Below are 56,534 nucleotides of genomic sequence, written 5' to 3'. Positions count from 1 at the left end.
CGGGTCGGGCTGATCCTGCAGCGCGAGGTGGCCGAGATCGGCTATCCGGCGCGGTTGAGCGGCGACGAGTTCGCCGTGGTGCTCAACGCCACGGAAAACCTCGACGCCGCCAACCGCGTGGCGCAGCGCCTGCTGCAGGCGTTTGCGCACGACGTCGCCGACACCGCGGACGACGCCTCGATCTCTGCCTCGATCGGCATTGCCTCCTTCCCCGGCGACGCCGAGAGTGCTGAGCAGCTGATGTCGGCCGCCGACATGGCGCTCTACCGGGCCAAGCAGGATGGGCGCGGCGCCTATCGCCTGTTCGAAGCAACGATGAACGACGAGCTGCGTGACCGGCGACTGGTCGCCAATGATCTGGCAAATGCCGCCGATGCCGGACAACTGGACCTCGCCTACCAGCCGCAGGTGGACCTCATCACCGGCGACGTCACCGGCTTCGAGGCGCTGATCCGCTGGCGCCATCCGGAGCGCGGCGAGGTACCGCCCGGCATCTTCATCCCCATTGCCGAGGAGAACGGGCTGATCCTCGGGATCGGCGAGTGGGTACTGCGCACCGCCTGCGCGGAGGCGGCCGGCTGGCGGGTGCCACTGAGCATTTCGGTGAACGTCTCGGCCGCGCAGATCCACAATCCGGCCTTCGCCCGGCTGATCCACGAAGTGCTGATCGAAACGGGCCTCAGTCCGGCGCGGCTGGAGATCGAGGTGACCGAAACCGCACTGGTCCGAGACCTGGTGCGGGCGGTGACGACGCTGCGGCAGGTACGAGGGCTCGGGGTGCGGGTCGCCATCGACGACTTCGGCACCGGGCACTCGTCGCTGACCCATCTCAGCGCCTTCCCGTTCTCGCGCATCAAACTCGACCAGTCATTCGTCCGCACCTTCGACCGGAACCCGCAATCGGCAGCGATTGTTCACGCCGTCGTCGAGCTCGGCCGCTATCTCGGCACCCCGGTGGTCGCCGAGGGCGTCGAGCGACGCGAGGAACTGGCCTTCCTCCGCGCCGAAGGCTGCGCCACCGCGCAGGGTTTTCTGTTCGGTTACCCGGCGCCGATCGGCACGTTTGTCGGGTTGCAGGTGCGCAAGGCGAGCTAGGCGTCCCCTCTCCCCTCTGGGGGAGAGGGTTAGGGTGAGGGGCGCCAAGCGCACCAAATGAAGGGTTGGCGCCACCCACCACCCATGCTCAGCGTGCTTGGCGCCCCTCACCCCGGCCCTCTCCCCAGAGGGGTGAGGGGGCGATGTGGCACGACGAATGCGACCAGCGAGCTATCGTGGCCCAACCCCCTCACCCAACGCCCAATACGCCCGCCGCCGATGCAGCAGTGGCGCCGCCTCCGATCGCGTGGCAGCAGCCGTAACGAGGCCGAAGATCACCAGATGCTGGTCGACCGGCACGATGCTGCGCACCCGGCACTCGAAGCTGGCAATCGCGTCTCTCAGCACCGGCAAGCCGCTCGGCGATGTCTCGATAGCGAGTGCTGCGAAAGCCGAGGCATCCCGCGACCCAACCCGTCCGGCGAACAGCTCGGCAATATGCGCCTGGCTGTCGGCCAGCACGTTGACACAGAAACTGCCATTCTGGGCGATCACCTTGGCAGCCCGGCCGCCATTGTGGAGGCTGACCAGCAGCGTCGGCCCCTGCGCATCGAGCGAAACCGATGACATCGCCGTCACCGTGACGCCGTCGCGGCCGGCCGGACCGTCGGTGGTCACCACGCTGACCGAGAAGGCCACCCGCGACATGGCATCGAGGAAGGCTTGCCTGAGGCCGGTGGCATCGCCGACGGCCGGCTCCAGCGGCTTCATGCCGCGCGCTCGACCGTCTGCACCACTCCGCTGACCTGCCGCATCAGTCCAAGGCAGATATCACGGACCAGCGCCGCTTCTGCCGGCCCATGGTCGGGGTAGCGCACCATGTTGTCGCCGTTATGCATGAACACCCAGCCGCCCTTGCCGTCGTCGGTCGGGTATTGCCACAGCCAGTCGGCCGGCTTCGGATCGTCGGCCGGGCCGACCTCGGTCAGCCATACCGCGCCCGCCGGCGCCGGGGTCCAGCCGCGGGCATACTGCCCAAAAATCCCGCACCAGCCGTCGAACCCCTCGTCCATGTTGGCAAAGAACCCGAACGGATCGTCCTTTACCCGCACCTTGATGTTGCTGAAGGGGCGCGGTGGCACCGCTTCGAAAGTGCCGAGGAACGGCAGCCAGGCGATTGCCGGCTCGGAGTTGATGATGAGGTGCCCGCCTCTGGCGAGAAAGCCGAGCAGCACCTCCTGCCTCTCCCTCAGGAAGAACTGGTCCTGGTTGTTCGGGATGTAGAGGATGTCGCTGCCGGCGAGCGCCGCGGCGCTGAGCTCGTAGAGCGGCAGGAAGCGCGTCACGCCGCCGACCGGCGCGAGGCTTGGAGCGAGCGTCTCAGGCTCCCACTCGGTCTCGTGGTGCAGGCATTGCAGGTAGGTGACGGTGAAGCCGCGCTTTTCGCGCACGATGCCGAGCTCGCGGTTGAGCCAGGGGTAGAAACCTTCGAGGAAGCGTTTGGTGGCCGGCATGAAGCGCTCGCCATTATGGACGTGCGGATCCAGCGTCGTGACGATCAGCCGCCCGCCGCCCGGCAACTGGTCGAAATCGAGGAACAGGCTGGCGCTGTCGTCGTCGAGGTTGAGCGCGCTCTTCGCTGCCGGGTGGAGGCCGAAGACGCCCGACCAGTGCCAGCCCATGTCGCGCAATGAAATGCTGTCGCAGATTGGATGCCTGGGCTCAGGCTGATGGATCTCGAGCTTCGTCCCCGGCTTGGTCCACCATAGCCAGTCGCGCGCATGGATCGGCCTCCACTCGAGCGCGACCACGTCGATCCACTCTGCCGTGTCCTCGCCGCCGAACACCACAAGCAAGCCCCCCTGCCGCACATAGGCGTTGAGCGCCGCGGCGTGGGCCCGCACCGCTTCGCTGTCCATCGCGTCAGGAACCACTACCGCCGCATACTGGCTGAGATCGTGCCGGTCGAGCTCACGCAGGTAGAGCATGTCGTCGAGCAGGTGGTTGAAGTCATGGAAGCTGCGGATCTGCGAGCCGTTGCCCCAGGTGAGGAAAGCGATGCGTTTGCTCATGAAGCCTCGATGAAGCGCGGTGCGAAGGTAAAGACGCTGCTGCCGACGAACTCCGCCTTGTCGACGGGAACGCCGTAAAGCTGGGTGAGATGGCCAGCAGTCAGCGTCGCCTCGGTGGGGCCGTGGCGATAGCTGCCATCGCCATTCATCAGCAGCACCTCGCTCGCCACTTCCAGCCCGTGCTGCGGCGCGTGGGTGGTGAAGACGATGGTAACGCCGGTCTCGCTGTTGAGCCGTTTGAGGCTCTGCATCACGATCGACTGGTTCTTGTAGTCGAGCGCCGAGCACGGCTCGTCGAGCACCAGCACATCGCATTCCGAGCAGAGCGCCTGCGCGATCACCACCAGTTGCCGCTGCCCGCCGCTCAGCGTGTTGAAAGCGCGGTTTTCGAGCTCGAGCACCCCCATGCGGCTCAGGTAATCGCGCGCTACCCGGTAGTCGACAGCCGAAGGCGAGCCGAACAGCCCGATCCGCCGGGCCCGTCCCATCAGCACCATGTCGATCACCGAGTAAGAGAAGGCGGCCTGGAACAGCTGCGGCACGAAGCCGAGCTTGCCGTCGACCCGTACCGCGCCCTCGGTCGGTCTCCTGAGGCCCATGACCGTATGCAGCAGGGTGGTCTTGCCCACCCCGTTCGCCCCGAGGATCGCCAGCACGCTGCCTTTGGCGACCTTGAGCGAATAGCCCTTGAGGATGGTCGTGCCGGAGAGGCTGACGCCCAGATTGGTGAGCTCAATCATTGGTCCAGCCACTCGACGTCTGCAGGCGCTTCAAAATGATGGCGAAGACCGGCACGCCGATCAGCGCCGTGATGATGCCGATCGGGATTTCCGATGTGGTGAGCGTGCGGGCCAGGTCGTCGACCAGCAGCATGTAGATAGCGCCCAAGAGCGCCGAGACCGGCAGCAGCCGGCGATGCTCGGCCCCGACGATGGCGCGGCCGACATGCGGGATCACGAGGCCGACCCAGCCGACAATGCCTGAGGTCGCGACCACCGCGGCCGAAATCACCGAGACGGCGATCAGCACCAGCCACTGCACCAGCTCGATGGGCGAGCCCAGCGCCCGGGCTTTGTCTTCGCCCAGCGACAGAATGTTGAGCTGGAAGCGCAGCAGGTAGATCACCGCCATCGCTGGCAGCACGGCGAGGCACAGCAGCAGCAGGTCGGAATAGTTGGTCGAAGCGATGCTGCCCATCAGCCAGTAGGTGATGGCCGGCAGCTTCTCCTGCGGATCGGACAGCAGCTTGATGATCGAAATCGCCGCCTCGAAAAACGCCGAAACGATCACCCCGGCCAGCACCAGCGTCAGCACCGAGGTGCGGCCCTTCATGCTGGCGAGGAGGCGCACCACGAACAGGCTGGCAAGACCAATGGCGAAGCCCGAGCCGAGCGCCACATAGCCGCCGCCGACGAGGAGAATCGCCAGCGTGCCGCCGAACGCCGCGCCGGAGGTGACCCCGATAATCCCCGGATCGACCAGCGGATTGCGGAACATCCCCTGCAGCGCCGTGCCGGAGACCGCGAGCCCTGCCCCGATCACCACGGCGGCAAGGATGCGCGGCAGGCGGATCAGCTCGACCACATTGGCCTCGACCTCGGTCCAGGGCGGATCGGCAAACGGCACGATGTTGTGGATGAGGATCATCCAGACATCGAGCATGTTGATGTCGTAGCGCCCGATGGTCACCGACCAGGTCATCACCAGCAGCAATACCAGCGCGAGGCCGGCAGTGACGGGCACTGCGTTGCTGCGCAGGCTCGCCGCCGGCAGGGTTTCGGCGCTCATCGCTCCACCTCGGGCCTCTCGATGATCGCCTCGAGGATATCGAGCATCAGGTTGGGCTTGTCGTTGGGGGCGCTTTTGAACCAGTGGATGCAGTCGCCATTGTGGACGAACACATTGCCGCCGCCGGGATAGCGCCACACCCAGTCGACCGGGTGGAGGTCGTCCTCGGCCCCGATCATCGACAGGAGCTGCGCGCCCTCAGGCGGCTCGGACCAGCCGCGGGCATATTGCCCGAGGATGCCGTCATGCCGGTGATAGGTCTCGTAATCCATGCGGCCGAAATACTTGCCCGGCGTGTGCGGGCGGATCATCAGGTTGAGGTAGGGCCGCGGCGGCACCGCCTGGAAGGGCTTGAGGAACGGCAGCCACGGCCGTGCCAAGGTGCCGTTGATGATCAGGTTGCCGCCGCCGGCGAGATAGTCGAGCACCCGCTGCGTCTGGGTCAGCATGAACAGCTGGTCGTGCGCGCTGGGGAAGTACAGCACGTGATAGTCGGCGAGCCTTACCTCGGTCATGCCATGCATCGGCTGGAAGGTGGTCTGCCAGTACGACGGCAGCGCCTTGGCGATATTGTCGAGCCGCCATTCGTCCCAGGTGCGGAGGTAGAGGAGCTTGCGGGTGCGATCAGGCGTGCTCACGGGCCACCTCCGCCTTCAGCCAGGGGAAGAAACCGTTCAGAAAGCGCGTCGTCGCCGGCATGAAGCGGCGCCCGCTATGCACGACAGGATCGATGGTCGAGCAGATCAACCGGCCGCCGCCTTCGGGCAGGCGGTAGTCGAACATCAGGCAGCCCTCGTCATTGTCGAGGTTGAGGATCGGCTGCGCACCGGGGAAAAACCGGTAGGCGCCGAAGAAGTGCCACGACATGTCGGCCACCGGGATGGCCTCGGCCATCGGGTGCTTCGGCTCGGGCTGGTAGACCTCGAGCCGCCCGCCCGGCTTCATCCACCATTTCCAGTCCTTGGTGCCGCGCTCGAACCACGGCACGTCGACAATGGTGAGCCATTGGTCGAGCCGGCTGGGCTCGAACGCAATGAGGAAGCCGCCCTTGGCGAGGTAATCGTCGAACTTGCCGGCGTGCCTCGCCAGCACTTCCTGGTTGGAGAAATCCGGGATGACGATGGCGCGATACTGCTGGAGGTCGACCCGGTCGAGCTCCATCACGTAGATCATGTCGTCGATATAGGCCCGGTAGTCGTCGAAGGTCGTGACCTGACCTCCATCGCCCGAGCAGACATAGCCGATGTCCTTCACCGGGCAGTCTCCATAGATGCAGATGTGGACAGCTCCGGCGCGTTGCGGCGCCGGAGCTGGAACTGGAGAGTTTTCAGGAAAAGTTGCAGACTTTTCCGGTTCGAAAGCGCGACCAAATCAAAGCCTTGTCAGCCGAGGATCTTGGCGTAATCGGTCGAGGTGCTGTTGGCTTCGACTTCGAGGATCTTGTCGAGCAGCGGCTCGGTAAGGTCCTTGCCGTAGATCTCCTTGAAGGTGGTCTTCAGCGTGTCGCGGAAGGCGGTCTCAGCGGCGAAGTCGGTGGGATGGGTGATGCGGGCCAGCCACTGCGCGGTAAGGTGCACTTCCGGCGCATCGGGGGAGCGGTTGAACTTGGGCACCTTGTAGACGCGATGGTTCTTGATCGCATCGACGCCACCGAGCAGCGGATCGTTGTAGAACGCCTCGGGCGTCAGGTCGGTGGCCCAGGCCGGGATGATGATGACCTCGGGGTTCCAGACCAGGAACTGCTCGGCATCGATGGTACGCCACCACTCGCCGGTATCATCGGCAGCGAGGTTCTGCACGCCGCTCAGCGCGTAGTTCTGCGAAGAGTTGGCGACCACCTGGATCTGCTCGCCGATCTTGTCGACTTCGAGCATCTTCACGTAGTTCGCGGGCTCGACGGCCTTGAAGTGCTCGACCAGCGCGGCGTTGGAATCGTCCTGCAGCTTGAGCAGCATGGCGGCGCGCTCAGGCTTGCCGGCGATGGCGCCGCTCATGGTGATGTAGCCGCGGCGCTGTTCCTCGGTGCAGCAGTTCCAGCCGGCAACCTTGAGGCCCACATCCTCGAGCTGCTTGATCTGGCCTTCCTTGTGCACGACCTCGAACACCAGGTCGGGGCCGGCGGCGAGCACCGCTTCGACATTGGTGGCAAAGCCCGGGCCGGCCATCGTCGCGTCGAGCTGCATCAGCTCGGGGATGGTCTCGTCGTAGAGACCGCCCTTGAAGGTGTTGAGCGAGGCGGACGCGGTGCCGGCAATGTGCTCGGTCGTGCCATCGACGGCGAAATAGACCACCGGCGCGGCCGACGGCAGGGTGATCAGCTTCTTGGGCGGCGCGTCGAGCGTAACCGTGCGCCCTGCCTGATCGACGAAGCTGGTCTGGGCCAGGGCGGCGGAGGCCGACAGCAGGGCAAGCGACAGCGGTACCGCCAGGGCCATCGCCCCGCGGAATGAAAGCGGCATCGTGATTTCCTTCGATAGGTCTGGTGTACCCGGGGCTCGGCGCTGAGCCCGGCTACAGGATCAATCAAAGATGATCGTTGCAGTCAAGTTAAAACCAACCGCTGCGGCAAGCCGCCTAGGCCCGGAATAGCGAAAGGCCGCCCGGTGGGCGGCCTTCGCTCGGTTTCACACGCGGTGCTTACGCGTCATCGCCCGGCGCTTACTCGTCGTCGCTCGGTGCGGCCGCCATGCCGAGCGCTGTGAGGTAGAGCTCGAGCAGCGCTTCCTGCTCCATGCGCTCGGCATGGTCCTGCTTGCGGATCGAGACGATCTTGCGCAGCACCTTGGTGTCGAAGCCGTTGCCTTTGGCTTCGGCGTAAACTTCCTTGATGTCACCGGCGATTGCGGCCTTCTCTTCTTCGAGCCGCTCGATGCGTTCGATGAAGGCCTTGATCTGGTCCTGGGCGACGCTATCGGGGGAGACGGTTGCCATAGTCGAATTCCTCTTCGTTTCGGCCCCCGTTCAACCCGTTCGTCAACGCCGGTTCAAGCCTATTCGGACAGCAATCCACATCGCTTGCCCCCTAGCTTCGTAATTCCGACAAAAGCCGCGTTTACCGGTTGACAGCGGACGGAGCGCTGAGCACAAACACCTCGCGCGCTGCAAACGATTTCAGGCAATCCAACCCGGACGGTCCATTGCGCTACATCCTGGCCATCGCTGGTGTGCTCGCCGCAGCGTTCGTAGCCATCACCATCTGGGTTTTCCTGCCGCGTGCCGACGCGCCGCTCAGTGCTGCCTCGGCGCAGGCCCAGCAGGCCCAGTCTCAAACCTCTGCTGACCAGAGCGCCGAGACCGGCGAAGGCAGCTTCCGCGTCTGCAACGAGACCGGCAACAAGGTCTCCGTCGCCTTCGGCTATCGCGCCGAGAAGGGCTGGCAGTCCGAAGGCTGGTGGGTGGCCGAACCCGATAACTGCGTCACCATCTATCGCGGTAACCTCGAAGCTCGTCGCTACTACTATGTCTACGCCGCCGACGACGTCAGCGGCGGCGCCTGGGACGGCAGCGTGTTCATGTGCACCCGCGACGAGACCTTCACCATCTTCGGTGTTGAGGATTGCCTGGCGCGCGGCTACGAACGCACCGGCTTCTTCGAAGTCGATACCGATAATCGCAGCGACTGGACGCTGCAGCTCACCGATGGCGAGGTCGTCAGCGGCGACACCGGCCCCACCGGCGAAGCCGTGCCACTCGAGGGCGACATGCCGACCGACGGCGGCGACCAGCCGGCCGACGACACTCCTACTGATGAAGGTGCAGATTCCGAATGAAACGCTTGAGACGCGTGAAGATCGTCGCCACCCTGGGCCCCGCGTCCAACGACGAAGCTACGATCGAGAAGCTGGCGCGTGCCGGTGCGGACGTCTTCCGCATCAACATGAGCCACGCCAGCCATGAGCTGCTGAAGCAGACCGTCGGCTTCATCCGCAATGTCGAAGCGCGGCTGCACCACCCGATTGGCATCCTGGTCGACCTGCAGGGGCCAAAGCTGCGCGTCGGCCGCTTCGCCGAAGGCGCTGTGCAACTGGTCGCCGGTGGCAAGTTCACCCTCGACAGCTCGGAAGCGCCGGGCACCGCCGAGCGTGTGTTCCTGCCGCACCCGGAAATCCTCGAATCCGTCTCGGTGGGCGATCGCCTGCTGCTCGATGACGGCAAGCTCCAGCTCCGCGCCACCAAGGTCGGCGGCGGACAAGTCGAGACCGAGGTGATCTATGGCGGCAAGCTGAGCGACAAGAAGGGCGTGAGCCTGCCCGATACGCTGCTGCCGATGGGGGCGCTGACCGAGAAGGATCACGCCGACCTCCTGAAGGGCCTCGAGGCGGAAGCTGACTGGATCGCCGTCAGCTTTGTGCAGCGCCCCGAAGACATCATCGATATTAGGAAGATCGTCCAGGGCCGCGCCGGCGTCATGGCCAAGATCGAGAAGCCGCAAGCGGTGGAGCGGCTGGAAGAGATCATCAAGCTCTGCGACGCCTTCATGGTGGCGCGCGGCGATCTCGGCGTGGAAATGCCGCTCGAGCAGGTCCCGGGCCTGCAGAAGCGCATGATCCGTATCGCCCGCCGCTACGGCAAGCCCGTGGTGGTCGCCACCCAGATGCTGGAATCGATGATCACTTCGCCGGTGCCGACCCGCGCTGAAGTCTCCGACGTGTCGATCGCCGTGTTCGAAGGCGCCGACGCCGTCATGCTCTCGGCCGAGAGCGCTTCGGGCCAGTACCCGGTCGAAGCCGTGGCGATGATGAACAAGGTGGCCGTAGCGGTCGAAGGCGATCCGAACTATCGCGGCATCATCCGTGCCCAGGCCGCCGAGCCCGAAGCAACCGCGGCCGACGCGATCTCCGCGGCGACCCGCCAGGTGGCCGAAACGCTCGATCTGGCCGCCATTGTCACCTACACCTCGTCCGGCTCGACCGCCATCCGCGCCGCCCGCGAGCGGCCCAGTAAGCCGATCCTGGCACTGTCGCCGAACCTTCGTACCGTCCGCCGCCTGTCGGTGGTCTGGGGCATCCACTGTGTGGAATCGCCCGATGCGGTGAACCTCGAGGACATGGTCGATCGCGCCTGCGTCATCGCTTACAACGAAGGCCTCGCGCGCCCGGGCGACCGTATCGCCATCACCGCCGGCATCCCGCTCGGCACCCCCGGCGCCACCAACATGCTGCGCATTGCCTTCGTCCGCCAGGATGGCGCCGGATCCTCTTGATCCTGCCTGCCTAGGCTGTACCTTCTCGATCCCTCCCCTCTAGGGGACGCCATAGCGTCCCCAACCGGGGGAGGGATTTTCGCTTTCAGTAACGGATTGCCCTGATGTCCACCGCCCTCGACGCCGCCCTCGCCCATGCCGACGCCCATCTCGACGACAGCGTCGCGCGGCTGAAGACGCTGGTGGCGATCAAGTCGATTTCCACCGATCCGGCCTATACCGGCGAAGTGCATAGGGCCGCGGACTGGCTGGCGGCAGATCTCAACGCGCTGGGCTTCGAGGCCTCGGTGCGCCCGACCCCCGGGCACCCGATGGTGGTGGCGCACGACCAGACGGCTGATGGACCGCACGTGCTGTTCTACGCCCACTACGACGTGCAGCCGGTCGATCCGCTGAACCTCTGGGCCACCGACCCATTCGCCGCAACGCTGGTCAAGGGCGAGGATGGCGAGACCCGCATCGTCGGGCGCGGCAGTTCCGACGACAAGGGGCAGCTCCTGACCTTCGTCGAGGCCTGCCGGGCCTGGAAGGCGGTGAACGGCGCGCTGCCGATCAAGGTGACGCTGTTCTTCGAAGGCGAGGAAGAGTCGGGCGGCAAGAGCCTGCCTGGCTTCCTCGAAGCCAACAAGGCCGAGCTCGGCAGCGCCGACATCGCGCTGGTCTGCGACACCGACCTGTGGAACCGCGAGACGCCCTCGATCGTCACCTCGCTGCGCGGCCTCGTCGGCGAGGAGGTGGTGATCACCTGCGCCAGTCATGACCTCCACTCCGGCATGTACGGCAACGCCGCGCGCAACCCGATCCAGGTGCTGGCCGATATCATCGCCTCGCTGCGCAACTCCGATGGCAGCGTGGCGGTCGAAGGCTTCTACGACGACGTCGCGGAGCTCCCTGCCGAGATCGCGGCGCAGTGGAAGCGCCTGCCCTATGACGAGGCGGCTTTCATGCGTGGAGCCGGGCTGACCACACCGGCCGGCGAACAGGGCCGTTCGGTGCTCGAGCAGACCCGCTCACGCCCGACCTGCGAGATCAACGGCATCAGCGGCGGCTATACCGGCGACGGCTTCAAGACCGTGATCCCGGCCAAGGCCAGCGCCAAGATCTCGTTCCGCCTGGTTTCCGGCATGGACCCAAAGAAGATCCGCGCCGCGTTCCGCAAGCACGTCACCGACCGGCTGCCGCCCGACGCCACCGCGAGCTTCCACGAGCACGGCGGCGCGCCCGCGGTCTCGGTGCCGACCGATGGCCCGTTCGTCGCCAAGGCCGCGGCGGCGCTCAAGGATGAGTGGGGCAATGAGGCGGCGCTGATCGGCTCGGGCGGCTCGATCCCGGTGGCCGGCGAGTTCAAGAAGACCCTGGGGCTCGACACGCTGCTGATCGGCTTCGCACTCGACGACGACCGCATCCACTCGCCCAACGAGAAGTACGACCTGAGGAGCTTCCACAAGGGCATCCGCTCCTGGCTGCGCATCATCGCGGGATTTGCGGGGTAGGGCGACCCACCCACCGGCCGTCATCCCGACGAAAGTCGGGACCCACTGCTCGAGGCACGAACCCAACCGGTCCATCGCGGCAAGGTCGGCCAGATCGCGCCGGTGGAGGTCATGAGCACTGGGTCCCGGCCTCCGCCGCGATGGCGGCCGGTGGTGGGCTGCCGGATCGAATACCCAAACAGCAAAAAGCCCGCTTGCGCGGGCTTTTCAAACTACGTGCAGTCGTGAGCAGCAGCTCAGCCCTGGCGGGCCTTGTAGCGCTTGTCCACCTTGTTGATGATGTACACGCGGCCGCGGCGGCGCACGAGCTTGTTGGCGCGATGGCGACCCATCAGAGCCTTGAGCGAGTTGGTGACTTTCATGCCGAACCTCGGAACTGAAATAAAAACAGGCGCCGCGCGCCCTTCGAATTGGGGCCGTGATTAAGGGCAAAAACCCTTGCTGTCAACGTCCTTCCGCTGGTTTTCCGGGCTAAGGCGATTAACCGGTCGGCAAGGCGCCGATGCGACACTGATCGAATGCAGAAACCCAGCTTTTCCAAGCTCGATGTGCTCGTCGTCGATCCCTCGCCGCACATGGGAGCGCTGATCGGCCAGATGCTGCGCCACCTCAAGGTGCGCCGCATCGATGAGGTGCAGAGCTCCGATGGGGCAGCCATGCTGCTGCAGACCCATCGCTTCGGCGCCATCATGCTGAACGACGTGCTGGCGCCGATGAGTGGCGTTGCCGTGGTCAAAGCGCTGCGCGCCGCCTCCGAAGGGCTGAACCGCGATACGCCCGTCATCATGATGTCGGCCGCTCCCGATGCCGCCGAAATCGCCGCCGCGCGCGACTCCGGCGTCACCGAGTTCCTGCGCAAGCCCTTCGCCACCCAGCACATCGAGAGCCGGCTGGTCGCCATGCTGGCGGCGCCGCGACCCTTCATCGAAGCCAAGGCCTTTGTCGGCCCCGATCGCCGCCGCAAGCGCGCCGTGCCCAAGGGCGGCGAACGCCGAAACCGCGCCTAGCGCGGCAGCGCAATCCAGCGGCAATGCCGGTGACTCAACCGTCAGGCGCCGCCGTTGAGGTCCAGTTCCTGCCAGCGGATGCAGGCAACCCGCCGCCCATTGGCAAGGGTTTCGAGCGGTGGCCTGACCTGGGCGCAGCGCTCCTCGGCAAAGCGGCAGCGCGTCCGGAACGTGCAGCCCGAGGGCTGGTTGATCGGCGACGGGATTTCGCCCACCAGCCCCTCGATGGTGCGTTGTCGCGCCCGTTTCGGGTCGGGGATCGGCACCGCGGTCAGCAGCGCCCTGGTATAGGGGTGCTTGGGATCCTCATAGAGGTCGTCGCCATCGGCGAGCTCGACGATCCGGCCGAGATAGAGCACGAGGATGCGGTCGGAAACGTGCCGCACCACGCTCAGATTGTGCGAGATGAAGATCAGCGTCAGCCCGAACTCGTCCTTCAGATCACTCAACAGGTTGAGGATCTGCGCCTGGATCGAGACGTCGAGCGCCGATACCGGCTCGTCGCAGACGATCAGCTTGGGCTCGCTGATCAGCGCCCGGGCGATGCCGATGCGCTGCGCCTGCCCGCCCGAGAACTCGTGCGGATAGCGGTTGATCATTTCCGGCAGCAGGCCGACCGCCTCCATGGTCCGCAGCACCCGCTCGCGCCGGCCCTTGGCGTCGATCTCGGGCATCAGCGTCTTGAGCGGATCGGCAATGATCTCGCCCACGGTCATCCGCGGATTGAGTGAGGCCAGCGGATCCTGGAAGATGATCTGCAGGTCGCGGCGCTTCTTGCGCATCTCCTCGGCCGGCAGCTTGGTGATGTCCTGCCCCAGCCACAGCACGCGCCCCTCGTCCGGGGCCAGCAGCTGCAGGATGCAGCGGCCGAGCGTCGACTTGCCGCAACCACTCTCGCCCACGATACCCAGCGTTTCGCCGCGCTTGACGGTGAAGCTGATATCCTGCAGCGCACGCAGCTGAAAGGGCTTGGCGAACAGGCCGGCGGAAATGGAGAAGTTCTTCGAGAGGTTCTCGATCTTCAACAGGTCTTCGGTACGATCGAGCATTATGCCACCGCCTCGTACTTGAGTTCACCCTGGTACCAGCAGGCCTTTTCGCGCACATCCTCCACCGGCAGCAGTGGTGGCCGTTCCTCAAAGCAGCGCTCGAAGCGGAAGGCGCAACGCGGGTGGAAGGCGCAGCCCCTGGGCAGGTGCTCGAGGCTGGGCGGCAGGCCCTGGATCGGATCGAGGCGCTTGGCGCGCTTGGCCACGTGCGGCGTCGAGTGCAGCAGCCCCAGCGTATAGGGATGGCGCGGGTCGTAGAACAGCGTGTCGGTCGGCCCCTTCTCGATGCAGCGGCCGCCATACATCACCATCATCCGATCGGCGACGCCGGCCACCACCCCCAGGTCGTGGGTGATCAGCACCAGCGCGGTGCCGAAATCATTGGTGAGATTCTTGAACAGGTCGAGCATCTGCGCCTGCACGGTCACGTCGAGCGCCGTGGTCGGCTCGTCCGCGATCAGCACCCGGGGCTTACAGAGCAGCGCCATGGCAATCATCACGCGCTGCCGCATGCCGCCCGAAAGCTCGTGCGGATAGGCGTTGGCACGCTTCACCGGCTCGGGGATGCCGACCCGCTCGAGCATCTCGATCACGGCACGATGGGCCTTTTCCGCGGTAAAGCCCTGGTGCCGCACCAGCACTTCGGCAAGTTGCGTCTTGACCCGGAGCGTTGGGTTCAGCGAGGTCATCGGATCCTGAAAGATCATCGCGATATCCTTGCCGCGATAATTGTCCAGCTTGTCCGGCGCCATGCCGATAAGGTTCACGTCGCCCAGCATGGCGCGGCCCGAGGCTTTGCCGTTGCGGGCCAGGAGCCCCATGATGGAGAGGAACGCCTGGCTCTTGCCCGAGCCGCTCTCGCCCACCACGGCGAGCGTTTCGCCCTCGGCGAGGGTGAAATCGAGGTCGGAAACCGCCTTCACCTCGGATTGGTGCAGCGCGAAGGTTACGTCGAGATTGTCGACGACAAGCACATTGGCCATGTCTATCGGTCCTTGGGGTCGAGCGCGTCACGCAGGCCGTCGCCCAGATACGACAGGCAGAGCAGCATGGTGACGAGGATGGCGGCCGGGGTGAACAGCATCCAGGGCAGCGCCTCCGCCACCGGAGCGCCGAACGAGATCAGCGTGCCGAGCGAGGTCTGCGGTTCCTGGACGCCGAGGCCGAGATAGGAGAGGAAGCTCTCCGTGATGATGATCTCGGGAATGGTGAGCGTCGCATAGATCACCACCGGACCGGTGAGGTTGGGGACGATATGGCGGAAGATGATGGTGAAGGGCCCTGCCCCACCGGCCTTCGCCGCCTCGATGAACTCGCGCTGCTTGATCGATAGCGTCTGCCCGCGCACGATGCGGGCCATGGTCAGCCATTCGAGGCAGCCAATGCCCACGAACAGCAGCACCGGGGAGCGCCCGAAGATCACCACCAGGATGATGACGAACAGGATGTAGGGCAGCGCGTACATGATATCGACGAAGCGCATCATGACGGCGTCGATCTTGCCGCCGAAATAGCCCGCAATGGCGCCATAGAGGATGCCGATCACCACCGAAACGAAGGTGGCGACGCCCGCTACCAACAGCGACATCTGCGTGCCCTGCAGCGTCCGGGCCAGCATGTCGCGGCCATTCTGGTCGGTGCCGAAATAGTGGCCCTTGGCCCAGTCGGGTGGCTTGCGGATGCCGGCCCAATCGATCTTGTCGTAGGCCCAGGGCAGGAAATACGGCCCGACCAATGCAAACAGCACGATGGCGGTGAGCACGAAGATCGAGACCAGCGCCGCCTTGTTGTTGAACAGGCGACGCAGCGCATCCTGCGTCAGCGAACGCCCCTTGGGCGCCTCAGTCGCCAGTGCGTTGGCGTAGGCGGTCAGCGCCGCGTCCTTGCCAGTAATCCCGGCCATCAGCGGTACCTCACCTTGGGATCAAGCCAGGCGTAGAGGACGTCGACGATCAGGTTCAGCGCCAGGATGATGAAAACGTAGAGAATGGTGGTGCCCAGAACGAGCCCGTAGTCGCGGTTGAGTGCGGCGCTGATGAAGTACTTGCCGATGCCGGGCAGCGCGAACACCTGTTCCACCACCAGCGAACCGGTGAGCAGGTAGGAGAGGCCGGGCCCGAGATAGGACACGACCGGCAGCAGGGCCGGCTTCAAGGCGTGCCGTGCGAGGATCAGGCGCGTGCCGAGGCCCTTCGACCGCGCCGTGCGCACATAGTTGGTGCCCAGCACCTCGATCATCGAGCCCCGCACCAGCCGCGCGACACGCCCGCCATGCGGCAGCGACAGGATCAGCACCGGCAACACCAGATGCGCGATCGAGCCCGGCTGATACCCCCCGACCGGCAGCCAGCGCAGGTACACCCCGAAGAACAGCTGCACCAGGTTGGCCATCAGGAAATTGGGGATGATGATGCCGATGAGCACGATCGCCACCAGGAGGTAATCGGGCCACTTGTTCTGCTGCACGGCAGCGACGGCGCCGGCGATCATGCCCGCGACGGTGCCGACGACGAAAGCCGAAAAGCCAAGCATCAGCGTGAAGGGCAGCCCGATGCTGATCAGCCGCGACACCGAGAAATCTTCCATCACCATGGATGGACCGAAATCGCCGCGGAACACCCCACCCAGATAGATGAAGTACTGTGAGATCAGCGGCTGATCGAGATTGTAGTGGGCCCTGAGGTTCTTCATCACGTCGGGCGGCAGCGCGCGCTCGCCGTCGAACGGCCCGCCAGGCGCCAGCCTGAGGATGAAAAAGCAGACGGTAATCGTGATCAGGACGATCGGGATAGCCGTCAGCACGCGCCTGAGCGCATATCCGAACATGTTGTGTGTGACCTTTCCCGCCAGCCCGCGGGGCAACGCCGTAAGCCGGCGGCAAAATGCAATCTGGGACCGCGGGGGTACGCCCCGCGGTCCCTGTTGAGCCGGTTACTCCGACTTAGACATCCAGCGGATACGGTTGATATCCTTGGCGTTGTCTTCGAAGCCCGTGATCTTGGGCGAGACGACGTTCTTGGACACGTACCAGTAGATCGGGATGGCGGCGAACTCGTCCATCGCCTTGGCTTCGGCCTGGTGCAGCAGGTCCGAACGCTTCACCAGATCGAGTTCCTTCGAGGCCTGATCCATCAGGCTGTCGAAGTCCGGGTTGGAGTAGCGGCCGTAGTTGTTGCCCCAGTTCATCACGCCTTCCTGCGTGGTGCCGGTCTTCAGCAGATCGAGCGTGTTGCTCGCATCCGAGTAGTCCATCAGCCAGCCGGCACGGCCAACCTGGAAGTCACCGGCACGCAGTGCGTCATAGTGCACGGCGGTCTCGGCGTTGAACAGCTCGACCTGGACGCCGATCTGCTTCCACATGTCGGTGATGGCCACGGCGATGCGCTGGTGGTTCTCGTTGGTGTTGTAGCGCAGCTGCAGCTTCAGTGGGTTTTCCGGGGTGTAGCCGGCTTCCGCCATCAGCTTCTTGGCTTCTTCGACGCGCTGGTCATACGGCCATTCGGCCCAATCGGGCGCGTACGGCGTGCCTTCGTAGTTGGCAGTGCCATTCGGCACCCAGCCATAAGCCGGCAGTTCGCCGGTGCCGAGCACGTCCGGCCCGATCACGTCACGCAGCACCGAGAGCGACAGCGCCTTGCGGATGTTGACGTTATCCAGCGGGGGCTTGGACTGGTTCAGCACGTAGTAGTAGATGCCGAGGAACGGCGCGACATGGGCCTGGCCAGGATAGTTATCCTGCAGGAACTTGTACTGGTCGGCGGGGAAGTCGGTCAGGATATCGAGCTCGCCGGCGCGGTAGCGGTTAAGCGCGGCGGTCAGATCTTCGGTGTTGTCCCAGCGGACTTCGTCGATCTTCAGGTTGTCCTTGCCGTAATAGGTGTCGGACTTGACGCCGCGGAGGTACGAGCCGGGCACCCACTCGACCAGCTTATAGGGGCCGTTGCCGACGATGTTGTCGGGCTGCGTCCACTGGTCGCCGAACTTCTCGATGATGTCCTTGCGGATCGGATAGCCGGTGTAGTGGGTCAGTGCCTGGAGGAAGAACGGGGTCGAGGCTTCGAGGGTGATCTCAAGCGTCTTGTCGTCGATGGCCTTGACGCCGAGCTGGCTGAAATCGGTGATTTCAGCGGCATTGATCTTGGAGGCATTCTTGATCGGGAACTGCAGGTAGGCGTATTCCGCCGCGGTCTTGGGGTCGAACAGCCGCTGGAACGCATCGACCCAGTTCTGCGCCGTCACCGGAACGCCGTCGCTCCAGTTCGCGTCAGCACGGAGCTTGAACGTGTAGACGAGGCCATCGTCCGAAATGGTCCAGGACTCGGCCTGACCGGCGATCGCGTTGGCCTGTGCATCTTCGGCGACGAGGCCTTCATAGAGCTCGCCGATAATCCGGTTCTCCCAGTCACCGGAGGCCTTGTGCGGGTCGAGCGAGCCGGGCTCGCTGCCATTGCCGAGGTTGAGCGTCACGGCCAATGCCGCGCTCGACATCATCAGCGCCAACGCGCCGGCGGTCGTCACCGCTTTGAGGACCTGTGTTATTTTCATTCTTGTCCCATCTCCATGAAAGACATTTCCTGACGGGCACGGCGATTAGCATGCCATGCCTCTTTTTGTGCCGACTGGTCGAAACCGCCGGATTGGGTACGGACCCTATGGCATCAGGTTTTCGCTGACAAGCGGGACATTGACGTAAGCGTCAAGTGTTACACGAGGCGTGGGAAACTATACTTGGCTGTGGATAGTTTGTGGCTGGCGCGGGCCTTATCGCCATCAGGGATAGCGTCGCCGGGTGTGGATCACAGCGATCACCCGGATGCGATCTGCCAGAACGCGATAGACGACAATGTAATTGGGATGGGCGACGACCTCGCGGGTGCCATTCCTGCGGCCGGGGCGAAACAGATATGGGTGCGCAGCCGCTGGCAGCACCGACTCCTCGATGCGCTCTCTGAGCTGCTCGGCGGCCGCCTCATTGTCGACCGCGATGTAGGTAGTGATGTCTTCAAGATCGCGCAGGGCGCCTTTGCTCCACGCGATCAGCAGCACGGCTCAGGCTCGCTTCTTTGCCGCTGCCTTGATGGCTGCCTTGACGCGAGCCATGGCTTCATCGTGCGGGATGTCAGGGCTGGTGTCGTCAAGCGACGCCTGAACCTTGGCATGGAACCACCGATCGTACTCTGCAGCTTCTTCCTCGGTCTCAAACTCGGAGATAATAGGATCGAGCTTGTTGCTCTTCGGCATGTTAGCACCTCGCTGGGCAGCAGCCTCGATGACTTCGTCCATCCGCCGCATGACCTCGTCATGCGGGATCAACTCGCCCGGATCATCGATCGCGGCCTGCACCCTGGCCTTGAACCAGCGGTCATATGACGCTGCCTGTTCCTCGGTCTCGAACTCGGAGACGATTGGGTCGAGCTTCTTGCCTTCGGCCATCATGAACTCCTACCACCCCAATATAGGATGAAAGCCCGATCCTGTCATGCCGCCCGCTCGACCAGCGCCGTCACGCCCATGCCGCCGGCGGTGCAGACGGAGATCAGGGCACGCTGCTTTTCGGTGGTGTTGAGCAGCTTGGCGGTGAGGCCGAGAATGCGGGCGCCGGTGGCGGCGAAAGGGTGGCCATAGGCGAGGCTCGAGCCCTTGGTATTGATCTTGTCGGGGTCGATCTCGCCCAGTGGCGTCTCGCGACCGAGCACGTTCCGGTTGTAGTCGGGGTCGCGCCACGCCTTCAGCGTCGCCAGCACCTGCGCCGCAAACGCCTCGTGGATCTCGAACAGATCGATGTCCTGGAAGCTGAGGTTCGAGCGGCGCAGCATTTCCGAGGCGGCGATAGTCGGCGCCATCAGCAGGCCCTCGCCATGCGCAAAATCGTTGGCCGCCACCTGGCCGAGGGTGAGGTAAGCGAGCACCGGCAGGCCACGCGCTTTGGCCCACTCCTCGCTGGCCAGCAGCACAGAAGCGGCGCCATCCGTCAGCGGGGTGGAGTTGGCCGCCGTCAGCGTACCTTTGCCCGAGCTCTTGTCGAAGGCCGGCTTCATCGTCGCCATCTTTTCGAGGCTGGTATCGGCGCGGACATTATTGTCCTTGAGCACACCGGCAAACGGCACGATCAGGTCGTCGTGGAAACCCTCGTCATAGGCGCGGGCGGCGTTGTGGTGGCTCTTCAGCGCCAGCGCGTCCTGCTCCTCACGCGAAATCTCCCATTGCCGGGCCATCAGCTCGCAATGCTGGCCCATCGACAACCCGGTGCGGGGCTCCTGCGTCGAGGGGGCGATCGGCGTCAGCTCACCGAGGTTGAAGCCTTTGAACACCTTGAACTTCTCGCCCGTGGTGCGGGCCCGGCTGAGCTCGATCATGCGGTGCTGGAACTTGTCCCCGAACACTACCGGGCTGTCCGACACCGTGTCGGAGCCGGCAGCGATGCCGCTGTCGATCTCGCCGATGGCGATCTTGGCGCCGAGCGACAGCGCCGCCTGCAGCGAGGTCCCGCAGGCGATCTGCACATTGGTGCCGGGGGTGCGCGGCGATAGGCCGGCATCGAGGCTTGCCTCGCGGGCGAGGTTGAAGTCGCGGCTGTGGCTGAGCACAGCGCCGGCCATCACTTCGCCGATCGCCTCGCCCTTCAAGTTGTACTTGTCGACGAGGCCGCCCAGCGCCGCCCCGAGCATCGAGAGGTTCCCCTCCTCGGCATAACCGGTATAGGCACGCGCAAACGGGATGCGGGCCGAGCCCACGATGGCGACTTTACGCAGTTCGGCCATCTCAGGCTCTCCCGTCCTTGCGGGCCTGCATCGGCCCTCCGAGGAACGGCGCGAAACCGGTCCCATAGATGACGCCGATATCGGCGAGGTCGGCCGAAGCGACCACGCCCTCGGCCACGGCGATTTCGGTGGCATCGACCAAGGGCTGCACCAGTTCGCGCCCGAGCCCCGCAAGGTCCGGATGCGGTGGCACCTCGCCCTTCACCGCCTTGCCGTTGGTCCAGGTGTAGAACCCCTGCCCGCTCTTGCGGCCGAGCTTGTTCTCGGCGATCAGCCGGGCGAAATCGCTGGCCGGCGACACTGGGCTGCCGAGCTCCTCGGCGACGAACTTGCCGACATCCAGCCCGACCGTATCCATCAGCTCGATCGGCCCCATCGGCATGCCGAAGGCGACAGCCGCAGCATCGATCTGCTCTTTGTTGGCGCCGCCCTCGACCCGCTGCACGGCGGCGAGCATGTAGGGCATCAGCACCCGGTTGACGAGGAAGCCGCGCGCCGATTTCACCACCACCGGCGACTTGCCGATGGCGAGCGCGAAACTGGCGCCGCGCGCGATGTCGTCGTCGGAGTTGAAGCTCGAGCGGATCACCTCGACCAGCGGCAGTTGCGCTACCGGGTTGAAGAAATGCAGCCCGATCAGCCGGCCCGGATTGGTCAGCCCCTCGGCGATGCGCTCGAGTTCGATCGAGGAGGTGTTGGTGGCAAGGATCGCTCCGGGCTTGGCTTTGAGCTCGGCGTCGATGAACACCTTGTGCTTGATCTCGAGCTTTTCGACCACCGCCTCGATGATCACGTCGGCCCGGGCGATGCCCTTGCCGGCGACATCGGCTTCGAGCCGGGCCACGGCATTGTCGATCTCGGTCTTGGTCCGGAGCCGCTTCTTGAACAGTTTCTTCGCCCGCTCGAGCGCCGGCTTGATCCGCTCCATGTCGAGATCCTGCAGCGTCACCCCCATGCCGCGGAGCGCGCACCACGCTGCGATATCGCCGCCCATCACGCCGGCGCCGACCACGTGGACGCGGCGGAACACCGGCTTATCCTTGCCGCGCACGCCCTGCTTCTTGAGCCCCTCGGAGAGGAAGAACACCCGGCGGAGATTCGTCGAGGTCGCCGATTCCATCAGCGGGATGAAGCGCTCGGCCTCGCCCTCGGTCATGGCGCGCCAGTTATTGCCGTGTTCCTCGAACAGGTCGATCAGCGCGTAGGGCGCCGGGAAATGCGCCGGGTTGGCCTTCTTCCTGGCCTCCTCGCGCATCTTGTTGGCGATGTAGCCGCGCACCGGGCCGAAAGCGGCGGCGCGCTTGGCGAAGGGCGCCTCGCTGCTCTTCTTGTTCTGCAGCACGGCCTTGCGGGCTTCCCAGCGCAGCGTGTCGCGGTGGCGCACCAGCTTGTCGACCAGCCCCATGCGGCGGGCCTGGCCGGCGCGCAGGAGCTTGCCGGTCAGCATGATCTGCATCGCATCGACCGGGCCGGCCTGCCGGATCGAGCGGCCGGAACCGCCGAAACCCGGGAAGATGCCGAGATTGACCTCGGGGAAGCCGATGCGCGTCTTGTCGTCGTTGACGGCGATCCGATACTGGCAGCTGAGTGCCAGCTCGAGCCCGCCGCCGAGGCAGAAGCCATGAATGCCGGCAACCAACGGCACTTTCAGCGCCTCGATCCGGTTGAACAGCGCATGCGCCCGATCGAGCGCCGCCCTGAGCACGCCGGGGTCCGTCATGTCGTCGAACTCGGTGACGTCGGCCCCGGCGATGAAGCCGGAGTCCTTGCCCGACAGCAGCACCACGCCCTTGAGTTCGCCGCTATTCGCCAGTTCCTCGAGCGCGCTGACGATGCCCATCAGCTCCGACAGGGTTTCGCGGCTCAGCGTATTCACCGGCGCATCGGGGACATCGATGGTGAGCCAGCCAATCCCCTCGAAATCGAGATCGAAGTTCCAGGCACGGCTGCTGGGCATTTGCGGATGGGCCACTTCCGGCTCCTCGTTCTCTAGAGCGCTTTCGAACCGGAAAAGTCTGCGACTTTCCCGAAACGCTCGGGGTCTCTACTCGGCGGCGGCGTCGATAGGCGCCGGCTCGCGGCGCAACTGCTTGGAACCCAGCTCATCGAAATCGAAGTCGTCGACCTTGATCACCCGGTCGGTGGCCTGGTCGGCCAGCCGGAGCGTTGCCGCTTCGGCCTCGGTCAACACGCCCGCTTCCACAGCATCGCTGATCGCATCGCGATCGAGCCGGCGCTCAACGACGCCCTTCTTGATGGCACGCACGAACTTGGTCTCGATCTCGGCGGCGCCGGTGACCTTGAGCAGCGCGTCTTCGAGCACGCCAGTCGGATCCTTGGGGTCCATCGAGACATACGTTCCCTTGGTCAGCCGGTCGCGGAAGGCGCCGGGAGCCATCACCGAGCGCGCCAGCCGGTAGGTCTCGCGATCCGAAGCGGGCTTGGCGTGGCGGCCAAGGGGGAACACCAGAACCCGCATCAAGTTCCGCAGCACAAAGTTCGGGAAGTTAGCGAACACCGCGGCAAAGCTCTGCTCCAGCGAATAGCAGAGGTCACGGGCAACCGCTTCCACCACCGGGCGGTCTTCGGCGAGCCGCCCGTCATCCTCGTAGCGCCGCAGCACCGAGGAGAGGAGGTACAGGTCGGAGAGGATGTCGGCCATGCGGCCCGAGAGCCGCTGCTTGCGCTTCAGGTCGCCGCCGAGAAAAGCCACGGTCCAGTCACCGCACAGCGCAAAGCTCTGGCTGTAGCGGCTGAGCTGTTTGTACCAGCGCGCCATCTCGTGATCGACCGGGGTCGAGGCGAAGGCACCGAAGCTGACCGCATGGAGGAAGCTGCCCACCATGTTGCGCAGCATGAAGCTGACATGGCCGGCAAAGGCGGCATCGAAGGCGGCGATGCCGGCCTTCCGGTCCTTGTTCTGCGCCGCCGAGATCTCGGCATAGAGGTACGGGTGCGCCCTGAGCGCTCCCTGGGCGAAGGTGATCAGCGTGCGGGTCAGGATATTGGCGCCTTCGACGGTGATCGCCACCGGCGTCGTCATGTAGCCGGAGAACAGGTAGTTGGTCGGGCCATCCTGCACGGCACGACCACCATGGATGTCCATGGCGTCGTTGAAGGCGAGCCGCATTGCTTCGGTGGTGCGGTACTTGAGCAGCGCCGACAGCACCGAGGGGCGCTGCCCCTCGTCGACCATCGAGGCGGTGAGGCCGCGCGACGCCTCGTAGGTATAGGCGAAGCGCACCATGCGGCTCAGCGGCTCGGCGACGCCCTCCATCAGGCCCACCGGGATGCCGAACTGCCGGCGGATGCGGGCATAGGCCGAAGTGACGCGCAGTGCGTGCTTGATCGAGACGGTGCCGATGGCCGGCAGCGAGATGGCGCGGCCGGTAGCGAGGCACTCCATCAGCATGCGCCAGCCCTGCCCGGCATATTCGGTGCCGCCGATCAGGAAATCCATCGGGATGAAGACGTTGCGGCCCTGGGTCGGGCCATTCATGAAGGCCGAGCGGGCCGGGTAGTGGCGGCGGCCGATCTTGACGCCCTTGTGCTTGGCCGGAACCAGCGCCAGCGTAATGCCGATATTGTCGACCTCGCCGATGAGGTGATCCGGATCGTGCAGGTGAAAGGCGAGGCCGAGCAGCGTCGCGACCGGCGCCAGCGTGATGTAGCGCTTATCCCAGCTGAGCTTCACCCCCAGCGTCTTTTTCCCGTCATACATGTCGTAGCAGACGACGCCGACATCGCGCATGCCTGCCGCGTCAGAGCCCGCATGCGGGCCGGTTAGCGCAAAGCACGGCACTTCCTGCCCCCTGGCAAGGCGGCTCAGATACTTCTTCTTCTGTTCCTCGGTGCCGTATTTCTCCAGCAGCTCGCCTGGTCCCAGCGAGTTGGGCACCATCACGGTGATCCCGGCAGCAATCGAGCGTGAGGCGATCTTACTGACCACCTGGCTCTGCGCCTGCGCCGAAAAGCCGAGCCCGCCATGCTCGCGGCCGATCAGCATGCCAAGAAAGCCCTGCTCCTTGAGGTAGGTCCAGACCGCCGGGGGCATGTCGGCGCGGTTGTTGCGCGTGTCCCAGTCGTCGATCATGGCGCAGACTTTTTCGCACGGCCCATCGAGGAAGGCCTGCTCTTCGGTCGAGAGGGTGGGCTTCCGCACCCCAAGCAGCTTGCTCCAGTCCGGCCGGCCCGAGAACAGCTCGGCATCCCAGCCGACGGTGCCGGCATCGAGCGCTTCCTGCTCGGTGCGGCTGACGCGCGGCAGGATCGATTTGACGAGGCCGTAGGCTGGGCCGGAAAGCACCGCCTTGCGGACGGGCACGAGGGAAAGCAGACCGAGGATGACGGCCGGCAGCAGAGCAAACACCCAGCCCGGCACGTCCGTCATCAGCCAGAGACCGTTATCTGTCGAGATGCGGGTGAGCGCGCCGCCGACCAGCGCCACCACTGCCCATTGCCAGAGCGGCGCACGGCGCATCGCCAGCACCGCGAAGGCGATAATCGACAGGATCAGCAACGCCCAGACCATGCACGTTCTCCTCGAGAAAGGCCGTAGCGCATCGTCGAAAAGCGAGATGAGCCCCCGCTCAACAACGCACCCGGTCCGATTCTTGTTGCCGATTGTACTGCCCGGGCAGGCGCCATCACCATAAAATAGCAACGGTTGACGTATACGTCAACCAATGGACCTTAACTGTATCGAGCAACGGCCTCGCGCTTCCCTGCCTGGTTCAACCCAAACGCTCGCCGAGCTACGTCCTCCGTTTGACGCTAACGTCAATTGATGGGATATTTCTCAACAACGGGCGCCAAAAGCCTGAGGAGGAAGCAGATGGCCAACACCGCGGCGGGCGCCACGCGCCCGTGGACCGAGCACTATCCCCCGGGCATTTCCTGGGATGTGCCGATCGACACCACCCCGGTGCACGAGACGATACTCGCCACCTGTGCGCGCACGCCCGATGCCGATGCGCTGGATTTCCTCGGCAAGAAAACCCGCTTCGGCGAACTGGCCCGGCTGATCAACGCCTTTGCCGGGGCGCTGCAGAGCGAACTGGGGGTCAAGAAGGGCACCCGTGTCGCGCTGCTGCTGCCTAACACCCCGTTCTACGTCATCGCCTATTACGCCGTGCTGCGGATCGGCGGCATCGTGGTCAACTGCAACCCGCTCTATACGGTCAAGGAACTGAGCCACATCGTCGGCAATTCCGGCGCCGAACTGATGGTGACGCTCGACCTGAAGCTGCTGTTCGACAAGGCCGAGGAACTGGTCGACGCCGGCCACGTCAAAAAGCTCATCGTCTGCCATTTCCCCGATGCTCTGCCCGGTCTCAAGAAGCTGCTCTACAGCCTCGCCAAGGCCAAGGACATGAGCAAGCCGGACAAGAGCCGGATCGCCGCCAAGGTGGTGCATTTCGATAAGCTGATCGACCGCAAGCTGAGCCCGACGCCGGTGGCGGTCGATGCCGCAAAGGACGTGGCGGTACAACAATATACCGGTGGCACCACCGGACTGCCCAAGGGCGCCATGCTGAGCCATGCCAACATTGCGGCCAATCTCAGCCAGATCGACCATTGGGCACTGGGATTGTTCAGGGCGCCATCGCGCACCGTCGCGGTGCTGCCGTTCTTCCACATCTTCTCGATGACGGCCTGCCTCAACACGCCGCTGGCGGCGGGTGGCCAGGTGGTGATGCTGCCGCGCTTCGAGCTGAAAGCCTTTCTCGACCTGATGAGTCGCACCGGCGCCAACATTCTGGTGGCCGTACCGACGCTGGTGCAGGCGCTCTCCAAAGCCGGCGACAAGGCCAAGCCGCACCTGGTTTCGGTCGAGGTGACGGTTTCGGGCGGCGCGCCGCTGTCGGACGAAGTGCGCCACAACTGGAGCAAGGTCTCGAATGCCCTGCTGGCAGAAGGCTACGGGCTGACCGAGGCGTCACCGGTGGTGTGCTGCGCGGCGCTGCGCGTCCCCAGCAAACCGCTGTCGATCGGCCAGCCACTGCCCGGCACCGACATCCGCTTCGTCAACATCGACACCGGCGAAACAGTACCGCTGGGCGAGCGCGGCGAGCTGCAGGTCAAGGGGCCGCAGGTGATGCTGGGCTATTACAACAACCCCGAGGCCAGCAAAGATGCCTTCATGGACGGGTGGCTGCGCACCGGCGACGTCGGTTACGTCGACAGCGATGGCTATGTCTTCCTCGTCGACCGGATCAAAGACCTGATCATCTGCTCCGGCTTCAACGTCTATCCGCGCACCATCGAGGAAGCCATGCTGCACCATCCGGCGGTGGACGAGGTCAACGTCATCGGTGTGCCCGACGAATATCGCGGCGAAGCGCCAGTGGCCTTCGTCAAGCTGAAGCGGGACCAGCAGGTCAGCGAAGCCGAACTCAAGAAATTCCTTGCCGAAACGCTCAACAAGATCGAGATGCCCAAGGAAATCATCTTCAAGGAGCAACTGCCCAAGACGCTGATCGGCAAGCTGAGCAAGAAGGAGCTGCGCGAGGAATACGCCCAGCGCAAGAACAAGCATGAACCGGCCTGAATCCGAAAATCGCGACCTGTTCGCCATCGCCGACCTCAGCCACGAGTTCGGCATCTCGACCCGCGCCATCCGCTTCTACGAGGCCAAGGGCCTGCTCAACCCCGAGCGCGTCGGCGGCACTCGGGTGTTTCGCCGCCGCGATCGCGCCCGGCTGATCCTGATCCTGCGCGGCAAGCGGCTGGGCTTCTCGCTGCGCGATATCTCCGACTATCTGAGCCTCTACGACGCCCAGTCGCAGACCGCCCAGACCAAGCTCCTGGTCGCCAAGGTGGACGAGCGGCTGAGCCTGCTCGAGCGGCAGAAGGCCGACCTCGAGACAACGATCGGCGAGCTCCGGGAGATCAAGAAGCTCGCAGGGGAGCGGGTCGGGGCTTAGGTTGAATTTCTGTACGTGATTACGTATAGTATTGATATGCGCGCCACCAATGCCACCGATTTTCGCAAGAACCTCGCCAACGAACTCGATCGCGTCGAGAACGATCGTGAACCGCTGATCGTCACACGCTCGGGCGGCAAGCCCGCTGTGATCGTCATGTCGCTTGAGGAGTTCGGCTCCTGGGAAGCGACACAGCACTTGCTCAAGAGTCCTGAGAATGCTCGCCGTCTGCGCGAGGCGATTGCCCGTTTCGATGCTGGAGAAGGGACGCCTCGGAAGCTTATCGAGTGAGGATCATCTTCGACCAGGACGCGTGGGCAGATTACCAGTACTGGGCGCAGAATGATCGAGCCATGCTCAAACGCCTCAATCGACTGATCGAGGATTGCATCCGTTCCCCGTTTAGCGGGATCGGTAAGCCCGAGGCATTGCGAGAGGACTTTTCGGGGTGGTGGTCACGCCGGATCGATGAGGAGCACCGCCTCGTCTATCGCGTCGATAGAGGCGATCTCCTTATCGCGCAGTGTCGCTTCCACTACCACAAGTAGCTACCGCTTCCGCGGCTTCACATTGGTCATCAGGTCCGGCTTCCTGGGCCGCTTCCAGCCTTTGGGCGGCTCGACCACCGGAACCTGCGTGCCGAGCCCCATTTCGCCCGGCGGCGGCTGGCGGACGACCGCGCCGCCTTTGAGCGCCGCGATCTCGTCGCGCAGGCGTGCCGCCTTCTCGAAATCCTCACGCGTGACCGCGGCGAGCATTTCGCCTTCGAGCGCGATGATCTTTCTTTCGATGGCGGCGAGCGACATGTCCGGCCTCAGCTAGCGGTCAAAAAGGCCTGCATTTCGTCGAGCGTTGCGGCCTCGCTGGCCGGCTTGTCCCACCTTATCCGGCTGATGCGGGGGAAGCGAAGCGCGATGCCGGATTTGTGCCGGCCCGATTGCTGGGCGCTGTCGAACGCCACCTCGAATACCAGCTCCTTCGACACCTCGCGCACCGGGCCGAAGCTGGCGACGGTGTTGTTGCGCACCCATTTGTCGAGCTGCTTCAGTTCCTCGTCGGTGAAGCCGAAATAGGCTTTGCCGATCGGCACGATCTCGTTCCCCTTCCAGACCCCGAATGTGTAGTCCGAGTAGAACGACGAGCGCTTGCCGTGGCCGCGCTGCGCGTACATCAGGATGGCGTCAACGACGTTCGGGTCGCGCTTCCATTTGTACCAAAAGCCCTTGGGGCGACCCGGCAGGTAGGGCGCGCTCCTCAGCTTCACCATCACCCCTTCGTGCCCCTGCTCGGCCGCGCCGCGGCGGCGGATCTCGGAGAGGTCCTCCCAGTCGCGATAGCTCAGCACCGGCGAGAGATCGAGCCGGGTCTGCGGGTTCTTTTCGAACCACCTCTCGAGATGTTGCCGCCGCTCGCTCCACGGCAGGGCGCGAATATCCTCGTTGCCGTCGAACAGCATGTCGTAGACGCGGATGAAACCCGGGTAGTCGGCGAGGTGCTTGGCCGTCGCCACCTTGCGATTGAGCCGCTGCTGCAGGTCGTTGAACGGCAACGGTTCGAACCCCGCCCCGACCAGCAGCTCGCCATCGAGCACCGCGTCGCCAAAGACGCTCTCGGTCACATCGGGGAAGGCGGCGGCGATATCGTCGCCGGTACGCGAGAACAGCGACACCCTGCCCTTCGACGCAATCAGCTGCACCCGGATGCCGTCCCATTTCCACTCGGCGACGAAGTCTGCCGGGTCGAGCTTTTCGAGATCCTTGCCCTCGTCGATCGGGTTACTGAGCATCAGCGGATGGAAGCGCGCGGTATGATCGATATCCGGCCGCTCGGCCTTACCGCTGAGCCAGTCGAACAGGTCGGTGTAGGGCACGCTGAGGCCGTTCCACACCTCCTCGATCTCCTGCAGGTCCTTGCCGCTCATCGCAGCCAAGGCGGTCTTCGCCAACCGCGCGTTGACGCCGATACGCAGCGCGCCGGTGGCGAACTTCACCAGCGCCCAGCGCTCGTTGATGCTCGCCCGCGTCAGCAGCGAACCGATGAGGCGCGGCAGCTCGGATTTGCTGGTCATGTTGAACAGTTCGACCAGGTCCGCGAGCGAGGGCAGCGGCTCGGTGCCGCCATGATGCGGCCAGATCAGCGCGATGGTTTCGCCGAGGTCGCCGACATAGTCGTAGCTGAGCCCGAACAGATGCGGGTCGACCTCGGCAAGGACGACATCGCGCAGGATCGCCGGCTTGACGTTCTTGAAGGTCAAGGCGCCGGTGAGGATGGCGAGCGCGAAACCGCGGTCCGGGTCCGGCGTCTCGGCAAAATACTGCGTCAGCGCCTCGAGCTTGCGGTTGCGCGACGGGGTGAGCGCCAAGAGCTCCATCAACTGGGCAAAGCGCCTCACTCCTCGAGCTCCCCCTGCGCGTCCGGCTCGCCCTCTTCCCCCTCTTCGAACGCCTGGATGTTGAGCGGCTCCGCCTCGAGCCCCTGCTGGCGGCAGTGGTAGACCAGCGCATCCTCGCGCCCATGCGTCACCCAGACCTTGCCGGCTTTGGTTTCGGCGATGGTCTGGCGCAGCTCGTTCCAGTCGGCATGGTCGGAGATCACCAGCGGCAGCTCGACCCCGGATTGCCGGGCCCGCTGCTTGACGCTCATCCAGCCCGAGGCGACGGCCAGCACCGGGTCGGGCAGCCGGCGGCTCCAGCGATCCTTGATGGCCGAGGGCGGCGCGATGACGATCTGCCCGGCGAGCTCGGTCTTGCTGGTGCCGAGCGTCGGCTTGAGCACGCCGAGCGGGATGCCGCGGGCGATGTAGAGTTCACACAGCCGGATCATCGCCCCGTGCAGGTAGATCGGCGCGTCATAGCCGGCGTCGCGCAGCAGCGCGATCACCCGCTGGGCCTTGCCCAGCGCGTAGCAGCCGATGACATGCGCCCGATCCGGAAAGGCAGCGGCAGAGCGCAGCAGCCGGCCGATCTCGTCAAGCGGATCGGGGTGCTGGAACACCGGCAGGCCGAACGTCGCTTCGGTCACCAGGAGGTCGCACTCGGTGAGCTCGAACGGCTGCGCCGTCCGATCCGGCAGCCGCTTATAGTCGCCGGTGACGACGATGCGCTGACCCCGATGCTCCAGCAGCACCTGCGCCGAGCCGAGGATGTGACCGGCCGGCTTCAGCGTGATGGTGACGTCGTCGACCTGTAACGGCGTGTCGAACTCGAGCGGCTGGAACTGGCCGGCCGAATCCTCGCCGTACCGAGCCTTCATGATGGCGATGGTGTCGGGGGTGGCAAGCACTGCACCGTGGCCCGAGCGGGCATGATCGGCATGGCCATGGGTGATGATCGCCAGGGCTCGCGGCACCGGTGGATCGATATAGGCGTCGATGGGGCGGACGTAGAGGTCGCGATCGAGGAACGGAGCGGGCATGCGCAGAGTAACGGACAATTCGCCCGCCGGTTCAAGACGTGGGTGGATGAGCAGGCACTCCCCACCCCACCGGATGTCATCCCAGCGAAAGCTCATATGCGCTAAGTTAGCGATTTCGGTTGGCCTAATGGACGCCACCTTAGCTGCCAATGGGTGACGCCGGGTATGCGACCCGAGGCTCTGCAGGTCCCCCAAACTCGGTGTCATCCCCGCGAAAGCGGGGAACTCCGTTTGCGATCGTGCCGCAGGCCAAGAAAACAGAGGTTCCCGCTTTCGCGGGAATGACCCGGTGGGTGGGGCACCACCCTAACTTAGCGCACATGAGCGAAAGCTGGGATGACAACCGGAGTGGGGGAGATGGCACTGCACACGAACCGGCAACGAGCAACAATCGTCTACGGTTTAGGCAGCCTGCCTTAGAAGCGTTCTCAACAGGCCTTCCCAGGCGTGCGATTCAGTGCAAAGGTGGTGCTCTAGAGGGGAATACATCGCCATGATGCTGGATTGCGACAATGCCGCAAAAGCCCCTCGTATTGGATGCCCCGGTCCCGGAACGGCGCGCGCTTACCACTGAAGCGCTGCAATCGGAGATCCTTGAAAAACTCACCTATTCGGTCGGTAAGGACCCGATCGTCGCGCGGCCACACGACTGGCTGAAGGCGACGATCCTGACGGTCCGCGACCGGATCATCGACCAGTGGATGGAGTCGAGCCGAGAGACCTGGCGGACCTCCAACAAGCGGGTCTACTACCTCAGCCTCGAGTTCCTCATCGGCCGCCTGATGCGCGACGCGATGAGCAATATCGGGGTAATGGAGCCGGTGCGCGCCGCGCTGAAGAACTTCAACGTCGATCTCGGCGACCTGATCAACCTCGAGCCGGATGCGGCGCTGGGCAATGGCGGCCTCGGCCGCCTCGCCGCCTGCTTCATGGAGTCGATGGCGACGGTCAACATCCCGGCCTATGGCTATGGCATCCGCTATGTACACGGGCTGTTCCGGCAGGAAATGAGCGAGGGCTGGCAGGTCGAACTGCCCGAGGACTGGCTGGCGCACGGCAACCCCTGGGAGTTCGAGCGGCGCGAGTCGAGCTACGAGATCGGTTTTGGCGGGCATGTCGAGCCGGTGCAGGAGCCGGATGGTACGACCCGGCTCGAATGGCGGCCGGCCGAGCACCTGCTCGCGGTGGCGTTCGACACGCCGATCGTCGGCTGGCGCGGCAAGCGGGTGAATACGCTGAGGCTCTGGTCGGCGCAGCCGATCGATCCGATCCTGCTCGACAAGTTCAATGCCGGCGATCACATCGGCGCGCTCGAGGAAAGCTCGCGTGCGGCGGCAGTGACGCGGGTGCTCTACCCGGCGGACTCGACGCCCTCAGGGCAGGAGCTGCGGCTGAGGCAGGAGTTCTTCTTCTCCTCGGCCTCGCTGCAGGACATCGTCCGCCGCCACATGCAGGCCTACGGCGATCTCGGCTCGCTCTCGGATAAGGTGGCGATCCAGCTCAACGACACGCACCCGGCGATCTCGATCGCCGAGCTGATGCGCATCCTGATCGATATCCACGGCATGGCCTGGGCGCCGGCTTGGAAGCTGACCAAGGCGACGTTCGGCTACACCAACCATACGCTCTTGCCCGAAGCACTGGAGACCTGGCCGGTTGGCCTGCTCGAGCGGATGCTGCCGCGCCAGATGCAGATCATCTACGCCATCAATGCCGAAGTGCTCGGCGAAGCGCGCAAGATGGGCGGCTTCACCGACAGCCAGATCGCCAACCTGTCGCTGATCGACGAGCATGGCAGCCGCCGCGTCCGCATGGGGCAGCTGGCCTTTGTCGGCTCGCACTCGATCAATGGCGTGTCGGCGCTGCATTCGGAGCTGCTGAAGAAGACGCTGTTCTCCGATCTCGACCGGCTCTATCCGGAGCGGATCAACAACAAGACCAACGGGGTGACGCCGCGGCGTTGGCTGTTGCAGTGCAACCCGGGCCTGACGCGGCTGATCAGCGAGCGGATCGGGCCGGACTTCCAGGACGACTTCTCGCTGCTCGCGCAGCTCGACAAGCATGCGGACGATCCGACTTTCCAGGATCAGTTCAAGGCAGTGAAGCGCGCCAACAAGGTAGCCCTGGCGCAGGTGATCAAGGACCGGCTGGGGATCGTGGTGTCGCCCGATGCCATGTTCGACGTGCAGGTCAAGCGCATCCACGAATATAAGCGGCAGCTGCTCAACGTCATCGAGGCGGTAGCGCAATACTCGATGATCCGTTCGCACCCGGAGAAGGACTGGGTGCCGCGGGTAAAGGTGTTCGCCGGCAAAGCGGCGCCGGGCTACTGGAACGCCAAGCTGATCATCAAGCTGATCAACGACGTCGCCAAGGTGGTGAACAACGATCCGGCGGTGCGTGGGCTGCTAAAGGTAGTGTTCCTGCCCAACTACAATGTCAGCCTCGCCGAGCAGATCATCCCGGCGGCCGATCTCAGTGAGCAGATCTCGACGGCCGGCATGGAAGCGTCGGGCACCGGCAACATGAAGTTCATGGCCAACGGCGCCATCACCATCGGCACGCTCGACGGCGCCAATGTCGAGATGCTGGAGCAGGTCGGGCCGGACAACATGGTGATCTTCGGGCTCACCGCCGACAAGGTGGCCGAGAAGCGGAACCGCAGCGAAGTGCCGCGCAGCGCCATCGACGCCTCGCCGGCCCTGCGCCAGGCGCTGGAGGCGATTTCGTCGGGAGTGTTCTCGCCCGACGACCCGAACCGTTACCGCGACCTGATCGGCGGGCTCTACGACCACGACTGGTTCATGGTGGCGCGCGATTTCGACGCCTACGCGGCGGCGCAGCGGGATATCGATGAGCTCTGGAACAAGCCTCGCAAATGGTATTCGATGGCTATCCGGAACACTGCTCATGTCAGCTGGTTTTCCTCGGATCGTACGATTTCGCAGTACGCCAAGGAAATCTGGGGTGTCCCGGTTGTCGGGGGGTAGTGGGGTTTGACCAAGTCCAAGTGGCAGGCAGCTGACAGCGACGTCCGTTCGATCGTCGCCGGCCGTCATTCCGATCCATTCGGTATTCTCGGCCTGCATGAGGTCGATGGTGCCTGGGTGGCGCGCACCTTCATCCCGCACGCGGAATCGGTGTCCGCCCGCACCATGGACAACCGTATCCTCGGGGAGCTGGAGCCACGCGGCGACGGCTTCTTCGAGGGCATAGTCAAGCTTACGAAACTGCAGCCGGTGAACTACCACGCCCGCAATGACGGCGGTGAGTGGAACGTCCTTGACCCCTACAGCTTCGGGCCGGTGCTCGGGCCGATGGACGATTACTATATCGGCGAAGGCTCGCACCTGAGGCTGTTCGACAAGCTCGGCGCCCATGCGATGGAGTTCGAGGGCGTCAACGGCACGCATTTTGCGGTGTGGGCGCCCAACGCCAAACGCGTCAGCGTGGTCGGGCCGTTCAACGACTGGGATGGCCGACGGCACCCGATGCGGGTGCGGATCAATACCGGCGTCTGGGAAGTGTTCGTGCCCAATGTCGGGCCGGGCGAGGTCTACAAGTTCGAGATCGTCGGGCCGGACGGCAAGCTCAGGCCGCTGAAGGCCGACCCATTTGCGCGGCAATCGGAACTGCGGCCGAAAACCGCCTCGATGATTGCCGACCCCAAGCCGTTCGAATGGACTGACGCCAAGTACATGAAAGAGCGCGCCAAGCTCGACTGGCGGCGCAGGCCCGTGTCGATCTACGAGGTGCACCTCGGCTCCTGGCGGCGGCGCGCCGACGGCTCGTTCATGAGCTATGAGCAACTGGCCGAGCAGTTGATCCCCTATGCCGCCGATAGCGGCTTCACCCATATCGAACTGATGCCGATCACCGAGCATCCGTTCGATCCGAGCTGGGGCTACCAGCCGACCGGGCTCTATGCGCCGACGGCGCGCTTCGGCGACCCCAAGGGCTTTGCGCATTTCGTCGACAAGGCGCATGCCACGGGGCTCGGAGTGATCCTCGACTGGGTGCCGGCACACTTCCCCACCGACGAACATGGGCTCGCCCGTTTCGACGGCACGGCGCTCTACGAGCACTCGGATCCGCGGCAGGGGTACCATCCGGACTGGAACACCGCGATCTACAATTTCGGGCGCAAGGAAGTGGTGAGCTTCCTCGTCAACAACGCGCTCTACTGGCTCGAGGCGTTCCACCTCGACGGTTTGCGCGTCGATGCCGTGGCTTCGATGCTCTACCTCGATTACTCGCGCCAGGCCGGGCAGTGGATCCCCAACCAGTTCGGCGGCAACCACAATCTCGAGGCGGTCGAGTTCCTGAAGCGCGTCAACCAGGAGGCCTACCGGCTGCACCCTGGGGTGATGATGATCGCCGAGGAATCGACCTCGTGGAGCGGCGTCAGCGCCCCGGTCGACAAGGGCGGGCTGGGCTTCGGCTTCAAGTGGAACATGGGGTTCATGAACGACACCCTGCGCTACATGAGCCGCAACCCGGTGCACCGGAAGTACCACCACAACGACATGACCTTCGCGGCGCTCTATGGGTACGCCGAGAACTTCATCCTGCCGCTGAGCCATGACGAGGTGGTGCATGGCAAGGGCTCGCTGCTCAGTAAGATGGGCGGCGATGACTGGGGCCAGTTTGCGGGCCTGCGTGCTTATTACGGCTTCATGTGGGGCTGGCCGGGCAAGAAGCTGTTGTTCATGGGCCAGGAATACGCGCAGCGCGAGGAATGGAACGAGGCCAAGGGGCTCGACTGGTGGCTGCTCGAAGCACCCGCACATGAGGGCATCCGCCGGCTGATCACCGACCTCAACGCGCTCTATCGCGAGCTGCCGTCACTCTATGCCCGCGACAACGAGCCGGAGGGCTTTGAGTGGCTGATCGGCAATGACCAGAACAACTCGGTGTTCGCCTGGACCCGCAAGGCGCCGGGCGAGCATCCGGTGGTGGTGATCTCGAATATGACGCCGACGCCGCGCGAGAACTACCGGGTGCCGATGCCGCTGGCCGGACGCTGGGTGGAACGACTGAACACCGACGCCGGTTTTTACGGCGGAACCAATAAGGGGAACCAGGGCCGGGTGCTGGCCAAGGCGAGCGAAGTGGAAGGGCTCGGACCGTACGCCGACCTGTACCTGCCGCCGATGTCGACGCTTTACCTGAAGTATGACCCCGCCTAGGCGGGGCTGACTGAATACGATCCCGCATAAACGGGGCGTAGGAGTGCTTTGTGTGTGTCGCGTGATCGGAACAGCTGATCACGCCCCAAGGGGAGGGAAGCATGGCAGACTACCGGACACCATCGCCGCTGGCGCGTGAGGCGATGGCATATGTGCTGGCGGGGGGACGAGGGACCCGCCTGTTCGAATTGACCGACCGGCGCGCCAAGCCGGCAGTGTATTTTGGCGGCAAGTCCCGCATCATTGATTTCGCGCTCAGTAACGCACTGAACTCCGGCATCCGACGCATTTCGGTGGCGACGCAGTACCAGGCGCATTCGCTGATCCGCCATCTGCAGCGCGGCTGGAACTTCCTCCGCACCGAACGAAACGAGAGTTTCGACGTGCTGCCGGCATCGCAGCGCGTCTCCGAGACGCAATGGTACGAAGGCACTGCCGATGCCGTGTACCAGAACATGGACATCATCGAGGATTACGGCCCGCGCTACATCGTGCTGTTGGCCGGCGACCACATCTACAAGATGGACTACGAAATCATGCTGCGGCAGCATGTGGACACCGGGGCCGACGTCACCATCGGCTGCCTCGAGGTGCCGCGCATGGAAGCCACCGGCTTCGGCGTGATGCATGTCGACGGGCGCGATCGCATCGTCGATTTCGTCGAAAAGCCCAAGGATCCGCCGGGTATTCCAGACAAGCCGGACTATGCGCTGGCCTCGATGGGCATCTACGTGTTCGAGACGCGCTTCCTGATGGAGCAGTTGCGCCGCGACGCCGCCACCGAGGGCTCATCGCGCGACTTCGGCAAGGACATCATCCCCTATATCGTCAAGAACGGCTCGGCCTGGGCGCATCGCTTCCCGCGCTCCTGCGTCCGCTCGGCCAACGAGGATGTGGCCTATTGGCGCGATGTCGGCACGGTCGATGCCTACTGGAAGGCCAATATCGACCTCTGCGACGTGACCCCGCAGCTTGATCTCTACGATCGCGACTGGCCGATCTGGACCTTTGCCGAGATCACCCCGCCGGCCAAGTTTGTCCACGATTTCGACGGCCGGCGCGGCTCGGCGGTGAACTCGCTGGTGTCGGGCGATTGCATCATTTCGGGCGGCGCGCTCGACCGCACGCTGCTCTCGACCGGCAGCCGGGTGCACTCCTATTCCGAACTGCACGAGGCGGTGGTGCTGCCCTACTGCACCATCGGACGCGGTGCACGGCTGAAGAAGGTGGTGGTGGATCGTGGCGTGCATGTGCCCGAGGGCCTCGTCGTCGGCGAGGATCCGGTGTTCGACGCGCAGTGGTTCCGTCGCACAGCCGAGGGGGTGACGCTGGTCACCCAGCCGATGATCGATAAGTACCTGGCGAGCAAATAACTGGCGGAGCAGATGATCGAAGTCCTGTCCGTCGCCTCGGAGGCCTACCCGTTGATCAAGACGGGGGGCCTGGCGGATGTCGTTGGCGCGCTGCCGGCGGCATTGGCGCCGCATGGCGTCTCCATGCGGGTGCTGCTGCCGGGCTATCCCAAGGTAATGGCCGGGCTGGCGGATGGGCGCCAGGTGCTCTGGCTGGAGGATTTCTTCGGCGGTACGGCTCGACTGGTGGCCGGGCGGGCGAATGGACTCGATGTGATCGCTATCGACGCGCCGCATCTCTACGATCGGCCGGGCAACCCCTATGTCGGCGCTGACGGTAAGGATTGGTCGGATAACTGGCAGCGCTTCGCGGCGCTGAGCTTTACTGCCTACGAGCTGTCGCGCGGCGCCATCGAGGGTTACAAGCCGGATATCCTCCACTGCCACGACTGGCAGTCGGGGCTGGCGCCGGCCTATGTGGCGTTCAACGCGCCGAGCCGGGTGAAAACGGTGATGACCGTCCACAACATCGCCTTCCAGGGGGTGTTCGGCTGGGAGGTGTTCAACGGGCTGAGGCTCGACTACCAGGCCGCCAATAGCGGGGCGATCGAGTACTTTGGCAATATCGGCTACCTCAAGGCCGGGCTGCAGGTGGCCGATGCCGTGACCACTGTGAGCCCGACCTATGCGCATGAGATGCGGACCGCCGCCTATGGTATGGGCCTCGAAGGGCTGCTGCAGAGCCGGGCGGATACCGTCACCGGGATCCTCAACGGCATCGACGCCAGTGAATGGAACCCGGGGACCGACACGGCGCTGGCGCAGGTCTACAACCCGAGCAACATTTTCGAGCGGGCCACCAACAAGCGGGCGCTGGAGGAGCGGTTCGGGCTGGAACAGGGCGACGGGCCGATCTTCTCGGTGGTCAGCCGGCTGACCTGGCAGAAGGGCCTCGACATGCTGCCGGGCGAGGTTGACAGCCTCGTGGCGCATGGTGGGAGGCTGATCGTCCTCGGCTCGGGCGATGCGGCAATCGAGAACGGCTTGGCCGGCGCGGCGCTACGGCACCCCGGCAAGGTCGGGGTGGTGATCGGCTATGACGAAAAGCTCAGCCACCTGATCCAGGGTGGCGCCGACGCGATCCTCATTCCGTCGCGGTTTGAACCCTGCGGGCTGACGCAGCTCTATGGTCTGCGCTATGGCTGCATTCCGGTGGTGAGCCGGGTAGGCGGGCTCGCCGATACGGTAATCGATGCCAACGAGGCAGCGGTTGAGGCCGGGGTGGCGACCGGGGTAGTATTCTCGCCGGCCACCGAGGAGGCGTTTGGCGAAGCCATCCGCCGGACCATCGCGCTCTACGCGCGCCCGAAGGTGTGGCACAAAATGCAGCGCCGGGGGATGAAGTCGGACGTCTCCTGGGAACTCAGCGCCGAAAAATACGCCGACCTCTACGCGTCACTCCTGGGGCACAAACTCGATGACGATTCTGACGATTGAGACGAAACCGTTCGCGGACCAGAAGCCCGGCACCTCCGGGCTCCGCAAGCGCGTGACCGTCTTCAGCCAGCCCAACTATGTCGAGAACTTCGTACAGTCGATCTTCGATTGCCTCGAAGGGATCAAGGGCAAGACGCTGGTGCTGGGCGGCGACGGCCGCTTCTACAACGACGTCGCTATCCAGAAGATCATCAAGATCGCCTCGGCCAACGGCTTCGGCGCGGTGCTGGTGGGGCAGGGCGGAATCCTGTCGACCCCGGCTGCCAGCCACGTCATCCGCCACCACAAGGCGTTCGGCGGGCTGATCCTGTCGGCCAGCCACAATCCGGGCGGGCCGGACGGCGATTTCGGCATCAAGTACAACGTCTCGAATGGTGGGCCGGCGCCGGAAAAGATCACCGACGCGGTGTTTGCGCGCTCGAAGGAGATCGACCGCTACCTGATCGTCGACGCGCCGGACGTCGACCTGAGCCGTATCGGCACGCAGCACTCGGCTGGCATGGTGGTCGAGGTGATCGATCCGGTCGCCGACTATGCGGCGCTGATGGAGACGCTGTTCGATTTCGACAAGATCCGCGCCATGTTCGCCGCCGGCTTCACCATGCGGTTCGACGCCATGCATGCGGTCACCGGGCCTTATGCGCACAAGATCCTTGAGGGCATCCTCGGGGCGCCCCAGGGCACCGTGGTCAACGGCACGCCGTCGCCGGATTTCGGCGGCGGGCATCCCGACCCCAACCTCGTCTACGCCAAGGACCTCTACGACCTGATGATGAGCGAGAACGCGCCGGATTTCGGCGCGGCTTCGGATGGCGACGGCGACCGCAATCTGATCATCGGCCGCAACCGTTTCGTCACGCCGTCGGATTCGCTTGCCATTCTCGCCGCCAATGCCCCGCACGCGCCGGGCTATGCCGCCGGGATTGCCGGCATTGCCCGCTCGATGCCGACCAGCGCGGCGGCCGATCGTGTCGCTGAAAAGCTCGGCATCGAAATGCACGAGACGCCGACCGGCTGGAAGTTCTTCGGCAACCTGCTCGATGCCGGCCGCGTTACCATCTGCGGCGAGGAATCGGCCGGCACGGGCTCGAACCACGTGCGCGAGAAGGATGGGCTGTGGGCCGTGCTGCTCTGGCTCAACGTGCTGGCGGCTCGCCAGCAGAGCGTCGATATGATCGTCCAGGATCACTGGGCCACCTATGGCCGCAACTACTATACCCGGCACGACTACGAAGAGGTGGAGGCGGCGCCGGCCAACGCCCTGATGGACGACCTTCGCGCCAAGCTTCCGAGCCTCGTCGGACAGTCGCTCGAGGGACGTCCCGTGGCCTATGCCGACGACTTCACCTATCACGACCCGGTGGATGGCTCGACCAGCGGCAAGCAGGGGGTGCGGATCGGCTTCGTCGACGGCAGCCGGATCGTCGTCCGGCTCAGTGGAACCGGGACGGTCGGCGCCACGTTGCGCTTGTACCTTGAAAGGTATGAGCCCCCGCATGGACAGCACGATCTCGATACCCAGTCGGCACTTTCGCCGCTCATTTCCATCGCCGACAGCGTTGCTGGCATCAAGGCCCGCACCGGCCGCGACGCGCCCAGCGTTATCACTTGAAGGCCCGGTAACCGTGAAACCAGTGTTGGTGCCGGGCGCTGGCAGCCCGGAGAAGCTTGGCGCGACCCTCACCGCCGAGGGTGTGAACTTCGCCGTCTATTCGGAGACGGCGACGGTGATCTGGGTATCGCTCTACGACGAGCTCGACCAGGAAGCGGCGCGCATCGCGCTCGACGGGCATGAGGACCACGTCTGGTTCGGGCTGATCGGCAATATCGGGGCGGGGGCCAAATACGGGCTGCGCGCCGATGGCCGCTACGATCCCGACCAGGGCTATTTCTTCGACCCGCATAAACTGCTGGTCGACCCTTATGCGCGGCGGCTGGACCGCCCCTTCGTGCGCTCGCCACGGCTGCGGCTCAATCGCGAAGAGGCAGTGGATACGGCGCCGCTGATCCCCAAGGCGATCGTGCTGGCGGCCGACAACAAGAACGCCGTGCCGCGCCGCAAGACGCCGGGCCTGTTCTATGAACTCAACGTGCGCGGCTACACCATGCGCCACCCCTCGGTGCAGGGGCCGCTGCGCGGCACGCTGGCGGGCCTCACCACCAAGCGGGTAGTGGATCACCTGCGCTATCTCGGGGTCGACACGGTCGAGCTGATGCCGATCGCCGCCTTCATCGACGATGGCCACCTGCCGGCGATGGGGCTCACCAACGCCTGGGGCTACAACCCGGTCAGCTATTTCGCGGTCGATCCGCGGCTGGCGCCGCGTGGGCCCCAGGAATTGCGCAATATGACCGATGTCTACCGCAAGGCGGGCATCTCGGTGATCCTCGACGTGGTCTACAACCATACCGGCGAGGGCGACGCCAACGGGCCGATGCTGAGCCTGATGGGGCTCGACGCCAAGACCTACTACCGCTTCGTCGAAGTCGACGGCAAACAGCACCTGGTGAACGATGCCGGTACCGGCAATACGCTGCGCGCCGACCATCCGGCGACGCAGCGGCTGGTGATTGAGAGCCTCCGCTACTGGGTCGAGGAGATGGGCGTTTCCGGCTTCCGCTTCGACCTCGCCCCGATCCTCGGACGCGAGCCTGGGTTCAACCCGAACGCGAAGATGCTGCAAATGATCAAGTCCGATCCGGTGCTCGGCAAGTCCATCCTCGTGGCCGAGCCCTGGGATCCGGGTCCGGGCGGCTATCAGCTCGGCCAGTTCGGCAAGGAATTCCGCGAGTGGAACGATACCTATCGCGATGACGTGCGCTCGTTCTGGCGCGGCGACCAGGGCAAGATCGGGGCGCTCGCCGGCAAGGTCGCCGGCTCGGCCGAGATCTTCGATTTTGCCGGCCGCAAGCCCAGCGCCGGCGTCAACATGCTAGCGGTGCATGACGGCTTTACGCTCGCCGATCTCGTCTCCTATCTCGACAAGCACAACGAGGCGAATGGCGAGGGCAACCGCGATGGGCACAACAACAACCACTCGTGGAATTGCGGCGTCGAAGGGCCGACCGATGACGAGAAGATCAATGCCGCGCGTCGCCGCGACGTGCGGGCGCTGTTGGCGACGCTGCTCCTGAGCCGTGGTCTGCCGCTGATCCAGCAGGGCGACGAGTTCGGCCGTACCCAGCGCGGCAATAATAATGCCTATGCCCAGGACAACGAGATCACCTGGGTCGACTGGGAGAATGCCGACGGCACGCTGGTGGATTTCGTCTCGGCGCTCGCCGAGTTCCGGCGGATGCATCCGGCGCTGACGCATGACCATTTCCTCTCTGGGCAGACCAAGCATGGCGTGCGCGATGTGGCCTGGCTGCATCCGGATGGCCGTGAGATGAACGAGGGCGACTGGAACGATGCCGGCGCCTCGGTGCTCGGTATGCGGCTGCAGACTGCCGAAGAGGATTTGATCGTCTGGTTCAACCGCCGGATCGACCCGGTGCTGGCGCGGCTGCCCGAGGGTTATTGGACCGTCGGCCTCGTCTCCGACGACCAGGCCGTGCTGACGGTCGCCGACCGCGCCGCAACCCTGCCGCCGCGCTCGGTGGTGGTGCTGCTCAAGGGACAGATTCCGCCGTCGAAGCCCGAGGTCCCGGTGCCGCCGCAGGAGATCCCGGTACAGCCGGAAACCCCGCAGCCGCCGCCGCAGCCCGACAATGTGCCGGGCGTGCCGCCGGAGGAGCTACCGAACGACAAGCCACCCGAGGAAACGCCGAAAGAGTAGCGGTGGCGGTTTGGCCGCGGGCCGCCGATGTGACATTGATGGCTCGTTCCAGCATGTTGCACGAGGTTCCGCATGTCACCGCTGCTCGGGCTTATCCTCCTGGCACTGCTGGTGGGCGCCAGCTCCATCATCTCGATGTCGGAGATTGCGTTCGCCGCGGCGCGCGAGGTGCGGATTCGGGCGCTGGCCGAGGGCGGTGACGTCAGGGCCATCCGCTTCACCGCGCTGCGCGCCGATGCGGGCAACATCATCACGGCGTTCCAGATCGCCATCAACTCGATCTCGATCCTTGCCGGTGTGATCGGCGACGGGCTGGTCGGTCCAATGTTCGCCGATGCCTTGGCCGGCGCCGGGGCAGGGAGCTTTGCCGGACCGATCGGTTCGATCCTCGCCTTCTGCCTAACCACGACGCTGTTCATCCTGTTCGCCGACCTGATCCCCAAGCGCATCGGCATGCTGATCCCCGAGCAGGTGGCGCTGGCGCTGGTGTGGTTTCCGGAGGGCGCAGTGGCGGTATTGCGACCGCTGGTCTGGCTGTTCAGCGGCATCTCGAACTGGCTGATCGCCCGGCTGCATCTGGCACCGTCGGGGCCAGCCGACGAGGTGACCACCGAGGATTTCCGCATGATCCTCGCCGGCGGCGAGAAATCCGGCGCCTTGATGAAGAAGGAGCGCCGGCTGATCGAGAACGTGCTCGCGCTGGAATTGCGCAGCGTCACCTCGGTGATGACGGTGCGCGATGAGATCGTCTATCTCGACCTCAGCGACCCCCTGGAGGTGCAGCAGGAGAAAGTCCGCCGACGGCCGTTCTCGCACTACCCGATCTGCGATGGCGGCATTGATGAGGTGATCGGCTGCGTGCGTGCCGAGGACGTGCTGGCGACGGTGATGGACCGCGATGCGCCGGTGGATTTTGCCAAGGCACGGCGCGACGTGCTGTCGGTGCCGGACACGCTCAATGTCTGGGAGGTGCTGGCCGAATTCCAGGCCAAGGGCACCGGGTTCGCCGTGGTGGTCAGCGAGTATGCGCATGTGGTCGGCGTCGTCACCTTCAAGGACCTGATGAGCGCGCTGATGCAGGGCCTCGCCAATCCGTTCGAGGAAGAGGCGATCATGAGGCGCGATGACGGCAGCTGGCTGGTCGACGGCGTCGCCCCGGTGGTCGATGTGGTGCGCGCCCTCAACATGAAGAGCTTCCCGCATGACGGTGCCTACGAGACGATTGGCGGCTTCATTGTCCACAATCTCCGCCGCGCCGCCCGCAAGGGTGACAAGGTGGAAGCCGGTGGTTACCTGTTCGAGGTGGTCGACGCCGACAAGCTGCGCCTCAACCAGTTGCTGGTGACCAAGATCAGTTCGAAGTCGGCCGCTCGGGCGTCCTAGTTCAGGCGACGAAGCCCATTCGCTCATAGAGCCGTCGCGCTCCGGCATTGGCCGTCACCACCTTCAGCTGCACGACGTTGGCCCCGCGTTGCCGCAGCGCCGTCATTGCCGTCGTCAGCAGCGTCGCGCCAAGGCCTTGGCCTTGCCACGCCGCCGCGACCACCAGGTCCTTGACGAAGCTCGAGGTCCAGCAGAGGCAGAAGCCGATCACCTCGCCTTCGGCTTTGGCGACAAAGCAGAGCGCCGCGTCGAACTCGCTATCGGCGCGCAACGCTTCCCACCAATCCAGCCAATCGGGCGCGACGCTGCCAAAGCCGTTGGTGTAGGCGCGCTGCAGCAGGGCGTGGATGGCCTTGACGTCGGCGACGTCGAAGCGGACGAGGCGGGCGCCATCGGGCCAGGCCGAGGTGGGCATCGGGGCGGTGAGGTCGCGCTGCAGCGCGATGAAATCCGGGGTCGCCAAGCTCACCAGAATGATGCTCCGTCCATCGCTACAGCAGTCCTCGGCAATCGCTAGTGCCCGGCGGCGATGAGTGGGCAGACGTCACTGAGCCGCCCGGCCAGGTCGTCGCGCAAGGCCTTGAGGTCACCGATGCGGGCATCGATGACGGCGATCTTGCCACGCAGGATGGTTTCGACCCGCTCGGCCGTCAGTCCCTCGCTCTGCAACAGCGGCAGTTCGGCCTCGATCTCGGCCAGAGTGAAGCCGAGGCGCTGCGCCGTGCGGACGTAATCGAGCAGGAACAGTGTCGCTTCCGGGTAGTGGCGGTAGCCATTGGGCCGCCGACGGGCGCGGATGAGGCCGCGCTTCTCGTAGAAGCGCAACGCGTCGCGGCTCAGCCCTGAGCGTTCGGACAGTTCACCGATCTGCATCGCCATTTCGCCCCTTGACCCTGGAGTGCACTCCACCCTCTAGAGCAGGTGCATCCCAAGCACAAAGGAGATTTCCATGCTGGATGCACAGGCCTATGCGCGGATCGTTCGCGCCAGCGCGCTCTACGACCTGATCGTGACTGCCCCTTTTGCTACGCCGTGGACTTTCACGCTGCTCGGCTCATTGCTCGCCGCTATCGATGCGACGCTGGGGCTGCCTGGCAGCATCGAGGCGCCGCAGGGCCTCGCCATGCTGATGGGCAACCTGATGGGGTCCGTCGTCCTGGTGTGGTCGGTGGCGCGCTATCGCCTGGGCTTGCCGATCCTCGGCCGCTATGACGCAGTGGCGCGCTTGCTGTTTGCCGCCTGGCAGATCCATGCCCTCGCCAGCGGCATGAGCTGGGTGGTGCTGCCATTTCTCGCCGTGGAGATCGGCATGGGGATAGCCCAGAGCCTGCCGGTACGACGGACAGTGCCGGCCTGATGGTAGCCCGCCCTGTGCCTGCTTGCCTCGATGGCAGGCACGGGCCAAATTCGCGCCGAAAACATTCGCGAGTATCCCAGTATGCTGATCGCCCAACTCAGTGACATCCACCTCGACGGCGTCACCTCGCTGCAGCGGCTTGACCGGGTGCTGCAGTGGGTCGCCGAGTTGAAGCCCGACGCCGTGGCGGTCAGCGGCGATCTCGCCAACAACGACCACGCCGCTAGCTATGCTGTGCTGAAGACGCGTCTCGGGGCGTTCGGTGCGCCGCTGCTGGTGGTGCCGGGTAATGTCGATAGCCGCGAGGCGATGCGCGAGGTGTTCGGCGGGCCGGGCGAGGGGCCGCTCAACGGGGTCGTTCAGGTTGGCGATGTCAGGCTGATCGGGCTCGACGTGATCGTGCCGGGTGCCGCGCATGGCGACGCCGCTCCGGTGCTCGGCTGGCTCGAGGCGGAGATCAATTCGGGTGGCGCGCCAGCGCTGATCTTTCTTCATCAGCATCCGTTCGACTGCGGCATGGACCAATACGAGACCATCGACTGCCGCAACAAGGAAGGGCTGGCCGCGGTGATCGAGCAGGCCAAGGACACCGTGCTCGGCATCAGCTGCGGGCACCTGCACCGGACGATGTTCACCCGCTTCGCCGGCGTGCCGGCGACCCTCGCACCGGCGATTGCGCCGATGGGTGGGCTCGCCGCCGAGGGCCGCAAGATGCCGGCGACCGATCCGCCGGCGCTGCTGGTGCATCACCTCAAGGGCAAAAACCTCGTCACCCACGTGATCTCGATCGGCGGGTAGAGCGCTTTAGGCGGCGATATGGCACAGCCGGTGCAAAGTGCGTCCCCTCGCCCCCTTTGGGGAGAGGGTCAGGGTGAGGGGCGCCAAGCACACCAGATGGAATAGCTGTCAGGCTGAGCAACGGCCTATGTCAGTGTGCTTGGCGCCCCTCACCCCAGCCCTCTCCCCAAAGGGGCGAGGGGGCGATTTGGCACCGCCGGTGCCGATCCTGCCGCTACTCGGCCGCCTGGGCCGACACCAGGCCACCCTGCTGCTCGATGAAGCTGATGATCTGGTCGAGATTCTCGCGGCGCAGCAGGTCGGCGAAGACGTAGGGGCGGCCTTCGCGCACCTTGATGGTATCGGCCTCCATCACCTCGAGGCTGGCATTCACATATTGCGCGATGTCGGTGTGGGTGACGATCAGGAGGTCCGAGCGGGTGATGGCCGGGCCGCCCTTGCGCGGGATCTTTTCGCCCTGCGCCACCGAGATCACGTAGAGCGTGATGTCGGCGAGATCGGGCGAGAACGTCGCGGCCAGATTGTCGCCGCCGGACTCGATCAGGATGATGTCGAGATCGGGGAATTTGCGGTTGAGGTCGGCGATGGCCGCGAGGTTCAGCGAGGCGTCTTCACGAATAGCCGTATGTGGGCAGCCGCCGGTTTCCACCCCGACGATACGGTCCTCGGAGATTGCCTGCACCCGGTTGAGGATCAGCGCGTCCTCCTTGGTGTAAATGTCGTTGGTGACCACCGCCATCGAGTAGCGGTCACGCATGGCCTTGAGCAGCATTTCGCAGAGCGTCGTCTTGCCCGAGCCGACGGGGCCGCCGATGCCGACGCGGAGCGGGCCGTTGAGCGATTTCATATGAGCCTCATGATGACGAGGATGAGATAGCCGGCGCCAAGCGCCAGGCAGAGCGGCGTATAGTTCTTGCGGTCGAGCGTGGCGAACGGCTCGACCGGAAAGCGGGCGCGCCAGCCCTCGGTGTAGCCGATGGCGCCACGGCCGAGGAACACGGCGGCGAGGACCACGCCGACCAGCGTCAGCCACCAGCCGCCGGCGCTGTGGTCGGCCAGCGACAGGGCCAGCACGCCGGCGGCGAGCACCAGTAGCGAGACGATGAACGAGGCGAGCTTGGGCACGCGGGTGACACCGGGCTTGCCGATCACGGTACGTGCCAGCAGCTCGGGATCGCGGATCGGCCAGCGGCTGCCGATCGACCACAGGAAGTGGGCAATCGCCACCGCCAGCAGCACGACGAAGATCAGGGCGGCAATCAGCATGCTCATGAACGGAAAATCCTCGGTTCCAGCGTCTCGTGGCGCATCTGCGCGATATCGGCGGCGTAGGCGATTGCGCCGAGGTCGGCAAGGGTTGCCGTGGCCGCGGAAGCCGCGAGTGCCGCGACATGAGGTTCGAGTGCCGCAAGGACGCGCAGGCCGTCCGACTGCCCGAGCGGCACCAGGCGGACGGCGACCGAGATTTGGCCATGCACGGTGGCGGTGAGCCAGGCGAGAAGGGTGTCAGTGAGATCGACATCGTGTGCGGCGGCGAGGGCGCCGACGGCGATGGGATAGGGGCAGGGTGTTGGCAGGCGCGCGAGGATGTCGGTGGGCCAGTGCTTGGCGGCGAGCCGGTAGTTGTCGCCGGTGATGGTGGTCTCCATCCAGCGCTCGCGGCTGGCGGTCAGCGCCAAGCTGAGGTCGGCGAGGTCGGAGAGGGCGGTGCGTGTGGCCTCCCCCCTCCCGGCCTCCCCCACAAGGGGGGAGGTGTCTGCCGGTGCTTGTGGCACGGCAGCAGCCGGAGCCTCGATCTGCACCTCCCCCCTTGTGGGGGAGGTTGGGAGGGGGGAGGCCCCAGGCTCTATCTCGAACACCGCCCGCCACGCATGTGCCAGCAAAATCGCGTCCGTGCGTATCCCCCCATGCGCCAGTGCGCCCTCGATCCAGTTCTGCAAGCGTTCGGAATCGGTTACGCGACGATCTGCAATTGCTGTCTCAAGTCCGGCCGACCAGGCGAAGGCTCCCACCGGAAAGGCGGGGGACAGCCAGGTGATGAGCTTTTGCAGTGCAGCCGGATCGGTCATCGGTTGATCAGGGCGTGCTGCGGCTCGCCATGGCTGTGCGCATAGGCGCCGTCCTCGGGATGGAACGGCTCCGAGATGTCGGTGACGGTGGCGCCGAGGCCGCGCAGCATGTCGCGGATCACGTGATCGCGGAGGATCAGCACCCGGTCGGCCTCGATCTGGGTCTTGAGGTGGCGGTTGCCCAGGTGCCAGCAGAGCCGCATCAGGTGAATAGGGTCGCGGCCGCGAACGTCGTATAGCGGCTCCTCGCCGGCGATGATCTCGACCAGCCGGCCGTCCTCGAGCTTGAGCATCGAGCGGTCGGCGAGGGTGACGGGTTCGGGGAAATCGACCAGCACGGTGTCGCCGTGCACCAGGGGCAGCATGCGGCGGCGCACGCGGCGCTCGTCGTGCAGCAGGATGGCGAGATCAAAGGGAGTACCGGTTGCGCCTGTCGGCAAATAGCCAACCGCGCGAAAGGTTTGCGGCATCGTCAAACACCAAGTCTTCGAGGCTTCCCAACCTTCCGCTGAGCTTAGCCGGTCAGCCGCGGGTTTCAAAGTAGAAGCCGATCGACCAGGCCTGATAAGTCAGGTGCGTCACCACGAAGGCGAGGTGGTAGCGCCGGTTCGGCGTCCAGATGGCGATGGCCGAGAGCACCAGTCCGACGGGGATCTGCGCGATGTAGAGCAGGTCCATCGCCTGGAAGTATGGAGCGCCCTTGATCAGTGTGTCGGTCAGATCGAGCAGGAAGGTGAGCCCGAAAATGCCGAAGAACCAGTGCCGGCGCTTGATGAAGAAATCTTCGTAGCCGTCATACTCACTGAGGTTGTCGGGGAACAGCAGGGCGGCGAGGGCGAACAGCGTCACCGCATAGCCGATCAGGAAGATGAAGATGCCGAAGTTCCAGCTCGGCAGGCGCGCCAGATCGTATTCCCACCACCAGAACAGGATGAGCTCGACGCTCATCGACACCACCCAGAGCAGGTGGATGAGCGACAGCTTGGCGCGTTGCGGATGCTGGATCAGGCCCGCCGCGCCCATCAGCAGGCGCGTCAGACCAAGGCCGATGACCGTTCCCATGACGATGCGGACGTGAACGAACACATCGTGGGCGGTGCCTGCGTCCATCGCGGCCTCAGGGGGTGTTGCTGACTTCCGAGCAGCTTAGCGGGGTTTGCGGATCGGCCATCAGGTCGGTGAAGGTGGCATCGCTGCCCTTGGTCCAGAACTCGTATTGGCCGGCGACGTATCTGGCGCCGGAGGCGGCCATGACGTTGACGAAGACCAGCTTTTCCGGACCCACCGGCACGATGGCGATGAAGTTCGGCTTGGCGTTGATGAAATCCACCGCGAACGGCTCGAGCCCCTCGCACTGATACTGGTGGGTGGTGCGCTCGAAATCGCCGGCGAGGTTCAGCACCACCTGTGCCGAGACATCGACGTTCTGCATCATGGCGGCAGTGGCTAGAGCTTCCATCGTCTGGTCCTCCTCGGAACTGGCTGAGCCTAACCGATTCGCTGTGGCGGATTTCAGTCGGCTTCCGCCGGGGCCGGAAGGGCTGAGGTCCGGCGATGCCGCAGCACCAGCAAAGCGAGGCTCAGGAGTGCGCTGAGCGACAGCCCGGTCGCCACCCACAAGGCAACATCGCTGCCCGGGCCGGCGAGGATCGCGGCAAACAACGGCGGCGCACAGGCGAAGCTGAGGTTGAGCGGCAGCGCCAGCATCGAGGAGGCGCGGGCGTAGGCGGCGGGCGGAAAGAGATCGAGCGGCATGGTCGAACGGGCAACGGCCAAGACGCCGCTCGAAAGCCCATAGACTGCGACGAAGGCAACGGCGGCCGGGGCGCCGGTGCCGATGATCAGCACGGCAAAGCTGAGCGGCAGCGCCGCGGCCGCCAGCAGTCCAGTGGCGAGGCTGTTCCAGCGTTTGCCGGCGGCGAAATCGACCAGTCGCGCCAGGAGCGCCGTGACGCCGATGAACGAGGCGACCAGCACCGCCGTGCCATGCTCGAGGCCGCGCCCCTCGAACAGGGTGATGATGGTGAGCGAAAAGCCCCAGGTGACGATGCCGTTGGCGGCGCTGGCGAAGGCGAGGAGCGCGAAGGCGATGCGGTCGAGCGGCGGGACGGGGCCGGCTGCGGCCCGCTTCGTCGCTCCGCCCGGGCGCTTCGCCAGCAGCAGCCAGTAGATCGGCGCGGCGACGACGAGCAGCAATGCGGCGCCGACCAGCGTCGCCGTCCGCCAGCCGAAGGCCGCCTGCAGCGCACCGAGCAGGGGCCAGGACAGCGTGGTCGAAAGCCCACCGAAGATCAGCAGGGCGCCGATGGCCTGCCGGGCTCGGGCACCGGCCCATTCGGCGATGCCGATCTGCATCGCGGTGGTCAGCGTGCCCCCGCCGGCGAGGCCGACCAGCATCCAGCCGGCGAAATAGCTCCATGTCATGGTCGCGGTGGCGATCACGCCCAAGCCAAGCGCTGCGACAGCTGTGCTCGAGGTCATCACCAGGCGCGCGCCAAAGCGTTCGAACAGGCGGAGGAACGGCACCGCCGCAGCCGCCATCACCACCAGCATCACCGTCGGCCCGGCCATCACCGCCGGGTAGGACAGGCCGAGCGTCTCGGCCATGGCGCTGCCGGTGATCGCCGGCAGGTTGAAGGTCATGCCCCAGCATATCGCCTGGGTGAGGGCAAAGGCCGCGATCGCCAGCGGCAGGCGTGGAGGAGATTCGGACATCATTGGCTCGGCAGAAGCCAGCCACCAATCACGGTCAGATTTCAGTCGTGTGACAGGGGTTACGCCGTCTCCAGCGTATTGGGGCGGGGCTGGTAGCCGTCGATATCGGCATAGCCATACTCGAGGGCGAGGTCGGCACTGGTGAAGACGCGGCCGGATTTCTGCAGCAGCGCCGGGTCGGCGGCGAGGTGAGCGACGGCGCGGCCCTGGAATTCCGGGCTTTCGGAATTCGACATGTCGAAATACTGGGCGTTCTTCAGCACCTCCTCGGTGCGGACGAGGCCGGGATAGAGCGCGATGGCGGCGACATCGAACTCCCGCATCTGGTGGGCGACATCGGCCGCTAGCTTGTCCATGGCGGCTTTGGAGACGCCGTAGACGACGTTCTGCATGAACTTCTGCGCCGCCCAGAACGAGATGTTGACGATCAGCCCGGAGCGCTGCCGCGCCATCGCCTCGCTGGCAACGCGGATGGCGCACCAGGAGGAGCGCACGCCGACGCCGATCATCGCGTCCCAGCGCCACATCGGCTGCTGCCAGATCGGGTCGACCCAGGTGAAGCGGTTATCCTCCTCCATGCGCTCGTAGCCGGGCCAGGCGGAGTTGACGAGGATATCGAGGCGGCCCTCGTCGGCCAGCACGCGAAGGACGACCGCCTCGGTCTCGACGTCATAGGCATGGTCGACGCGGTGGGCAACGCAGCGGCCAGGGTACTTGCTGGATTCATCGAGCACCGAGGCGAGCGATCCAGCCCGATCAAGCCCCTCGGGATGCTCGCCGTTCCGTGCGGTCCGACCGGTGATGTGCACCGTCGCCCCTGCCTCGAGCAACCCCAGCGCCACACCGCGCCCGACACCACGGCTTGCGCCGGTGACGAGACAGACCTTGCCCGTGAGATCGACCGCCATGCTGTTCTCTCCGACTCAATATTGGAGAACATAGCATGAACAAATGCGCGGAGATAAGTCGATGAGGAACGATCGTCCCGACTAGAGCTCGCCGGGGAAGAAATCGGGATCGAGGACCTGCCCGATTGTGTAAGGGCAGGTCTCGGGGAACAGGTCGAGGTAGATTGTGGTTTCCTCGGAGGCGAGTTCACGTGCCCGAGGATACTCCTCCTCGTAGACCTGCTCCGGAAATGGCTTGAGGCTCGGGCTTTCGTCGAGCAGGCGCAGTATCTTTCTGCGTTGGTCTCGGATCGTCGAACGCTAGCTTCGCGAGCGATACTCAGGTTGCCGCTCCCATTTCAGTAGGTGCATCATCAGCACCTCGAGACGGCTACGGATCTCGTGTTTGCTGCTGCGCCCCAAGCTCTCGATCTCCTCGGCGACATTCTCCAGATCGACGCGATCGAATTTGCCGGAGCGGATGAGCGCGGCCTGCTCCGCGCTCCACAACGCGAAGTCGTCCTCGTAGCCAGTCAGACGCTTGAGATCGATCTTGTTCATGGAGGCAATATGCGCCTTCGTCGCTGGCCGCGCAAACAACTCAGAACAGGAAGTAGCGCTGCGCCATTGGCAGCACCGTTGCCGGTTCGCAGGTCAGCAGCTCGCCGTCCGCCCGCACTTCATAGGTCTCGGGGTCGACGTCGATCGCAGGGGTGGCTGAATTGTGGATCATCGAGGCTTTGCTGATGCCGCCCCGGGTGTTTTCGACCGGCAGCATGCCCTTGGCGACGCCGAGTGTGGCTTGCAGGCCGTTGTCGTAGGCGGCCTGGCTGATGAAGGTCACTGAGGAGTTGGTCCTCAGTTTGCCATAGGCGCCGAACATCGGGCGGTAGTGCATCGGCTGCGGGGTGGGGATCGAAGCATTCGGGTCGCCCATCGGGGCGGCGGCGATCGAACCGCCCATGATCACCATTTCGGGCTTCACCCCGAAAAAGGCCGGTGTCCACATCACCAGGTCTGCCCGCTTGCCCACTTCCACCGAGCCGATATGGCGGCTCAGGCCCTGCGCGATGGCCGGGTTGATGGTGTATTTGGCGATGAAGCGCTTCACCCGGAAATTGTCGTTGTCGCCGGTTTCCTCGGGCAGGCGACCGCGCTGGCGCTTCATCTTGTCGGCGGTCTGCCAGGTGCGGATGATCACTTCGCCGACCCGGCCCATGGCCTGGCTGTCGGACGAGATCATCGAGAAGGCGCCGATATCGTGGAGGATATCTTCAGCTGCGATGGTTTCCTTGCGGATGCGGCTCTCGGCGAAGGCGACGTCCTCGGCGATGGCCGGGCTGAGGTGATGGCAGACCATCAGCATGTCGAGATGCTCGGCCAGCGTGTTCACCGTGTAGGGACGGGTCGGGTTGGTGGAGGAGGGGAGGACGTTCGGGAGGCTCGCCACCTTGATGATATCGGGGGCATGGCCGCCGCCGGCGCCTTCGGTGTGGAAGGCGTGGATGGTGCGGCCCTTGAAGGCGCGCACGGTGTCCTCGACGAAGCCGGATTCGTTCAGCGTATCGGTGTGGATCATCACCTGCACGTCGAAGGCGTCGGCGACGGCGAGGCAATTGTCGATCGTCGCGGGCGTGGTGCCCCAGTCCTCATGCAACTTCAGCGACGATGCGCCGGCGAGGATCATCTCCTCGAGCGGGGCGGGCAGCGAAGCGTTGCCCTTGCCGGCGAGGCCGAGGTTCATCGGGAAGGCGTCAAAGCTCTCGATCATCCGGTGGATGTGCCAGGCGCCGGTGCAGGTGGTAGCGAGCGTGCCATGCGCTGGGCCGGTGCCGCCGCCGATCATCGTGGTGATGCCCGACATCAGGGCTTCTTCGATCTGCTGCGGGGCGATGAAATGGATATGCGCATCCATGCCGCCGGCAGTGATGATGCGGCCCTCCGAGGCGATCACCTCGGTCGATGGCCCGATGATGATGTCGACATTGGGCTGGGTGTCCGGGTTGCCGGCCTTGCCGATAGCGTGGATCCTGCCGTCGCGCAGGCCGATGTCGGCCTTGTAGATGCCGGTATGGTCGATGATCAGCGCGTTGGTGATCACCGTATCGACGGCGCCGGCGGCGCGGGTGACCTGGCTCTGGCCCATGCCGTCGCGGATCACCTTGCCGCCGCCGAACTTCACCTCTTCGCCATAGGTGGTGAGGTCCTTTTCGACCTCGATGAACAGCTCCGTATCGGCCAGCCGTACGCGGTCGCCGGTGGTCGGCCCGTACATCTGGGCGTAGGTCGAGCGGGAGATGCGAGCGGGCATGATGGTCCTTCCAGGCGAAGCGGAGGAGATCATTTGAACCGCCTAATAGTTAGGCTGTCCAGCCATTTGACGCGAAAATCGGCAGTGAAGTCCGGCCGATCTCGCGCGTCCGGTCAGTTCGGCTTCGGAGCAGTCGCCTGGGCCTTGCGGTAGGCGGCGATGAGGAAGCCGAGCATGTCGTCGAGCAGGCCATCGCCGGCGCGGATTTCTGGGTCGGCCTGGGTGCGGGCGATCAGCGAGATGGCGAGCACCTGGATGGCGTAGGCATGCTTAGCCTTGCCTTCGCGATGGAAGTCGTTGCCCTGCTTCTGGAAGTCGGTGAGCAGCTTTGAGTAGACCTCGCGCGCCATGTTGGCCTTGTAGGCCGCCCAACTCGGCTGTTTGGCCCGATCGACGAGGCGCGCCGCGAGGCTGCCGATCAGGAACATCGCCTCGGGATCCTTGCCGCCATTGCCGCGCAGATCCTGCAGCACGGCCACGAAGCGCTCCTTGAAATCTTCTTCTTTGCTGGCCATCGCCGTCCTGCCCATTGAAAACGGCGCATCCCTAGCCGAAATCTCTGCCGATTGCCAAAGCTCTGTGGCGCTCTGTCCGGATTTTGCCACAGCCCGCTGTTCTATTGGCGCTACCTGTTTGGAGGCTCACATGAAATCCCGATTCGTCCTCTCGCTCGCCGCCACCCTGTTGATGGCTGCGCCGCAGCTTGCCCATGCGCAGAACATGGATATCGTCCAGATCATCTCGGGGATCGGCGGGACCGAGTTCCTGCACGATGCCGGCCGGGCCGACAGCGCGGCGGGTCTGCGCGTCGTACGTCTCTCCAGCCTCGCCGGAGCGGAGATGAATGCGGACCTGTTGGCCCGGTCGCTCGAGATCAAGCAGCGCGACGTGGGGTACCTGCAGGGGAACCTGGTGATCAACCCGCTGGCGATGAGCGCGATCCGCAATGCCGGCGTCAGCCTCGGCCAGATCGTTTCGATCGATCTTGCCGGCGACGGCGGCGGCGTGCTCTACGCCGACGATCTCTGATCGTTTCGCACGATCTCTGATCGTAGGGTTCGCACGATCTGATCGTAAGGTTTCGCACGATCTGAGGGCGGTTCCCGTCCAGGACGTGCAAAATAGAGTGAACGGGCAGGAGGAAACCTCTGCCCGCTTCATGCGTATCTCCAGTGTGGTTTTTAAGACCAATGGAGATAAAAGATGTTGAATCTCAAGGCTATTGCCGTTGCTGCCGCCCTTACCCTTTCGACCGCCGGCCTCGCCATGGCAGCGGAAGGCAGTGCGATGGATGCGTTGACCTCGGCGACGACGGTCAGCTTCAAGACCGTGACCAGTGCCGAGCTCAATCCGCTGAGCCCGGGCTATGAAGAGGTCGATCTGGACTCGCTGAAGGCCCGTATCCAGGGCAGCCCGGCGCTGCTCGCCCAACTCGAGAGCTTCGGTGCGACGATTGATGATGTCGTGGGCATCACCGGTAAGGATGAGACCGACGTGACGATCCTGGTTCAGGGCTAACCACTCCCTGTTCCATAACAAGGGCCGGGCTCATGCCCGGCCTTTTCGTGTCTGGATACGCCGCGCTAGAGCTTCCCCATCACCTTCTGCTGGAAGCCGTAGACAATGCGGTTGCCCGAGAGCGGCACCAGCCGCACCTCGCGGGCCTGGCCCGGCTCGAAGCGCACTGCGGTGCCGGCGGCGATGTCGAGCCGCATGCCGCGGGCTTTTTCGCGCTCGAAACTGAGGCCGGCATTGGTCTCGTAGAAGTGGTAGTGCGAGCCGACCTGGATCGGCCGGTCGCCGGTATTGGCGACCTCGAGGGTTACCTGCGGCGCGCCGACGTTGAGCTCGATGTCGCCGGGGACGGTATAGATTTCGCCTGGAATAAGGGGCATTTGGCTCACCGGATCGGTTCGTGGACGGTGACCAGCTTGGTGCCGTCGGGGAAGGTGGCTTCCACCTGTACGTCGTGGATCATCTCGGCAATGCCTTCCATCACCTGAGCGCGGCTGACCACATGGGCACCCGCTTCCATCAGGTCGGCAACCGAGCGCCCGTCGCGGGCGCCTTCGACAACATAGTCGGTGATCAGCGCGATGGCCTCGGGGTGGTTGAGCTTCACGCCGCGCTCAAGGCGCTTGCGGGCCACGATGGCAGCCATGGCGATGAGCAGCTTGTCTTTCTCGCGGGGCGTCAGATTCATGCGGGAGTTCCTAAGGGGGTGTCGTGCACGGGGCACTGGGTCCCCGCTTTCGCGGGGATGACGGCGGTGGTGTTAGCACGGGCTCGCGCCACAACCCCCGTGTCTTTCCCGCGAAAGCGCACTACTGTCCGGGATTTTTGGGTGATGGTGGATTGAGGCTGAGTTCCATCTGTCCTTGCATTGAGTTTGGTCGTCGTCGTGGTGGCTGGAAGGCGTTTAGGACGTTGATCCTGAGCAGGGTACGGA

Annotated in this window: 56 protein-coding genes and 1 pseudogene (1 of these 57 running past the window's edge); 20 read left to right on the top strand and 37 right to left on the bottom strand. The window is 64.8% G+C overall.

What is annotated here, in order from left to right; all coding sequences use genetic code 11:
* On the top strand, window positions 1–1,095 hold the 3' portion of the coding sequence (locus VW23_RS11220) for a bifunctional diguanylate cyclase/phosphodiesterase (protein WP_069909648.1). It extends 1,248 nt beyond the left edge of the window; the window shows 1,095 of its 2,343 coding nt (coding positions 1,249–2,343); its start codon lies off the left edge, out of view; it ends in the stop codon at window positions 1,093–1,095.
* Between the two features lie 171 nt (window positions 1,096–1,266).
* On the opposite strand, the gene VW23_RS11215 is transcribed toward VW23_RS11220, so the two are convergent.
* The 8 genes from VW23_RS11215 to VW23_RS11180 all read right to left on the bottom strand — a co-directional run bounded on the left by VW23_RS11215 (window position 1,267) and on the right by VW23_RS11180 (window position 7,826).
* Window positions 1,267–1,806 (bottom strand): flavin reductase family protein, encoded by a 540-nt coding sequence (locus tag VW23_RS11215; protein ID WP_069909647.1) that lies wholly within the window; start codon window positions 1,804–1,806, stop codon window positions 1,267–1,269.
* Window positions 1,803–3,107 (bottom strand): type 1 glutamine amidotransferase family protein, encoded by a 1,305-nt coding sequence (locus VW23_RS11210; RefSeq protein WP_069909646.1) that lies wholly within the window; start codon window positions 3,105–3,107, stop codon window positions 1,803–1,805. The genes VW23_RS11215 and VW23_RS11210 overlap by 4 nt, the downstream gene beginning before the upstream one ends.
* Window positions 3,104–3,847, bottom strand: a complete 744-nt coding sequence (locus tag VW23_RS11205; RefSeq protein WP_069909645.1) for an ABC transporter ATP-binding protein — start codon at window positions 3,845–3,847, stop codon at window positions 3,104–3,106. The genes VW23_RS11210 and VW23_RS11205 overlap by 4 nt, the downstream gene beginning before the upstream one ends.
* Window positions 3,840–4,895: a FecCD family ABC transporter permease gene (locus VW23_RS11200; protein ID WP_069909644.1), complete on the bottom strand. Its 1,056-nt coding sequence runs from the start codon at window positions 4,893–4,895 to the stop codon at window positions 3,840–3,842. The genes VW23_RS11205 and VW23_RS11200 overlap by 8 nt, the downstream gene beginning before the upstream one ends.
* Window positions 4,892–5,533: a hypothetical protein gene (locus VW23_RS11195; RefSeq protein WP_069909643.1), complete on the bottom strand. Its 642-nt coding sequence runs from the start codon at window positions 5,531–5,533 to the stop codon at window positions 4,892–4,894. Before VW23_RS11195 ends, VW23_RS11200 begins: the two co-directional genes overlap by 4 nt.
* Entirely contained in the window at window positions 5,520–6,149 is a 630-nt protein-coding gene (locus VW23_RS11190) for a hypothetical protein (protein ID WP_069909642.1), read from the bottom strand. Before VW23_RS11190 ends, VW23_RS11195 begins: the two co-directional genes overlap by 14 nt.
* A 128-nt stretch (window positions 6,150–6,277) precedes the next feature.
* Complete coding sequence (locus tag VW23_RS11185) at window positions 6,278–7,354, bottom strand: ABC transporter substrate-binding protein (RefSeq protein WP_084645942.1); 1,077 nt, start codon at window positions 7,352–7,354, stop codon at window positions 6,278–6,280.
* A gap of 199 nt (window positions 7,355–7,553) precedes the next feature.
* On the bottom strand, window positions 7,554–7,826 hold the full coding sequence (locus VW23_RS11180) for a DUF2312 domain-containing protein (protein WP_055883009.1): 273 nt from the start codon (window positions 7,824–7,826) through the stop codon (window positions 7,554–7,556).
* A gap of 206 nt (window positions 7,827–8,032) precedes the next feature.
* Here VW23_RS11180 and VW23_RS28190 point away from each other — a divergent pair, with 206 nt between their 5' ends.
* From VW23_RS28190 to VW23_RS11165, 3 genes are all read left to right on the top strand, one after another.
* Complete coding sequence (locus VW23_RS28190; RefSeq protein ID WP_244513520.1) at window positions 8,033–8,665, top strand: DUF1036 domain-containing protein; 633 nt, start codon at window positions 8,033–8,035, stop codon at window positions 8,663–8,665.
* Window positions 8,662–10,098 (top strand): pyruvate kinase, encoded by a 1,437-nt coding sequence (gene pyk / locus VW23_RS11170; protein WP_069909641.1) that lies wholly within the window; start codon window positions 8,662–8,664, stop codon window positions 10,096–10,098. Before VW23_RS28190 ends, pyk begins: the two co-directional genes overlap by 4 nt.
* 104 nt (window positions 10,099–10,202) lie before the next feature.
* Complete coding sequence (locus VW23_RS11165; protein ID WP_069909640.1) at window positions 10,203–11,591, top strand: M20/M25/M40 family metallo-hydrolase; 1,389 nt, start codon at window positions 10,203–10,205, stop codon at window positions 11,589–11,591.
* A 236-nt stretch (window positions 11,592–11,827) separates the two neighbouring features.
* Here VW23_RS11165 and ykgO read toward each other — a convergent pair whose 3' ends face one another.
* Window positions 11,828–11,953: a type B 50S ribosomal protein L36 gene (ykgO, locus tag VW23_RS11160; protein WP_055046235.1), complete on the bottom strand. Its 126-nt coding sequence runs from the start codon at window positions 11,951–11,953 to the stop codon at window positions 11,828–11,830.
* A 156-nt stretch (window positions 11,954–12,109) separates the two neighbouring features.
* Here ykgO and VW23_RS11155 point away from each other — a divergent pair, with 156 nt between their 5' ends.
* Window positions 12,110–12,598 (top strand): response regulator transcription factor, encoded by a 489-nt coding sequence (locus VW23_RS11155; RefSeq protein WP_069909639.1) that lies wholly within the window; start codon window positions 12,110–12,112, stop codon window positions 12,596–12,598.
* A gap of 41 nt (window positions 12,599–12,639) precedes the next feature.
* Here VW23_RS11155 and VW23_RS11150 read toward each other — a convergent pair whose 3' ends face one another.
* The 10 genes from VW23_RS11150 to VW23_RS11105 form a co-directional block, all read right to left on the bottom strand.
* Complete coding sequence (locus tag VW23_RS11150) at window positions 12,640–13,647, bottom strand: ABC transporter ATP-binding protein (protein WP_069909638.1); 1,008 nt, start codon at window positions 13,645–13,647, stop codon at window positions 12,640–12,642.
* Window positions 13,647–14,630: an ABC transporter ATP-binding protein gene (locus tag VW23_RS11145; RefSeq protein ID WP_069909637.1), complete on the bottom strand. Its 984-nt coding sequence runs from the start codon at window positions 14,628–14,630 to the stop codon at window positions 13,647–13,649. The genes VW23_RS11150 and VW23_RS11145 overlap by 1 nt, the downstream gene beginning before the upstream one ends.
* Before the next feature lie 2 nt (window positions 14,631–14,632).
* Window positions 14,633–15,550 (bottom strand): ABC transporter permease, encoded by a 918-nt coding sequence (locus VW23_RS11140; RefSeq protein ID WP_084645940.1) that lies wholly within the window; start codon window positions 15,548–15,550, stop codon window positions 14,633–14,635.
* Entirely contained in the window at window positions 15,550–16,473 is a 924-nt protein-coding gene (locus tag VW23_RS11135) for an ABC transporter permease subunit (RefSeq protein WP_069909636.1), read from the bottom strand. Before VW23_RS11135 ends, VW23_RS11140 begins: the two co-directional genes overlap by 1 nt.
* Window positions 16,474–16,578: 105 nt before the next feature.
* Complete coding sequence (locus VW23_RS11130) at window positions 16,579–18,186, bottom strand: peptide ABC transporter substrate-binding protein (protein WP_425285204.1); 1,608 nt, start codon at window positions 18,184–18,186, stop codon at window positions 16,579–16,581.
* A gap of 231 nt (window positions 18,187–18,417) precedes the next feature.
* Entirely contained in the window at window positions 18,418–18,693 is a 276-nt protein-coding gene (locus VW23_RS11125) for a type II toxin-antitoxin system RelE/ParE family toxin (RefSeq protein WP_069909635.1), read from the bottom strand.
* 3 nt (window positions 18,694–18,696) lie between these two features.
* Complete coding sequence (gene relB, locus VW23_RS29455; RefSeq protein WP_244513513.1) at window positions 18,697–19,080, bottom strand: type II toxin-antitoxin system RelB family antitoxin; 384 nt, start codon at window positions 19,078–19,080, stop codon at window positions 18,697–18,699.
* A gap of 44 nt (window positions 19,081–19,124) precedes the next feature.
* Window positions 19,125–20,408, bottom strand: a complete 1,284-nt coding sequence (locus VW23_RS11115) for an acetyl-CoA C-acetyltransferase (RefSeq protein WP_069909634.1) — start codon at window positions 20,406–20,408, stop codon at window positions 19,125–19,127.
* 1 nt (window position 20,409) lies between these two features.
* Window positions 20,410–22,380, bottom strand: coding sequence for a 3-hydroxyacyl-CoA dehydrogenase NAD-binding domain-containing protein (locus VW23_RS11110; RefSeq protein WP_244513511.1), 1,971 nt, complete (start codon window positions 22,378–22,380; stop codon window positions 20,410–20,412).
* Window positions 22,381–22,452: 72 nt separating this feature from the next.
* A complete protein-coding gene (locus VW23_RS11105) occupies window positions 22,453–24,939 on the bottom strand; it encodes an acyl-CoA dehydrogenase (protein ID WP_069909632.1) in 2,487 nt (828 codons plus the stop codon).
* Between the two features lie 303 nt (window positions 24,940–25,242).
* On the opposite strand from VW23_RS11105, the gene VW23_RS11100 reads away from it, so the two are divergent.
* From VW23_RS11100 to VW23_RS11085, 4 genes are read left to right on the top strand one after another with little or no spacing between them, the layout of a single operon-like run.
* A complete protein-coding gene (locus tag VW23_RS11100; protein WP_069909631.1) occupies window positions 25,243–26,958 on the top strand; it encodes a long-chain-fatty-acid--CoA ligase in 1,716 nt (571 codons plus the stop codon).
* A complete protein-coding gene (locus VW23_RS11095; RefSeq protein WP_069909630.1) occupies window positions 26,945–27,334 on the top strand; it encodes a MerR family transcriptional regulator in 390 nt (129 codons plus the stop codon). The genes VW23_RS11100 and VW23_RS11095 overlap by 14 nt, the downstream gene beginning before the upstream one ends.
* A 36-nt stretch (window positions 27,335–27,370) precedes the next feature.
* The gene (locus VW23_RS11090) at window positions 27,371–27,625 is read left to right on the top strand and encodes a type II toxin-antitoxin system Phd/YefM family antitoxin (RefSeq protein WP_069909629.1); all 255 of its coding nucleotides are present in this window, start codon (window positions 27,371–27,373) and stop codon (window positions 27,623–27,625) included.
* Window positions 27,622–27,882, top strand: coding sequence for a Txe/YoeB family addiction module toxin (locus VW23_RS11085; protein ID WP_069909628.1), 261 nt, complete (start codon window positions 27,622–27,624; stop codon window positions 27,880–27,882). The genes VW23_RS11090 and VW23_RS11085 overlap by 4 nt, the downstream gene beginning before the upstream one ends.
* Here VW23_RS11085 and VW23_RS11080 read toward each other — a convergent pair whose 3' ends face one another.
* Genes VW23_RS11080 through VW23_RS11070 form a run of 3 tightly spaced genes read right to left on the bottom strand, consistent with a single transcriptional unit; the run spans window position 27,883 to window position 30,766 of the window.
* The gene (locus VW23_RS11080; protein WP_069909627.1) at window positions 27,883–28,140 is read right to left on the bottom strand and encodes a UvrB/UvrC motif-containing protein; all 258 of its coding nucleotides are present in this window, start codon (window positions 28,138–28,140) and stop codon (window positions 27,883–27,885) included.
* An 8-nt stretch (window positions 28,141–28,148) separates the two neighbouring features.
* A complete protein-coding gene (locus VW23_RS11075; protein ID WP_069909626.1) occupies window positions 28,149–29,726 on the bottom strand; it encodes a cisplatin damage response ATP-dependent DNA ligase in 1,578 nt (525 codons plus the stop codon).
* Window positions 29,723–30,766, bottom strand: a complete 1,044-nt coding sequence (locus tag VW23_RS11070) for a ligase-associated DNA damage response exonuclease (RefSeq protein WP_244513509.1) — start codon at window positions 30,764–30,766, stop codon at window positions 29,723–29,725. The genes VW23_RS11075 and VW23_RS11070 overlap by 4 nt, the downstream gene beginning before the upstream one ends.
* A 494-nt stretch (window positions 30,767–31,260) precedes the next feature.
* On the opposite strand from VW23_RS11070, the gene VW23_RS11065 reads away from it, so the two are divergent.
* The 7 genes from VW23_RS11065 to VW23_RS11035 all read left to right on the top strand — a co-directional run bounded on the left by VW23_RS11065 (window position 31,261) and on the right by VW23_RS11035 (window position 43,948).
* A complete protein-coding gene (locus VW23_RS11065; protein ID WP_069909624.1) occupies window positions 31,261–33,738 on the top strand; it encodes a glycogen/starch/alpha-glucan phosphorylase in 2,478 nt (825 codons plus the stop codon).
* Between the two features lie 6 nt (window positions 33,739–33,744).
* The gene (glgB, locus tag VW23_RS11060) at window positions 33,745–35,937 is read left to right on the top strand and encodes a 1,4-alpha-glucan branching protein GlgB (RefSeq protein ID WP_069909623.1); all 2,193 of its coding nucleotides are present in this window, start codon (window positions 33,745–33,747) and stop codon (window positions 35,935–35,937) included.
* A 101-nt stretch (window positions 35,938–36,038) separates the two neighbouring features.
* Window positions 36,039–37,310: a glucose-1-phosphate adenylyltransferase gene (gene glgC, locus VW23_RS11055; RefSeq protein WP_069909622.1), complete on the top strand. Its 1,272-nt coding sequence runs from the start codon at window positions 36,039–36,041 to the stop codon at window positions 37,308–37,310.
* Between the two features lie 15 nt (window positions 37,311–37,325).
* On the top strand, window positions 37,326–38,786 hold the full coding sequence (glgA, locus tag VW23_RS11050) for a glycogen synthase GlgA (RefSeq protein ID WP_069909654.1): 1,461 nt from the start codon (window positions 37,326–37,328) through the stop codon (window positions 38,784–38,786).
* Complete coding sequence (locus VW23_RS11045; RefSeq protein ID WP_069909621.1) at window positions 38,767–40,398, top strand: alpha-D-glucose phosphate-specific phosphoglucomutase; 1,632 nt, start codon at window positions 38,767–38,769, stop codon at window positions 40,396–40,398. The genes glgA and VW23_RS11045 overlap by 20 nt, the downstream gene beginning before the upstream one ends.
* Before the next feature lie 13 nt (window positions 40,399–40,411).
* Complete coding sequence (gene glgX, locus VW23_RS11040) at window positions 40,412–42,565, top strand: glycogen debranching protein GlgX (RefSeq protein WP_244513504.1); 2,154 nt, start codon at window positions 40,412–40,414, stop codon at window positions 42,563–42,565.
* Window positions 42,566–42,637: 72 nt separating this feature from the next.
* The gene (locus tag VW23_RS11035) at window positions 42,638–43,948 is read left to right on the top strand and encodes a hemolysin family protein (protein WP_069909619.1); all 1,311 of its coding nucleotides are present in this window, start codon (window positions 42,638–42,640) and stop codon (window positions 43,946–43,948) included.
* A 1-nt stretch (window position 43,949) separates the two neighbouring features.
* On the opposite strand, the gene VW23_RS11030 is transcribed toward VW23_RS11035, so the two are convergent.
* Window positions 43,950–44,417: a GNAT family N-acetyltransferase gene (locus tag VW23_RS11030; protein ID WP_084645936.1), complete on the bottom strand. Its 468-nt coding sequence runs from the start codon at window positions 44,415–44,417 to the stop codon at window positions 43,950–43,952.
* A 44-nt stretch (window positions 44,418–44,461) separates the two neighbouring features.
* Window positions 44,462–44,821 (bottom strand): MerR family transcriptional regulator, encoded by a 360-nt coding sequence (locus tag VW23_RS11025; protein ID WP_069909652.1) that lies wholly within the window; start codon window positions 44,819–44,821, stop codon window positions 44,462–44,464.
* Window positions 44,822–44,897: 76 nt separating this feature from the next.
* Between VW23_RS11025 and VW23_RS11020 the strand changes: the two genes are divergently transcribed.
* Together VW23_RS11020 and VW23_RS11015 are read left to right on the top strand one after the other, a co-directional pair.
* Window positions 44,898–45,305 (top strand): hypothetical protein, encoded by a 408-nt coding sequence (locus tag VW23_RS11020; protein WP_069909618.1) that lies wholly within the window; start codon window positions 44,898–44,900, stop codon window positions 45,303–45,305.
* Between the two features lie 81 nt (window positions 45,306–45,386).
* Window positions 45,387–46,103, top strand: coding sequence for a metallophosphoesterase (locus VW23_RS11015; protein WP_069909617.1), 717 nt, complete (start codon window positions 45,387–45,389; stop codon window positions 46,101–46,103).
* Between the two features lie 214 nt (window positions 46,104–46,317).
* Here the strand turns inward: VW23_RS11015 and ureG are convergent, their stop codons facing one another.
* From ureG to VW23_RS10960, 11 genes and pseudogenes are all read right to left on the bottom strand, one after another.
* The gene (gene ureG / locus VW23_RS11010; protein ID WP_069909616.1) at window positions 46,318–46,950 is read right to left on the bottom strand and encodes an urease accessory protein UreG; all 633 of its coding nucleotides are present in this window, start codon (window positions 46,948–46,950) and stop codon (window positions 46,318–46,320) included.
* Window positions 46,947–47,375: a DUF3995 domain-containing protein gene (locus VW23_RS11005; RefSeq protein WP_069909615.1), complete on the bottom strand. Its 429-nt coding sequence runs from the start codon at window positions 47,373–47,375 to the stop codon at window positions 46,947–46,949. The genes ureG and VW23_RS11005 overlap by 4 nt, the downstream gene beginning before the upstream one ends.
* Complete coding sequence (locus tag VW23_RS11000) at window positions 47,372–48,172, bottom strand: urease accessory protein UreF (protein WP_069909614.1); 801 nt, start codon at window positions 48,170–48,172, stop codon at window positions 47,372–47,374. The genes VW23_RS11005 and VW23_RS11000 overlap by 4 nt, the downstream gene beginning before the upstream one ends.
* Window positions 48,169–48,642 (bottom strand): urease accessory protein UreE, encoded by a 474-nt coding sequence (locus VW23_RS10995; protein WP_069909613.1) that lies wholly within the window; start codon window positions 48,640–48,642, stop codon window positions 48,169–48,171. The genes VW23_RS11000 and VW23_RS10995 overlap by 4 nt, the downstream gene beginning before the upstream one ends.
* Before the next feature lie 52 nt (window positions 48,643–48,694).
* Window positions 48,695–49,282, bottom strand: a complete 588-nt coding sequence (locus VW23_RS10990; RefSeq protein WP_069909612.1) for a hypothetical protein — start codon at window positions 49,280–49,282, stop codon at window positions 48,695–48,697.
* Window positions 49,283–49,289: 7 nt separating this feature from the next.
* Window positions 49,290–49,631, bottom strand: a complete 342-nt coding sequence (locus VW23_RS10985) for an MliC family protein (protein WP_069909611.1) — start codon at window positions 49,629–49,631, stop codon at window positions 49,290–49,292.
* 53 nt (window positions 49,632–49,684) lie between these two features.
* The gene (locus tag VW23_RS10980; RefSeq protein WP_069909651.1) at window positions 49,685–50,887 is read right to left on the bottom strand and encodes an MFS transporter; all 1,203 of its coding nucleotides are present in this window, start codon (window positions 50,885–50,887) and stop codon (window positions 49,685–49,687) included.
* Between the two features lie 59 nt (window positions 50,888–50,946).
* Window positions 50,947–51,795 (bottom strand): SDR family NAD(P)-dependent oxidoreductase, encoded by an 849-nt coding sequence (locus VW23_RS10975; protein WP_069909610.1) that lies wholly within the window; start codon window positions 51,793–51,795, stop codon window positions 50,947–50,949.
* An 81-nt stretch (window positions 51,796–51,876) separates the two neighbouring features.
* A pseudogene (locus VW23_RS10970) lies at window positions 51,877–52,335 on the bottom strand (DUF29 domain-containing protein).
* Window positions 52,336–52,375: 40 nt separating this feature from the next.
* On the bottom strand, window positions 52,376–54,085 hold the full coding sequence (gene ureC / locus VW23_RS10965) for an urease subunit alpha (RefSeq protein ID WP_069909609.1): 1,710 nt from the start codon (window positions 54,083–54,085) through the stop codon (window positions 52,376–52,378).
* A 113-nt stretch (window positions 54,086–54,198) separates the two neighbouring features.
* Window positions 54,199–54,600 (bottom strand): hypothetical protein, encoded by a 402-nt coding sequence (locus VW23_RS10960; protein WP_069909608.1) that lies wholly within the window; start codon window positions 54,598–54,600, stop codon window positions 54,199–54,201.
* Window positions 54,601–54,730: 130 nt separating this feature from the next.
* Here VW23_RS10960 and VW23_RS10955 point away from each other — a divergent pair, with 130 nt between their 5' ends.
* The gene (locus tag VW23_RS10955; protein ID WP_069909607.1) at window positions 54,731–55,114 is read left to right on the top strand and encodes a hypothetical protein; all 384 of its coding nucleotides are present in this window, start codon (window positions 54,731–54,733) and stop codon (window positions 55,112–55,114) included.
* 174 nt (window positions 55,115–55,288) lie between these two features.
* Window positions 55,289–55,603, top strand: coding sequence for a hypothetical protein (locus VW23_RS10950; RefSeq protein WP_069909606.1), 315 nt, complete (start codon window positions 55,289–55,291; stop codon window positions 55,601–55,603).
* A 65-nt stretch (window positions 55,604–55,668) separates the two neighbouring features.
* Here VW23_RS10950 and VW23_RS10945 read toward each other — a convergent pair whose 3' ends face one another.
* Complete coding sequence (locus VW23_RS10945) at window positions 55,669–55,980, bottom strand: urease subunit beta (protein WP_069909605.1); 312 nt, start codon at window positions 55,978–55,980, stop codon at window positions 55,669–55,671.
* A gap of 5 nt (window positions 55,981–55,985) precedes the next feature.
* Window positions 55,986–56,288: an urease subunit gamma gene (locus VW23_RS10940; protein WP_055880252.1), complete on the bottom strand. Its 303-nt coding sequence runs from the start codon at window positions 56,286–56,288 to the stop codon at window positions 55,986–55,988.
* Window positions 56,289–56,534 lie beyond the last annotated feature (246 nt).

It is taken from the genome of Devosia insulae DS-56, from assembly GCF_000970465.2.
Taxonomy (GTDB): Bacteria; Pseudomonadota; Alphaproteobacteria; order Rhizobiales; family Devosiaceae; genus Devosia_A; species Devosia_A insulae.
Note: the sequence above shows the minus strand (reverse complement) of the source record. Positions and strands in the feature narration are given on the sequence as shown.

Coding starts and splice junctions, on each gene's coding strand:
- VW23_RS10990 (WP_069909612.1), bottom strand. CDS start 49,282: ATGGACGCAGGCACCGCCCACGATGTGTTCGTTCACGTCCGCATCGTC.
- VW23_RS10955 (WP_069909607.1), top strand. CDS start 54,731: ATGAAATCCCGATTCGTCCTCTCGCTCGCCGCCACCCTGTTGATGGCT.
- VW23_RS10985 (WP_069909611.1), bottom strand. CDS start 49,631: ATGGAAGCTCTAGCCACTGCCGCCATGATGCAGAACGTCGATGTCTCG.
- VW23_RS10950 (WP_069909606.1), top strand. CDS start 55,289: ATGTTGAATCTCAAGGCTATTGCCGTTGCTGCCGCCCTTACCCTTTCG.
- VW23_RS11090 (WP_069909629.1), top strand. CDS start 27,371: ATGCGCGCCACCAATGCCACCGATTTTCGCAAGAACCTCGCCAACGAA.
- VW23_RS10995 (WP_069909613.1), bottom strand. CDS start 48,642: ATGCCGCAAACCTTTCGCGCGGTTGGCTATTTGCCGACAGGCGCAACC.
- VW23_RS11180 (WP_055883009.1), bottom strand. CDS start 7,826: ATGGCAACCGTCTCCCCCGATAGCGTCGCCCAGGACCAGATCAAGGCC.
- VW23_RS11100 (WP_069909631.1), top strand. CDS start 25,243: ATGGCCAACACCGCGGCGGGCGCCACGCGCCCGTGGACCGAGCACTAT.
- ykgO (WP_055046235.1), bottom strand. CDS start 11,953: ATGAAAGTCACCAACTCGCTCAAGGCTCTGATGGGTCGCCATCGCGCC.
- VW23_RS11095 (WP_069909630.1), top strand. CDS start 26,945: ATGAACCGGCCTGAATCCGAAAATCGCGACCTGTTCGCCATCGCCGAC.
- VW23_RS11035 (WP_069909619.1), top strand. CDS start 42,638: ATGTCACCGCTGCTCGGGCTTATCCTCCTGGCACTGCTGGTGGGCGCC.
- VW23_RS10960 (WP_069909608.1), bottom strand. CDS start 54,600: ATGGCCAGCAAAGAAGAAGATTTCAAGGAGCGCTTCGTGGCCGTGCTG.
- relB (WP_244513513.1), bottom strand. CDS start 19,080: ATGGCCGAAGGCAAGAAGCTCGACCCAATCGTCTCCGAGTTCGAGACC.
- VW23_RS10975 (WP_069909610.1), bottom strand. CDS start 51,795: ATGGCGGTCGATCTCACGGGCAAGGTCTGTCTCGTCACCGGCGCAAGC.
- VW23_RS11135 (WP_069909636.1), bottom strand. CDS start 16,473: ATGTTCGGATATGCGCTCAGGCGCGTGCTGACGGCTATCCCGATCGTC.
- VW23_RS11210 (WP_069909646.1), bottom strand. CDS start 3,107: ATGAGCAAACGCATCGCTTTCCTCACCTGGGGCAACGGCTCGCAGATC.
- VW23_RS11150 (WP_069909638.1), bottom strand. CDS start 13,647: ATGCTCGATCGTACCGAAGACCTGTTGAAGATCGAGAACCTCTCGAAG.
- VW23_RS11005 (WP_069909615.1), bottom strand. CDS start 47,375: ATGAGCATGCTGATTGCCGCCCTGATCTTCGTCGTGCTGCTGGCGGTG.
- VW23_RS11165 (WP_069909640.1), top strand. CDS start 10,203: ATGTCCACCGCCCTCGACGCCGCCCTCGCCCATGCCGACGCCCATCTC.
- VW23_RS10940 (WP_055880252.1), bottom strand. CDS start 56,288: ATGAATCTGACGCCCCGCGAGAAAGACAAGCTGCTCATCGCCATGGCT.
- ureC (WP_069909609.1), bottom strand. CDS start 54,085: ATGCCCGCTCGCATCTCCCGCTCGACCTACGCCCAGATGTACGGGCCG.
- pyk (WP_069909641.1), top strand. CDS start 8,662: ATGAAACGCTTGAGACGCGTGAAGATCGTCGCCACCCTGGGCCCCGCG.
- VW23_RS11105 (WP_069909632.1), bottom strand. CDS start 24,939: ATGGTCTGGGCGTTGCTGATCCTGTCGATTATCGCCTTCGCGGTGCTG.
- VW23_RS11065 (WP_069909624.1), top strand. CDS start 31,261: ATGCCGCAAAAGCCCCTCGTATTGGATGCCCCGGTCCCGGAACGGCGC.
- VW23_RS11185 (WP_084645942.1), bottom strand. CDS start 7,354: ATGCCGCTTTCATTCCGCGGGGCGATGGCCCTGGCGGTACCGCTGTCG.
- VW23_RS11020 (WP_069909618.1), top strand. CDS start 44,898: ATGCTGGATGCACAGGCCTATGCGCGGATCGTTCGCGCCAGCGCGCTC.
- VW23_RS11015 (WP_069909617.1), top strand. CDS start 45,387: ATGCTGATCGCCCAACTCAGTGACATCCACCTCGACGGCGTCACCTCG.
- VW23_RS11045 (WP_069909621.1), top strand. CDS start 38,767: ATGACGATTCTGACGATTGAGACGAAACCGTTCGCGGACCAGAAGCCC.
- VW23_RS10945 (WP_069909605.1), bottom strand. CDS start 55,980: ATGCCCCTTATTCCAGGCGAAATCTATACCGTCCCCGGCGACATCGAG.
- VW23_RS11025 (WP_069909652.1), bottom strand. CDS start 44,821: ATGCAGATCGGTGAACTGTCCGAACGCTCAGGGCTGAGCCGCGACGCG.
- VW23_RS11215 (WP_069909647.1), bottom strand. CDS start 1,806: ATGAAGCCGCTGGAGCCGGCCGTCGGCGATGCCACCGGCCTCAGGCAA.
- VW23_RS11205 (WP_069909645.1), bottom strand. CDS start 3,847: ATGATTGAGCTCACCAATCTGGGCGTCAGCCTCTCCGGCACGACCATC.
- ureG (WP_069909616.1), bottom strand. CDS start 46,950: ATGAAATCGCTCAACGGCCCGCTCCGCGTCGGCATCGGCGGCCCCGTC.
- VW23_RS11115 (WP_069909634.1), bottom strand. CDS start 20,408: ATGGCCGAACTGCGTAAAGTCGCCATCGTGGGCTCGGCCCGCATCCCG.
- VW23_RS11155 (WP_069909639.1), top strand. CDS start 12,110: ATGCAGAAACCCAGCTTTTCCAAGCTCGATGTGCTCGTCGTCGATCCC.
- VW23_RS11080 (WP_069909627.1), bottom strand. CDS start 28,140: ATGTCGCTCGCCGCCATCGAAAGAAAGATCATCGCGCTCGAAGGCGAA.
- glgC (WP_069909622.1), top strand. CDS start 36,039: ATGGCAGACTACCGGACACCATCGCCGCTGGCGCGTGAGGCGATGGCA.
- VW23_RS11200 (WP_069909644.1), bottom strand. CDS start 4,895: ATGAGCGCCGAAACCCTGCCGGCGGCGAGCCTGCGCAGCAACGCAGTG.
- VW23_RS11140 (WP_084645940.1), bottom strand. CDS start 15,550: ATGGCCGGGATTACTGGCAAGGACGCGGCGCTGACCGCCTACGCCAAC.
- VW23_RS10980 (WP_069909651.1), bottom strand. CDS start 50,887: ATGTCCGAATCTCCTCCACGCCTGCCGCTGGCGATCGCGGCCTTTGCC.
- VW23_RS11145 (WP_069909637.1), bottom strand. CDS start 14,630: ATGGCCAATGTGCTTGTCGTCGACAATCTCGACGTAACCTTCGCGCTG.
- VW23_RS11000 (WP_069909614.1), bottom strand. CDS start 48,172: ATGACCGATCCGGCTGCACTGCAAAAGCTCATCACCTGGCTGTCCCCC.